At 61.5% G+C, this 57671-nt stretch carries 55 protein-coding genes (2 of these 55 cut by a window edge); 43 read left to right on the top strand and 12 right to left on the bottom strand.

Annotation, left to right across the window (positions count from 1 at the left end; translation table 11 throughout):
• A protein-coding gene (locus tag C1T17_RS04400; protein WP_104952394.1) for a carbonic anhydrase crosses the window boundary here: on the top strand, positions 1 to 251 show its end. Its footprint begins 388 nt before the window's first position; 251 of the gene's 639 nt are visible here — the last part of the coding sequence; its start codon lies beyond the left edge, outside the window; the stop codon is at positions 249 to 251.
• 10 nt (positions 252 to 261) lie between these two features.
• Here the strand turns inward: C1T17_RS04400 and C1T17_RS04405 are convergent, their stop codons facing one another.
• From C1T17_RS04405 to ispH, 6 genes are read right to left on the bottom strand one after another with little or no spacing between them, the layout of a single operon-like run.
• Complete coding sequence (locus C1T17_RS04405; RefSeq protein WP_104952395.1) at positions 262 to 3534, bottom strand: error-prone DNA polymerase; 3273 nt, start codon at positions 3532 to 3534, stop codon at positions 262 to 264.
• Positions 3531 to 5090 (bottom strand): Y-family DNA polymerase, encoded by a 1560-nt coding sequence (locus C1T17_RS04410; protein WP_104952396.1) that lies wholly within the window; start codon positions 5088 to 5090, stop codon positions 3531 to 3533. Before C1T17_RS04410 ends, C1T17_RS04405 begins: the two co-directional genes overlap by 4 nt.
• On the bottom strand, positions 4984 to 5811 hold the full coding sequence (locus C1T17_RS04415) for an ImuA family protein (RefSeq protein ID WP_104952397.1): 828 nt from the start codon (positions 5809 to 5811) through the stop codon (positions 4984 to 4986). Before C1T17_RS04415 ends, C1T17_RS04410 begins: the two co-directional genes overlap by 107 nt.
• Positions 5812 to 5853: 42 nt before the next feature.
• Positions 5854 to 6306: a ribonuclease HI gene (rnhA, locus tag C1T17_RS04420; protein ID WP_104952398.1), complete on the bottom strand. Its 453-nt coding sequence runs from the start codon at positions 6304 to 6306 to the stop codon at positions 5854 to 5856.
• Positions 6303 to 7265, bottom strand: coding sequence for a homoserine kinase (gene thrB / locus C1T17_RS04425; protein ID WP_104952399.1), 963 nt, complete (start codon positions 7263 to 7265; stop codon positions 6303 to 6305). The genes rnhA and thrB overlap by 4 nt, the downstream gene beginning before the upstream one ends.
• 6 nt (positions 7266 to 7271) lie before the next feature.
• Entirely contained in the window at positions 7272 to 8249 is a 978-nt protein-coding gene (gene ispH, locus C1T17_RS04430; protein WP_104954994.1) for a 4-hydroxy-3-methylbut-2-enyl diphosphate reductase, read from the bottom strand.
• A 144-nt stretch (positions 8250 to 8393) separates the two neighbouring features.
• Between ispH and C1T17_RS04435 the strand changes: the two genes are divergently transcribed.
• The 9 genes from C1T17_RS04435 to tatC all read left to right on the top strand — a co-directional run bounded on the left by C1T17_RS04435 (position 8394) and on the right by tatC (position 15524).
• Positions 8394 to 9032 carry a hypothetical protein gene (locus C1T17_RS04435; protein ID WP_104952400.1) on the top strand — a complete coding sequence of 213 codons (639 nt, stop codon included), beginning with the start codon at positions 8394 to 8396 and terminating at the stop codon, positions 9030 to 9032.
• Positions 9033 to 9149: 117 nt separating this feature from the next.
• Positions 9150 to 10877, top strand: coding sequence for an arginine--tRNA ligase (gene argS / locus C1T17_RS04440; RefSeq protein ID WP_104952401.1), 1728 nt, complete (start codon positions 9150 to 9152; stop codon positions 10875 to 10877).
• Entirely contained in the window at positions 10877 to 11611 is a 735-nt protein-coding gene (locus C1T17_RS04445) for an SPOR domain-containing protein (protein WP_104952402.1), read from the top strand. Before argS ends, C1T17_RS04445 begins: the two co-directional genes overlap by 1 nt.
• A 39-nt stretch (positions 11612 to 11650) precedes the next feature.
• Positions 11651 to 12658: a beta-N-acetylhexosaminidase gene (gene nagZ, locus C1T17_RS04450; protein ID WP_104952403.1), complete on the top strand. Its 1008-nt coding sequence runs from the start codon at positions 11651 to 11653 to the stop codon at positions 12656 to 12658.
• A gap of 14 nt (positions 12659 to 12672) precedes the next feature.
• On the top strand, positions 12673 to 13452 hold the full coding sequence (locus tag C1T17_RS04455) for a segregation and condensation protein A (RefSeq protein WP_104952404.1): 780 nt from the start codon (positions 12673 to 12675) through the stop codon (positions 13450 to 13452).
• Entirely contained in the window at positions 13449 to 14057 is a 609-nt protein-coding gene (gene scpB, locus C1T17_RS04460) for an SMC-Scp complex subunit ScpB (RefSeq protein WP_104952405.1), read from the top strand. Before C1T17_RS04455 ends, scpB begins: the two co-directional genes overlap by 4 nt.
• Before the next feature lie 28 nt (positions 14058 to 14085).
• Positions 14086 to 14322 (top strand): twin-arginine translocase TatA/TatE family subunit, encoded by a 237-nt coding sequence (locus C1T17_RS04465; protein WP_104952406.1) that lies wholly within the window; start codon positions 14086 to 14088, stop codon positions 14320 to 14322.
• Positions 14323 to 14361: 39 nt separating this feature from the next.
• A complete protein-coding gene (gene tatB / locus C1T17_RS04470) occupies positions 14362 to 14733 on the top strand; it encodes a Sec-independent protein translocase protein TatB (protein ID WP_104952407.1) in 372 nt (123 codons plus the stop codon).
• The gene (gene tatC / locus C1T17_RS04475) at positions 14730 to 15524 is read left to right on the top strand and encodes a twin-arginine translocase subunit TatC (protein ID WP_104952408.1); all 795 of its coding nucleotides are present in this window, start codon (positions 14730 to 14732) and stop codon (positions 15522 to 15524) included. The genes tatB and tatC overlap by 4 nt, the downstream gene beginning before the upstream one ends.
• A gap of 47 nt (positions 15525 to 15571) precedes the next feature.
• On the opposite strand, the gene C1T17_RS04480 is transcribed toward tatC, so the two are convergent.
• Together C1T17_RS04480 and C1T17_RS04485 are read right to left on the bottom strand one after the other, a co-directional pair.
• Entirely contained in the window at positions 15572 to 15700 is a 129-nt protein-coding gene (locus C1T17_RS04480; protein ID WP_104952409.1) for an entericidin A/B family lipoprotein, read from the bottom strand.
• Positions 15701 to 16016: 316 nt separating this feature from the next.
• The gene (locus tag C1T17_RS04485) at positions 16017 to 16979 is read right to left on the bottom strand and encodes a cell wall hydrolase (RefSeq protein WP_104952410.1); all 963 of its coding nucleotides are present in this window, start codon (positions 16977 to 16979) and stop codon (positions 16017 to 16019) included.
• A gap of 166 nt (positions 16980 to 17145) precedes the next feature.
• On the opposite strand from C1T17_RS04485, the gene C1T17_RS04490 reads away from it, so the two are divergent.
• The 21 genes from C1T17_RS04490 (at position 17146) to C1T17_RS04590 (ending at position 40506) form a co-directional block, all read left to right on the top strand.
• Positions 17146 to 18138, top strand: a complete 993-nt coding sequence (locus C1T17_RS04490) for a cysteine synthase A (RefSeq protein ID WP_104952411.1) — start codon at positions 17146 to 17148, stop codon at positions 18136 to 18138.
• A 127-nt stretch (positions 18139 to 18265) separates the two neighbouring features.
• The gene (locus C1T17_RS04495) at positions 18266 to 18577 is read left to right on the top strand and encodes a hypothetical protein (protein ID WP_104954995.1); all 312 of its coding nucleotides are present in this window, start codon (positions 18266 to 18268) and stop codon (positions 18575 to 18577) included.
• Between the two features lie 31 nt (positions 18578 to 18608).
• Positions 18609 to 19685, top strand: a complete 1077-nt coding sequence (locus tag C1T17_RS04500) for a hypothetical protein (RefSeq protein WP_104952412.1) — start codon at positions 18609 to 18611, stop codon at positions 19683 to 19685.
• Positions 19686 to 19946: 261 nt separating this feature from the next.
• Complete coding sequence (locus C1T17_RS04505) at positions 19947 to 20441, top strand: division/cell wall cluster transcriptional repressor MraZ (RefSeq protein WP_104952413.1); 495 nt, start codon at positions 19947 to 19949, stop codon at positions 20439 to 20441.
• A 14-nt stretch (positions 20442 to 20455) separates the two neighbouring features.
• Positions 20456 to 21406, top strand: a complete 951-nt coding sequence (gene rsmH / locus C1T17_RS04510) for a 16S rRNA (cytosine(1402)-N(4))-methyltransferase RsmH (protein WP_104952414.1) — start codon at positions 20456 to 20458, stop codon at positions 21404 to 21406.
• Positions 21403 to 22041, top strand: coding sequence for a colicin transporter (locus tag C1T17_RS04515; RefSeq protein WP_104952415.1), 639 nt, complete (start codon positions 21403 to 21405; stop codon positions 22039 to 22041). The genes rsmH and C1T17_RS04515 overlap by 4 nt, the downstream gene beginning before the upstream one ends.
• Complete coding sequence (locus tag C1T17_RS04520; protein WP_104952416.1) at positions 22041 to 23747, top strand: peptidoglycan D,D-transpeptidase FtsI family protein; 1707 nt, start codon at positions 22041 to 22043, stop codon at positions 23745 to 23747. The genes C1T17_RS04515 and C1T17_RS04520 overlap by 1 nt, the downstream gene beginning before the upstream one ends.
• Entirely contained in the window at positions 23747 to 25174 is a 1428-nt protein-coding gene (locus C1T17_RS04525) for a UDP-N-acetylmuramoyl-L-alanyl-D-glutamate--2,6-diaminopimelate ligase (RefSeq protein ID WP_104952417.1), read from the top strand. The genes C1T17_RS04520 and C1T17_RS04525 overlap by 1 nt, the downstream gene beginning before the upstream one ends.
• Positions 25175 to 25178: 4 nt before the next feature.
• Positions 25179 to 26558 carry a UDP-N-acetylmuramoyl-tripeptide--D-alanyl-D-alanine ligase gene (locus C1T17_RS04530; RefSeq protein ID WP_104952418.1) on the top strand — a complete coding sequence of 460 codons (1380 nt, stop codon included), beginning with the start codon at positions 25179 to 25181 and terminating at the stop codon, positions 26556 to 26558.
• Entirely contained in the window at positions 26558 to 27628 is a 1071-nt protein-coding gene (mraY, locus tag C1T17_RS04535) for a phospho-N-acetylmuramoyl-pentapeptide-transferase (protein ID WP_104952419.1), read from the top strand. The genes C1T17_RS04530 and mraY overlap by 1 nt, the downstream gene beginning before the upstream one ends.
• Complete coding sequence (murD, locus tag C1T17_RS04540) at positions 27625 to 28941, top strand: UDP-N-acetylmuramoyl-L-alanine--D-glutamate ligase (RefSeq protein WP_104952420.1); 1317 nt, start codon at positions 27625 to 27627, stop codon at positions 28939 to 28941. The genes mraY and murD overlap by 4 nt, the downstream gene beginning before the upstream one ends.
• Entirely contained in the window at positions 28934 to 30151 is a 1218-nt protein-coding gene (locus C1T17_RS04545) for an FtsW/RodA/SpoVE family cell cycle protein (protein WP_104952421.1), read from the top strand. Before murD ends, C1T17_RS04545 begins: the two co-directional genes overlap by 8 nt.
• Entirely contained in the window at positions 30148 to 31317 is a 1170-nt protein-coding gene (murG, locus tag C1T17_RS04550; protein ID WP_104952422.1) for an undecaprenyldiphospho-muramoylpentapeptide beta-N-acetylglucosaminyltransferase, read from the top strand. The genes C1T17_RS04545 and murG overlap by 4 nt, the downstream gene beginning before the upstream one ends.
• Positions 31314 to 32744 (top strand): UDP-N-acetylmuramate--L-alanine ligase, encoded by a 1431-nt coding sequence (gene murC, locus C1T17_RS04555; RefSeq protein ID WP_104952423.1) that lies wholly within the window; start codon positions 31314 to 31316, stop codon positions 32742 to 32744. The genes murG and murC overlap by 4 nt, the downstream gene beginning before the upstream one ends.
• The gene (locus C1T17_RS04560; RefSeq protein ID WP_104952424.1) at positions 32741 to 32953 is read left to right on the top strand and encodes a hypothetical protein; all 213 of its coding nucleotides are present in this window, start codon (positions 32741 to 32743) and stop codon (positions 32951 to 32953) included. Before murC ends, C1T17_RS04560 begins: the two co-directional genes overlap by 4 nt.
• Positions 32950 to 33852 carry a UDP-N-acetylmuramate dehydrogenase gene (gene murB, locus C1T17_RS04565; protein ID WP_104952425.1) on the top strand — a complete coding sequence of 301 codons (903 nt, stop codon included), beginning with the start codon at positions 32950 to 32952 and terminating at the stop codon, positions 33850 to 33852. Before C1T17_RS04560 ends, murB begins: the two co-directional genes overlap by 4 nt.
• Positions 33819 to 34799: a D-alanine--D-alanine ligase gene (locus C1T17_RS04570; RefSeq protein ID WP_262982728.1), complete on the top strand. Its 981-nt coding sequence runs from the start codon at positions 33819 to 33821 to the stop codon at positions 34797 to 34799. The genes murB and C1T17_RS04570 overlap by 34 nt, the downstream gene beginning before the upstream one ends.
• Before the next feature lies 1 nt (position 34800).
• A complete protein-coding gene (locus C1T17_RS04575) occupies positions 34801 to 35757 on the top strand; it encodes a cell division protein FtsQ/DivIB (RefSeq protein WP_104952427.1) in 957 nt (318 codons plus the stop codon).
• 4 nt (positions 35758 to 35761) lie between these two features.
• Complete coding sequence (gene ftsA, locus C1T17_RS04580; RefSeq protein ID WP_104952428.1) at positions 35762 to 37024, top strand: cell division protein FtsA; 1263 nt, start codon at positions 35762 to 35764, stop codon at positions 37022 to 37024.
• A gap of 120 nt (positions 37025 to 37144) precedes the next feature.
• Positions 37145 to 38596 (top strand): cell division protein FtsZ, encoded by a 1452-nt coding sequence (gene ftsZ / locus C1T17_RS04585; RefSeq protein ID WP_104952429.1) that lies wholly within the window; start codon positions 37145 to 37147, stop codon positions 38594 to 38596.
• A 110-nt stretch (positions 38597 to 38706) separates the two neighbouring features.
• The gene (locus C1T17_RS04590) at positions 38707 to 40506 is read left to right on the top strand and encodes a tetratricopeptide repeat protein (RefSeq protein ID WP_317617067.1); all 1800 of its coding nucleotides are present in this window, start codon (positions 38707 to 38709) and stop codon (positions 40504 to 40506) included.
• A 3-nt stretch (positions 40507 to 40509) separates the two neighbouring features.
• On the opposite strand, the gene C1T17_RS04595 is transcribed toward C1T17_RS04590, so the two are convergent.
• The 3 genes from C1T17_RS04595 to C1T17_RS04605 all read right to left on the bottom strand — a co-directional run bounded on the left by C1T17_RS04595 (position 40510) and on the right by C1T17_RS04605 (position 42799).
• On the bottom strand, positions 40510 to 41442 hold the full coding sequence (locus C1T17_RS04595; RefSeq protein WP_411269208.1) for a DMT family transporter: 933 nt from the start codon (positions 41440 to 41442) through the stop codon (positions 40510 to 40512).
• 79 nt (positions 41443 to 41521) lie between these two features.
• Complete coding sequence (locus C1T17_RS04600) at positions 41522 to 42349, bottom strand: class I SAM-dependent methyltransferase (RefSeq protein ID WP_104952431.1); 828 nt, start codon at positions 42347 to 42349, stop codon at positions 41522 to 41524.
• A gap of 72 nt (positions 42350 to 42421) precedes the next feature.
• Positions 42422 to 42799 (bottom strand): MerC domain-containing protein, encoded by a 378-nt coding sequence (locus C1T17_RS04605; RefSeq protein WP_104952432.1) that lies wholly within the window; start codon positions 42797 to 42799, stop codon positions 42422 to 42424.
• Positions 42800 to 42928: 129 nt separating this feature from the next.
• Between C1T17_RS04605 and C1T17_RS04610 the strand changes: the two genes are divergently transcribed.
• The 12 genes from C1T17_RS04610 (at position 42929) to C1T17_RS04665 (ending at position 55707) form a co-directional block, all read left to right on the top strand.
• A complete protein-coding gene (locus C1T17_RS04610; protein WP_104952433.1) occupies positions 42929 to 43981 on the top strand; it encodes a COX15/CtaA family protein in 1053 nt (350 codons plus the stop codon).
• A 136-nt stretch (positions 43982 to 44117) separates the two neighbouring features.
• A complete protein-coding gene (rplM, locus tag C1T17_RS04615; RefSeq protein WP_104952434.1) occupies positions 44118 to 44597 on the top strand; it encodes a 50S ribosomal protein L13 in 480 nt (159 codons plus the stop codon).
• The gene (gene rpsI / locus C1T17_RS04620) at positions 44597 to 45133 is read left to right on the top strand and encodes a 30S ribosomal protein S9 (RefSeq protein ID WP_104952435.1); all 537 of its coding nucleotides are present in this window, start codon (positions 44597 to 44599) and stop codon (positions 45131 to 45133) included. Before rplM ends, rpsI begins: the two co-directional genes overlap by 1 nt.
• A gap of 116 nt (positions 45134 to 45249) precedes the next feature.
• Complete coding sequence (locus C1T17_RS04625; protein WP_104952436.1) at positions 45250 to 45429, top strand: hypothetical protein; 180 nt, start codon at positions 45250 to 45252, stop codon at positions 45427 to 45429.
• Positions 45426 to 45947, top strand: a complete 522-nt coding sequence (locus C1T17_RS04630; protein ID WP_104952437.1) for a hypothetical protein — start codon at positions 45426 to 45428, stop codon at positions 45945 to 45947. The genes C1T17_RS04625 and C1T17_RS04630 overlap by 4 nt, the downstream gene beginning before the upstream one ends.
• 778 nt (positions 45948 to 46725) lie before the next feature.
• A complete protein-coding gene (locus C1T17_RS04635; RefSeq protein ID WP_104952438.1) occupies positions 46726 to 47751 on the top strand; it encodes a tyrosine-type recombinase/integrase in 1026 nt (341 codons plus the stop codon).
• A gap of 128 nt (positions 47752 to 47879) precedes the next feature.
• On the top strand, positions 47880 to 48278 hold the full coding sequence (locus C1T17_RS04640) for a type II toxin-antitoxin system RelE/ParE family toxin (RefSeq protein WP_104952439.1): 399 nt from the start codon (positions 47880 to 47882) through the stop codon (positions 48276 to 48278).
• A complete protein-coding gene (locus C1T17_RS04645) occupies positions 48244 to 48579 on the top strand; it encodes a helix-turn-helix domain-containing protein (protein ID WP_411269209.1) in 336 nt (111 codons plus the stop codon). The genes C1T17_RS04640 and C1T17_RS04645 overlap by 35 nt, the downstream gene beginning before the upstream one ends.
• A 545-nt stretch (positions 48580 to 49124) precedes the next feature.
• Positions 49125 to 51212, top strand: coding sequence for a TonB-dependent receptor (locus C1T17_RS04650; protein ID WP_223262798.1), 2088 nt, complete (start codon positions 49125 to 49127; stop codon positions 51210 to 51212).
• A gap of 54 nt (positions 51213 to 51266) precedes the next feature.
• A complete protein-coding gene (locus C1T17_RS04655) occupies positions 51267 to 52850 on the top strand; it encodes a hydantoinase/oxoprolinase N-terminal domain-containing protein (RefSeq protein WP_104952442.1) in 1584 nt (527 codons plus the stop codon).
• A gap of 44 nt (positions 52851 to 52894) precedes the next feature.
• A complete protein-coding gene (locus C1T17_RS04660) occupies positions 52895 to 53956 on the top strand; it encodes a DUF917 domain-containing protein (RefSeq protein WP_223262799.1) in 1062 nt (353 codons plus the stop codon).
• Positions 53953 to 55707 carry an MOSC and FAD-binding oxidoreductase domain-containing protein gene (locus tag C1T17_RS04665; RefSeq protein WP_104952444.1) on the top strand — a complete coding sequence of 585 codons (1755 nt, stop codon included), beginning with the start codon at positions 53953 to 53955 and terminating at the stop codon, positions 55705 to 55707. The genes C1T17_RS04660 and C1T17_RS04665 overlap by 4 nt, the downstream gene beginning before the upstream one ends.
• Before the next feature lie 35 nt (positions 55708 to 55742).
• Here C1T17_RS04665 and C1T17_RS04670 read toward each other — a convergent pair whose 3' ends face one another.
• Positions 55743 to 57671, bottom strand: the 3' portion of a protein-coding gene (locus C1T17_RS04670; RefSeq protein WP_104952445.1) for a molybdopterin-dependent oxidoreductase. The gene runs 114 nt beyond the window's last position; only the last 1929 of its 2043 coding nucleotides appear in the window; its start codon lies off the right edge, out of view; it ends in the stop codon at positions 55743 to 55745.

Here is a 57671-nt window from a genome sequence, read left to right on the forward strand (position 1 = left end):
ACGCGCAGGAGATTGAAAAAGCTGGCGACCGCGATGCGCAGGTCAACCGCTTCGTGGAAGTGAACGTGCGCGATCAGCTTGTGCGGCTGGTACGCACCAAGACGGTGCAGGATGCCTTCGCCGCCGGACAGCCATTGGCGCTACACGGATGGGTATATGACCTTCGCGACGGCATATTGAAGCCGGTTATGGAAATCGACGCGAACACGTCGATCGAGGAGATCGGGAAGCCGGAGCGGGTGCTAGTTTGAGCTTCGGTTTCTAATGGAAGTCGCGCGATTTCGGCAGGATGCGCACGTTGCGCGGATGGCCATGATTGCGGATCGGCTGGGGATGCTTGACCTCATCCGCGCGTGACAGGGTCATGGGCATCATGGTGTCGTCGTCCAGCCGATCCAGCAAAGCCGTCCGGTCGATGATGTTGGCGGCCATCACATGAGTGACGCCTTCGGGGCTGCGCTGCACTTCACCCTCCACCAGCATCAGCCGCGCGGCCATGACTTCGCGACGAAAATGTTCGAACAGGCGCGCCCACATAATGACATTGGTGATGCCGGTTTCGTCTTCCAGCGTGACGAAGATGGCATTGCCTTTGCCGGGCCGCTGACGCACCAGAACGATGCCGGCGGTCCGCACCTTGGTGCCAGCTTTCGAGTTCGCAGTGTCGGCGCAGCTCTTGATGCCTTCTGCCTCTAAAATGGGGCGCAGGAATGTCATCGGATGATCTTTCAACGAAAGCCTTGATGTCTGGTAATCGATTGCGACGTGCTGGGCAGACGACATTACAGGCAATCTGGCGTCAGGTTCATAATTCAGTTCGCGCGCCTTCGCGGCGGCAAAGAGTGGCAGTTCCCCATTGGGTAGCCGCCGCACTTCCCAGAGCGCCTGCCGACGGTCGAGGCCGATCGACCGAAACGCATCGGCATCGGCGAGCAGGCGCAGGGCGCGCTGCGGAAGATTGGCGCGGCGGGCGAGGGACTCTATGCTGTCGAAGGTGCCCGCATCGCGCGCATCCATGATCGCTTGCGCCCAGCTTGCTTTGCGCATCCCATCCAGTTGCCGAAAGCCCAAGCGTAAGGCGAGGCTACCGTCATCCCGCTGTTCAAGGCTGTTGTCCCAATTGCTATGATTAATGTCTATCGCGCGCACTTCGACATCATGCTCGCGCGCGTCGCGCACGATCTGTGCGGGTGCGTAAAAGCCCATCGGCTGCGAATTGAGCAGCGCGCAGGCGAAGACTGCCGGGTGATGGCATTTGATCCAGGACGACACATAGACAAGCCGGGCAAAGGAGAGCGCGTGACTTTCCGGAAAGCCATAGCTGCCGAACCCCTCGATCTGCTTGAAGCAACGTACAGCGAAGTCGCGTTCATAGCCGCGCCCCACCATGCCCTCGATCATCTTCGTGCCGAATTTATCGATGCCACCCCTATTGCGAAACGTCGCCATTGCGCGCCGTAGCTGGTTTGCTTCTGCGCCAGTGAAATTTGCCGCGACAATAGCGAGTTTCATGGCCTGTTCCTGAAACAGCGGAACACCACAGGTTTCCTGGAGCAAAGTTCTGAGTTCGTTGGGATCATGCGGCGGCGCGGGCGAGGGATACTCGACTTTTTCCGGATGCTGGCGCCGCTGTAGATACGGATGGACCATTCCGCCTTCGATCGGACCGGGGCGGACGATCGCAACCTGGATGGTGAGGTCGTATAGTCTACGTGGTTTCAGGCGCGGCAGCATGTTGATCTGCGCCCGGCTTTCCACTTGGAACACGCCGATGCTGTCCCCTTCGCACAACATATCATAGACTTTGGGATCATCGGACTCGAGTTCGATCGTCAGGCTATGGTTGCCCAAACCATGATCGCGCATCAGGTCGAACGACTTGCGAATGCAGGTGAGCATTCCCAGCGCCAGCACATCGACTTTCATCAATCCCAATGCGTCAATGTCATCCTTGTCCCACTCGATAAACGTGCGGCCTTCCATCGCACCGTTGTGGATCGGAACGGTTTCATCGAGCCTATCCTGCGTCAGCACGAAGCCACCGACATGCTGCGAAAGATGGCGGGGGAATTTGAGGATTTGACCAACGAGATCCTTCAGCCGGGCAATAGCGGGATCGGCTATATCGAAGCCCGCTTCGGTGTAACGCTTGTCTTCCATGTCACTGGAAAAACTGCCCCACACCGTACTGCCGAGGCGCGCGGTTATATCTTCGGAGAAGCCGAGCACCTTGCCGACTTCGCGAACGGCACTGCGTGGTCGATAATGGATGACGGTCGCAGCGATTGCGGCGCGATGGCGGCCATAGCGGTCATAGATATGTTGTATGACTTCCTCGCGCCGCTCATGTTCGAAATCGACGTCGATATCCGGTGGCTCATGCCGTTCGTCAGAGACGAAACGGGAAAACAGCAGGTCATGTCTGACCGGATCGACTGAAGTGACTTCCAGCAGGAAACAGACGATGGAATTGGCTGCCGATCCGCGTCCTTGGCAAAGGATGGGTGGCTCCTGTGCGCGTGCAAACCTGACCAGATCATAAACCGTCAAGAAGTAATAAGCATATCCCTTGTTACGGATGAGGTTGAACTCTTGCCGTAAAAGCTTTCGTACTTTGACGGATAATTCAGGTCCGTACCGCTTTCTGGCGGCTTTGGTGACGACATGCCGGAGCCACTGGTGCGGGTGCCACCCTTCTGGGACCGGCTCATGCGGATATTGGTATTTCAGGTGATACAGCCTGAAGCTAATCCGATCGAGCAGCACCTTCGTTTCCGCCACTGCCTGTGGGCAATCACGGAACAAACGCAGCATTTCGCTAGGGGCCTTCAGGTGACGTTCGGCATTGGCGGCAAGTTTGCGCCCCGCCTGCGTGATTGTCGTGCCTTCCCGTACGCAGGTCACGGCATCGTGCAAGGGACGATGTTCGGGGGTCGCATAGAGCGCGTCATTGGTTGCGATCAGAGGCACCCCACTGGCTTTGCCAAGCCGCATCAGGCGGGTTAGGCGACGGCGGTCATTGCCCTGTCGAGGCATCGTGGCGCCGAGCCAGACGCGACCCGGTGCCGCGCGCCTGAGTTGCAAGAGCATTGCGCCGTGTTCCTCCTGCGCCATGACGATCAGCAGCAAGTCTTCGAGATGCACCAGCAGATCATCGAAATTGATGATGCAGTCGCTTTTCTTCGCTCGCATATTGCCCACTGTCAGCAGACGCGTGAGACGGCCCCAGCCATAGCGCGTCGCGGGATAGGCAATGATGTCCGGCGTGCCGTCGCTAAAAACCAGCCGCGCACCGACGACGAGATCGAAATCGATTGCAGGTAGGCCTTCCTTAGCGGCGTCCTCTTGGGCGTCCCTCAGCGCGACATAGGCGCGGACGACTCCTGCGACGGTGTTGCGGTCAACTATCCCGATCCCGGCCATCTCCAGGTCGATCGCCGCGCCTACCATCTGGTGCGGATGCGATGCGCCGCGCAGGAAGGAGTAGTTCGTGGCAGCCACCAGTTCGGCAAAGGCAGGCTCCTGGTTCGTCATGCGAACAGCCCGTGGACGTACCAGTTGGGGTGGGACTTTTCGGTGTAAAGGCCGTGGCGGAATATCCAGAAGCGACGACCGCGCGCGTCCTCCACGCGATAATAGTCGCGGGTGGTGCCGGTCCCCTCCGGGCGCTTCCACCATTCCGCCGCGATCCGCTCCGGTCCTTCGAAGCGAGTGACATCATGCAATGTGCGCCGCCAGCGAAAGCGATGCGGCGGGCCGTCGGGGACTTCGGCCATGACTTCGATTTTCTGCGGCGGATCGAACAAGTGGACGGGGCGCAGGGGCGGTTCCCCGGCTTCGGGCTTTTCCCATTGTGCGGGAACAGGGGCCTCGACGGCAGGCAGCGTCAACACGCCTTGCTCGGGTATGTGCGTATCGCGCGGCGCGAAGCGATGGATGCGGTCGCGGCCCAATCGCGTCGAGAGCCTGTCGACCAGCGCGGCCATGGCCTCCTGCGTGACCGCGCCGCCTTCAAGCTGCAACTGCGTCGGCATCATCGGCTCGAGAGCGGGCACGGAAAGGCGGATCATATCGAAGCCGAAGCCCGGATCAATGGGATCGGCCAATGCCTCGATCCGTTCGGAGAAGAGCTTAATAAGGAGCGCCGGATCACGCAGCGGAAGGCCGCTCTCCACGCCGAGATCGCGCATCTGCCCATCGCTCCGGAACAGGCGCACGATGAAGCGACGGCCGCCCTTGCGCCGCTCCTCCATCACCTGCGCCGCGTCTTCGCCAAGGTCGCCGATGACGGTGAGTATGTCTTCGGTGCGGGCAATGGGTTCGGCGAAACGGCGTTCGAAGAACAAGGCGGGGAGGGCGCGGCGGGGCACGATGCGACTGTCCCTCTGTCCCAGCACGCGGACCAGCATATCCGTTGCCTCTTCCCCGAAACGCGCCGCGATGGGTGCGGAGGGCCGCGTGGCGAGGTCGCCTATGGTGCGCAGTCCCGCGCGGCGTAGCGCGGTCTCGGTCTCCGGTTCCAGCCGCAGGGCCGCAATTGGAAGGCGGCGCAGGGCTGCATCCTCGCTGGCTGCGGGTACGTTCTGGAACCGGGCGAGCGCTTGTGCGCCTTCCGGCGTATCAGCGAAGGCGTGGCGCAGATGCCCGGTCGTCCCACTCATCCAGCGGCGCATCCGCTGTTCCAGATCATCGACCAGCGCCGTCTCGCCACCGAACAGATGCGCGCAGCCGGTGATGTCGAGGGTTATGCCATCGGGCGAATCAAGCGCCACCATCGGCGTGTAACGGTCGCAATGATCCGCGATCCGCTCCAGCCAGCGCAGATCCGCGCCGGGATCGGCATCAAACACCGTCAGTTCGGGTACGCGTGCGCGGGCATCGGCCAAGGCCAGCCCCGGCGAGAGCCCCAGCGCAACGGCCTGTGGATCGAGCGCGGCAATGCGCATCGCGCCGCGTATCTTCTCGATGAGCGCGAAAGGACCGTCAGCCGGTGCGTCGGATCGGGAGGACAGCAGGCGCATCATCCTGTCCGCCGAAAGGAAGGGGAACCACAGCGCCAGATGACGCCGCCCGGATGGTTGTGTTTGCATGGCGTTCTGCCGGCCTGTCTGCCGCAAGGAAGACTGCTCGTTCACGATCCCACTCCACATGCCAGCGTCCGCCCGCAGGGCGACCACGCTGGCGCAACAATTCGATTTCCAGGGTTGGGTGGCCCGGAGCGTTGGCCTCCAGCGGCGCGGATGCCGCTGCCCGCACAGCCCATCGAGTCTGGGCGGCACTCGGCGTCGGCTCAGCATCGACCCGCAGCAGCAATATCGTAACGCCCGATGCTTCGGCGGCGAGGGCGAGGCGGCGGCTGGCAGTCAGGTCGAGCGCAGGCGGGCGCTGCCATAGTTCGACCACCGCCACGCCCACATCCGGGCAGCGCACGACATCTGCCGCCGCGCGCAGAACGGAAAGAGGATCGGGCAAAACCGCCAATATCATCCGTGCGGGATCGAGGCCAATTTCCATTAGTCCCGCGGCGTGCAGCCTGCCGCTCGCCTTCTGTACCCCTTCCTGCCGCAGCCAGATTATGCCGCCGCCCAACCGCACAGCCAGCATAGTCGCGAAACCCGTAATGCTTCCCGCATCGTCAGGCTCCGACGCGAATAGTTCATGCAGGCAACCTCTTGCGATTCCGCCTCCTGTGGCTACGTCGATCCCGTCATGGCCGCTGCTGACATGGACCTCCGCCATTGCCGGACGATGCTGCTCAATGGCGGCAATCCTGCGTTTGAGCGCGGATAGGGAGGGTAAAGAATCGGCCATATGTTCACTATATGTTCCTTATCTCCTTCCTTCATTCCACAGTCAACCAGTCATGCGCATGACGTCGGCCGCGTTGCTCGCCAATCGGTCGGCGCGCTCATTGTCGGGATGCCCGGCATGGCCTTTGACCCATCGCCAATCTATCCTGTGGCGGCGGGTGGCTTCGACCAAGGCCTGCCAGAGTTCCGCGTTTTTGACAGGCTTTTTGTCGGCGGTCTTCCAGCCGTTCTTTTGCCAGCCGAACACCCACTTGGTGATGCCGTCCTTCACATAATTGCTGTCGGTGGTCAGGATGACATGACAGGGGCGCTTGAGAGCGTTCAGCGCCTCGATCGCGGCCATCAATTCCATGCGGTTGTTGGTCGTCAGCTTCTCGCCGCCGGACAAATCCTTCTCATGCGGGCCGGACCGGATCACTGCGCCCCAGCCGCCGGGGCCGGGATTGCCCTTGCATGCGCCGTCGGTGAAAATCTCGACTGTGGTCGGTTCGCTCATGCGCCGAGCAACATGGATGGATGCGCCGTAGCGTAGAAATCCAGACGCCGCAGGAAGGCGAGGGGATCTTTGCGAGTCACCATCGCATCGGCGGGTGTGTTGATCCAGTCATAGGCGCGCGTCAGGAGAAAGCGCAAAGCCGCGCCCCGGCACAAGGCGGGGAAGGCGGCGCGCTCGGAATCCGATAGGCCGAATGCGCCATCATAGCCCACCACCAGAGCCGCACCGCGATTGGAATGATAGGCACTGCCGTCATTCGCAAAGCACCATGCGCCATGCGTCACGGCAAGATCATAGGCGCGAATGTCCGTGCAACTGAAATAGAAGTCGATGAGGCCAGTAACGTCATCGCCCAGCATCAGGACATTGTCCGGAAAAAGATCGGCATGGATGACGGAGCGAGGCAAATCCACGGGCCAATTTGCGTCCAGCCAACTGAGTTCGGCAGCGACGCGTTCACCAAAGCCCGGAGCAATGCTGTCGAAATCGGCTCCGCATTTATCGGCAAGATCGTGCCACCCGGCAGGATCAAGCGCGTTGGGGCGAGTGCCGGTAAAATCCGCCGCTGCCCGATGCATTTCCCCCAATGCCTTGCCTGCCGCCCGTGCCTGCGCTGGCGTCGGTTCGGTGACGGACACACCGGTCAGAAATTCGATAAGGCATGCGGGACGTCCACCCAGTTGCTGAAGCTTGGCCCCGTCCCGATCGCCAATGAAACGGGGCACTTTGCAGCCGCGCGCACCCAGATGATCGAGCAGGTCCATGAAGAATGGCAGGTCCGCTTCATCGACGCGCTTTTCGTACAGCGTCAGGATGAAACGGTCCTGCGTCGTTTCGATCAGGTAATTGCTGTTCTCGACACCTTCGGCAATGCCCTTTGCAGAGACTAGGCTACCGACATCATAGCGCGTCAGGAAAGCGGCCATGTCCTCGGCCGGTACATGCGTATATACTGCCATGAAGTGTCAGGCCGCTTCAAGACCGCGGGGAAGCTTGAAGGACACCGTTTCCCGGACTTCTTCGACTTCCCGCTCCTCGACATCGAACTTCTCGGAAAGCTTGGCGACGACTTCACGCACCAGCACTTCGGGTGCCGACGCGCCTGCCGTGATCCCGAGGGTTGCGACACCCCGCAGCCATTCGAAATCGATCTCGTCCGCACGCTGGATGAGGCGAGCGGGTGTGCCTTCCCGGTCTGCGACTTCAACCAGTCGCAGCGAATTCGAGCTATTCGGTGCACCGATGACGAGCACCGCGTCGCAGGATGACGCTATCGCCTTGACGGCATTCTGCCGGTTGGAGGTGGCGTAGCAAATATCCTCACCCTTCGGCGAAGCGATAGTAGGAAATCGGCGTTGCAGCACGTCTACGATCGCCGCCGTGTCATCCACTGACAAAGTCGTCTGCGTCAGGAATGCCAGATTATCGGGATCTGGCGCCGTAAACGCTTCCGCATCTGCGACCGTTTCGATCAGGGTCATGGTGTTCTCAGGCACCTGACCGAACGTCCCGATGACTTCGGGATGGCCGCGATGGCCGATGAACAGGATGTGCCGCCCTGCCGCGACTTGCCGTTCCGCCTGACGATGGACCTTGGATACCAGCGGGCACGTTGCATCGAAATAGGAAAGTCCCCGCTGCTGCGCGTCGACCGGCACCGATTTGGGAACGCCATGCGCCGAGAATATGACCGGAACGCCATCGGGCACTTCGTCCAGTTCCTCGACGAAGACCGCGCCCTTCGCCTTCAAGCCTTCCACCACGAAGCGATTATGGACGATCTCATGCCGCACATAGACCGGCGCGCCATATTTCTCGAGCGCGCGCTCCACGATCACGATGGCGCGGTCCACTCCGGCACAAAAACCCCGCGGCGCCGCAATCAACAGCAGCAAGGGCAATTTAGCGGATAGGTTGGCTGACGAGGGCGCGATGTCTGTCATAGCCAAAGCCTTTAGGCGAAGCTTCGACAGGAGGAAAGGCGCTTCCTTGCCGCCCGTGCCGCTGCACTTCTCGCGCATGCGTGTTGCGTCGCGAGTGGCGGATGGATAAGAAGCCGGTCATCCTCGCTTTTTCAGGGAATTCCTGTGACCATCGCCAGAACCGCACTTGTAAGCCTAGCCGTTATCGCTCTTGCGGGCTGTTCGCGCAGTGGGGAAATCGATGCGACAGGCGGCATAATCGCGGTTCGCTCGGCCTGTCCGACGGCGGCTGTCCCGGCCTATACGGGCGACATTACCCTGTTCAATCCGGCTACCAGCCGCGATGCTTCCGCTATCGACGTAGTGGCAGACATCACGAATGTTCGGGCGACATGTGCGGATGGCGCACAGCTTTACACCGAGGCCACGTTCGATGTGCAGGCGCGGCGCAGCGATGCCAGCGCGGCACGGGAAGTCACCTTGCCCTACTTCGCAACGGTCGTGCGCGGCGGTAGCAGCGTTATAGCCAAGCGCGTTGCGCAAGTGACGCTCCGCTTCGCGCCTGGCGAATATCGCACCACGGCGACTGCCAAGGCCGCGTCCTATGTCGACAAGGACGTTGCGACCTTGCCGAAGGACATTCAGGACAAGATCAGCCAGAAGCGCAAGGCAGGCGACGCCGATGCCGCGCTCGATCCGTTCGCCTCGCCCGAGGTGAAGGCAGCGTTGCAGCGTACCAGTTTCGAACTGCTGGTGGGCTTCAACCTAACGCAGGATCAGCTCCGATATAATGTGACGCGTTGATCGCTGGGCCGGTTGGTCCAGCAGCTATGGGCTGCTCTTTTCTTCGATACGCGGTAAGGGCAGCGGTATAGCGCCAGCCGAAGGCTGCGCAGTGTTTTTACCCGTGGGGAATTTCCGGTGACTTTGTACGCCCGTTTCACGACCTATCTCGATGCTGTGCTGGACCAGCTTGTCGCTTCGGGCGATTTGCCTGCCGGTCTGGATCGCAAGGGCGTAACCGTCGAGCCGCCGCGCGATCCGAGCCATGGCGATCTTGCCACCAACGCCGCCATGGTGCTGGCCAAGCCCGCCGGCACCAACCCGCGCGCGCTGGCCGAGAAGGTTGCGGCAGGGTTGCAGGCGCTGGAGGAAGTGGCTGAGGTTTCGGTGGCTGGTCCCGGCTTCCTAAACATGCGCCTGACCGATGCGACGTGGCGCGCCGAACTGGCGGCGATCCACGCCGAGGGCAAGGACTACGGACGCACCGACATGGGGCAGGGCGTTCATGTGAATGTCGAATATGTCTCCGCCAATCCTACTGGCCCGATGCACATGGGGCATTGCCGGGGCGCAGTGGTGGGGGACGCTCTCGCGACGCTGCTCGAATATGCCGGGCACAAGGTCACGCGTGAATATTACATCAACGACGCGGGGGGGCAGGTCGATGTCCTCGCGCGCTCGGTGCATCTCCGGTATCGCGAGGCACTTAGCGAAGATGTGGGTGCGATCCCCGAAGGCCTGTATCCCGGTGATTATCTGATCCCGGTGGGCCAGAAGCTGGCTGCCGAATATGGCGATGCCATGGTCGCGGCACCGGAAAGCGAGTGGCTGGTGCCCTTCCGCAAGCAGGCGGTTGCGGCGATGATGGACATGATCCGGGATGATCTCGCGCTGCTCGGCATCCATCACGATCTCTTCTCATCCGAAGCGGAGTTGCAGGAGGCAGGCAAGCCGGAGGCGGCCGAAGCCTGGCTACGCGAGCAGGGACTGGTTTATGACGGTGTTCTTGAGGCACCGAAGGGAGAAACGCCGGAAGATTGGGAGCCGGTCGAACTGCCGCTATTCCGCTCCACGCAGTTTGGCGACGATCAGGATCGTCCGATCAAGAAGTCCAACGGAAGCTGGACCTATTTCGGCGCGGACCTCGCTTACCATTATCAGAAAGCGGAGGCCGCCGATCAGTTGATCGACATATGGGGCGCGGATCATGCGGGAACCGTGAAGCGCATCCAGGCGGCGGTCGCGGCGCTCACGGGCGGCAAGACCCGGTTCGACGTGAAGCTGGTGCAGATGGTGCGCCTGCTCCGCAATGGCGAGCCGGTGAAAATGTCGAAGCGCTCCGGCAATTTCGTGACGTTGGCCGATGTCGTGAAGGAAGTGGGCAAGGATGTCGTCCGCTTCACCATGCTGACGCGCAAGGCCGATGCGCAGATGGATTTCGACTTTGCCAAGGTCGTGGAAGCGTCGAAGGACAATCCGGTCTTCTACGTACAATATGCCCATGCGCGGATTTCCTCGCTGGGTCGCCGTGCTGCGGAAGCGGGTCTCGATCTTCCAGCGCCGGACCTGTCCCGGCTTGGGACGGGAGAGCTTGAGGTGGTCAAGCGCGCAGCACAGTTTCCACGTATCGTGGAGGCCGCCGCACAGAGCCGCGAACCGCATCGTATCGCCTTTTATCTCAATGACTTGGCGGCGTCTTTCCATGGCTGGTGGAACCAGGGTAACGACAATCCGGAGCTGCGCGTGATTGTTGCGGACGATCCGGCGACCACATCGGCAAGGCTTTTCTTGGCGCAGGGAATCGGGCAGATAATCCGCAACGGCTTGGCACTAATGGGGGTCGAGGCGCTGACGGAGATGCAGTGATGAGTGATTATGCGCGTGGCAGCCTGAACCTGGATGACGAGGATCGTCTTCCGTGGCTGGAACCGGCTGATCGCGAGGACGATAATGACGGTGTCTCTCCGCTTAAGCTGCTCGCCTTCATCGTCACTGGCTTGATCGCATTGGGGGTGATCGTCGGCGGCGTATATTGGATACAGAACCGTACATCTTCGGCGGCTTCAGGCGGTGATGCGCAGCTTATCGCAGCCCCCGCTGGCGACTATAAAGTGCCAGCGAATGAAGTGGACGCCAAGAAATTTGCCGGTGAAGGTGACGCCAGTTTCGCTGCAAGCGAAGGCGTGGAGCGTGCAGGCCGGATCGATCCCAGCCGCGTACCCGAAGCGCCTGTAACGGCCGGACCAGCGCCTGTTGAGGCTGCAAAGACCGCGGCAGCGAAGCCCTCCAGCCAATTCTCGGCACCCGTATCTGATGCAACGCGCGGCAGCGCGGCGTCGAAACCCGCAGCCACCGCCAAAGCCAGCGGCCCGATGATACAGCTTGGCGCTTATGGTAGCCAATCCAGCGCCAAGGATGCATGGAACCGACTGTCCAAACGGTTCGACTATCTCGCGCCGCTCGGCACTTCGGTCGAGTCCGTGAAGGTTGGAGAGACGACGCTGTATCGACTCCGCGCGAGTGCCGGGACGGGCGCACAGGCCAGTGCGATCTGCGGGAAACTGCGCGTCGCTGGGGAAAGCTGCCTCGTCGTCAATTGACGCTTCGACAGGGCGAGCCACTCGCGTTAGAATGGCGGCATGAAACCCGTCATCTTTGGCTTGTCCGGCACGTCGCTCACCGCTGACGAAGCGGCGTTCTTTCGCGATGCCGATCCGGCAGGCTACATAATCTTCGGCCGGAATGTCGAGGACGTGGCGCAACTGCGCGCACTAACCGATTCGATGCGTACACTTCACGGTCGGGACAATTTGCTTATCATGATCGATCAGGAAGGTGGCCGCGTCGCGCGCATGCGTCCGCCGGTCTGGCCCGCCTTTCCGCCGGGATCGTCGTTCGACCGGCTCTACGACATCGCGCCGATCACGGCGATCGAAGCGGCCCGCACCAATGCACAGGCGATCGCTATCACGCTTCGGGAGTGTGGCATCACCGTCGACGCGCTTCCGTTGCTGGACGTGCGCCAGCCCGGAGCCAGCGACATCATGGGCGACCGGACGCTCGGCGGCGAGCCTATGCGTGTCGCGGCCCTAGGGCGTGCCGTGCTCGACGGCCTGAGGCGGGGTGGTGTTACGGGGATCGTAAAACATATGCCGGGACACGGCCGCGCTGCTGTCGACAGCCACCTTGAACTACCCCATGTCGATGCTGATGAAGAGGCGTTGCAGGTCGATCTTGAACCGTTCCAGTCGCTCAACTGGGCACCGATGGGGATGACGGCGCACATCGTCTACTCTGCCTGGGATGACCAGCGACCCGCCAGCCTCTCGCCGACCATCATTCAGGACATCATCCGCGACCGCATCGGTTTTGACGGGCTGCTCATGTCCGATGATCTCGACATGAAGGCGTTGAGTGGAAGCATTCCCGAACTGGCCGTCGCTGTGGTGGCCGCAGGGTGCGACATCGCGCTCAATTGCTGGGGCCGCATGGAGGAAATGATCGGCCTTGCTAAGGCGCTGCCGGATATTACACCACGCGCGCGGGAGCGGCTGGATGCGGGCCTCGCCTATGCGTCCGCATCGCAGGATGAAGTGCCACTGGAGGCTCTGCTGGCCAAGCGTGACGAACTGCTGGCTCTGGTCTGAGGACGGCAGTCAGCGTGGACGATCTTTTCCCCGACGCCGAAATGCCCGCAGGCCCGGAGCGGCTGACCGTCAGCTTCGAGGCATGGGAAGGGCCGCTCGATTTGCTCCTCTCCCTTGCGCGCACGCAGAAAGTCGATCTGCGGGAGATCTCTATTCTCGCGCTGGTGGAGCAATATCTGGATTTCATCGAAAGCGTTCGTGAGTTGAAGCTGGAACTCGCGGCCGATTATCTGGTGATGGCGGCGTGGTTGGCTTATCTGAAATCTGGCCTGCTCCTCCCGCGTGATGAGCAGGTCGCTCCCTCGCCCGAGGAACTCGCGCTCCGGCTTCAACTTCGCCTTCAACGTCTTCAGGCGATGCGCGAAGCGGGCGCGCGGCTGATGGCTCGCGATCTGGTCGGCCGCGACGTTTTCCTGAGGCCGGCACCGGAGGGCCTGCGTACCGAACGAAAGGCGAAGTGGCAGGCCAGCCTTTTCGAACTGCTACAGGCCTATGGTCAGATACGTGCCCGTACCCAGCCGACGGTGCACATTGTCTTTCGTCGACCGGTGATGACTTTGGACGAAGCCATGCTGCGCGTGGAGGCGATGATCGGCACGCGCCTCGACTGGACGAGCATCGAAGCGTTCCTGCCTGACGGGGTTGGCGGCGCATTGGGTCGGTCGGCACTTGCCAGCAGCTTTGTCGCCGCGCTGGAACTGGCGCGGCAAGGTAAGGTCGATATTCGTCAGGATGGCATATTCTCGCCGCTGTATCTGCGTGCCGCTGCCCGCGCCGTGGCTGCATCGACATGACGCAGGAGCCCGACGATTTCCTCCGCGCGGTCGAAGCGACGGTCTTCGCTTCCGAACAGCCGATTAGTGTCGGTGAGTTGCGGCTGCATGTCGGCGACTCAGGCAATCTTGCCGCTGCTCTCGAGCAACTCAAGTCGGATTATTCCGGCCGGGGGATCAACCTGGCGGAACGTGGCGGACGGTGGCATTTCCAGACGGCTGCCGACCTTGCCTACATCCTGCGGCGTGAGAAGGAGGAGACGCGGCGGCTGTCGCGCGCGGCGATGGAGACGCTTGCCATCATCGGCTACCACGAACCTGTAAGCCGGGCAGAAATCGAAGCGATTCGTGGCGTTCAGGTGGGTAAGGGAACGCTGGACGTTCTGATGGAAGCGGGCTGGATTCGGCCGGCCGGTCGCCGCGAAGTTCCGGGCAGGCCGTTGATCTATGTGACGACCTCGGAATTTCTGACCTATTTCGGTCTGGAGAGCCGCCGCGATCTGCCAGGCATCGACGACTTGCGCGCTGCCGGGTTGCTCGATCCCGTCGATCTGGCGCTGGAAAGTGCGATGGCTGTGGATGATGATGCCCAATCCGTTGTGGAAAAGGACGACGAAGACGCCTAGATAGCGTCTAGCAAATTGGAGAATTACGATGGGTTCCTTCTCGTTGATGCATTGGGTCATCGTCCTGCTGGTGGTGATGCTCCTGTTCGGCAGCGGCCGTATTTCCGGTCTGATGGGCGATGTCGCAAAGGGCATCAAAAGCTTCAAGAAAGGCATGGAGGACGATTCGGACGATATCACGCCCGCGCGTCCCGCTGCGAAGATCGAGGGCCAGCGCGCGCCTGAGCCGAGCGTGCCCAAGACCGAAGAGCAGAAGCAGGTCTGATTACGAGAGCGACGGTAAAGGCGCGATCGGAAGCCCGCGATGTTTGATATCGGATCGAGCGAATTGCTGCTGATCGTGATCGTGGCGATCGTCGTGATCGGCCCGAAGGATTTGCCGCGCGCGCTGTATAAGGTCGGCCAGATCGTCGGCAAGGCGCGGGGCATGGCCCGCCATTTCCGTACCGGCATTGACGCGATGGTCCGCGAAGTCGAGCTTCAGGAGCTTGAGAAGAAGTGGGCCGAGCAGAATAAGCGGATCATGGCGGAGCATCCTCCGGAGACTGAAGCGATTGAAGATCAATCGGAGCCGGTAGCCGAAGCGTCTGCCAATCCAGACTATGCGGGCGCGCACATGACACCTCTGGCGACACCAGCGCCCGCGATCACGCCGAAGAACGACGAAGCGGCATGATCGACGACATTGACGAAAGCAAGGCGCCCTTGCTGGACCACTTGATCGAACTGCGCGGCCGGTTGTTGAAGTGTGTCTATGCGTTGGTAATATGCGGTGCGGTATGCTTCTACTTCTCGGACAAGCTGTTCGCATTCCTCATCCAGCCGCTGCGGGAAGCCTTTGGCGACGGCAAAGGGCAGCTAGTCTATACCAAGCTGTATGAAGCGTTTTTCGTACAGGTGAAGATCGCCATTTTTGGCGCTTTCTGCTTGTCCTTCCCGGTGATCGCCAACCAGCTATGGGCCTTCGTCGCGCCGGGTTTGTACGCGAAAGAAAAGCGGGCGTTGCTGCCTTTCATTATCGCGACGCCGGTTCTGTTCACCATGGGGGCTGCGCTCGCTTATTATGTGGTGATGCCCACAGCGTTCCACTTCTTCCTGACGTTTCAGGGGAATACAGGTGGTCTGAACGTGCAGGCGCTGCCGAGTGCTGACGCCTATCTGTCGCTGGTGATGCAGTTCATTCTGGCTTTCGGAATCAGTTTCCTGATGCCCGTGCTGTTGATGCTGCTGAACAGGGCCGGGTTTGTCAGTCGCGCGCAACTGATCGGACTGCGGCGCTATATGATCGTCGGCGCTTTTATCGCCGCCGCAGTGTTGACGCCGCCCGACGTCGTATCACAGCTCATGCTCGCCATTCCTTTGATCCTGCTTTACGAAATCACGATCATCGCAATCTGGTTCACGGACCGACATCAGGCAAAGCAGGCGGCGCTGGACGAAAAAAATGCCGGGGCGGACCCGGCGTAGAAGGATCGACGGGCCACTAAATAGCGGCCCGCCCCCCAAAGCGAGAATTAATCCCCGGCTTTTTCTACGGCCTTGCCAGCGCTTTGCACATCCTTGCCCGCACCCTCAACGGTGTTACAGGCGCTCAGAACCAGGGCGCTGGAAAGCAGCATGGCTGCGATGATCTTCTTGGACACGGAACATCTCCTCTTGATACTCGGACGCAGTGTGCGCCGTGCGCCCGCAGGCTGCGGAATCAAAAACCCGCTTGTTGGCAAAGCGTTCCGACTTTCTGCATTAACATAGAAAATGGCTGGAAATAATTTGGGCCCGGCACGCAATCGGGGGGAGAGTTGCGTCCGGGCCCATGGGTATGGATAGCAAGAGCGGGGGGGCAAAAGATATGCTATCCGAAGATCAGAACCCGGCACATGAATTGAAGTTCCGTCCCTACTGAGATTTTTCTAAAAATTATTTGAGGGCCGATCATGACCCCGCGCTGCCACGAGATTTTCAGCTTAACGGCTTCCCGGAGTTTTGAAATTCTGCCCGAATTGTGGACCGCGGCAGTTCATCTTCCGGACCTCTCGCGGTGAGTGCCGGAGTCGAGGATGTGGGTGTCGGGAGCGCGAGGATTGGAGCGACAAGCGCCATCGCAGTGAACTTCGATTCATAACTGCGGCGCGCCGGGCCACCTTGCATTTCCCGCCCGCTGTAGCTCGCGAAGAATGCGCGCGACGTGCCGTTCGCTCCCGGTAAACGATAGAATATATGTGCGCCCACTACCGCTACAGGTGTCAGGCTGTTCGACCAGCCGGGTTTGACAGCCAGGGTGTGATAGTGCGTCGCCAAGCCGACTGGCGTGAAAACCCGTCCCGCCAGAGCGTCCATTGCGATCCGCCGGGCGCGAGCCCAGCTTCTGCTATTGGGCACACGCGTCATGGCGCCGTCGCAACTGAAAGTGAACTGGCAGCGGGTGTCGAGACGTTCCGACCCCTGGTAGACGACGCCGCACACACTCTGCGGCCAGGCGGGATGCCGCACCCTGTTGAGTACGACCTGGGCCACCGCCCGCTGACCAGCGTCCCGCTCGTTCCCGGCTTCGTAATAGATTGCCGAAGTGAGGCAGTTGACTGCTCGGTATTGATCGAGAGCAGAGCGGGCATGGAACGGTGCGGCGCTCGCAGCAGGGCCATTGCTCAATGCTAGGATGTGCACATTAGCCAGCGTGCTGGCTTCCGCGATGGGGTCGAAGGCGCCCTCGCTATAGAAAAACGCCGAACCCGGAAAGTTATCCGTTGGCGCTTCATGGCCTTTTTCCGCGGCGGCGGAATCACTTATGAGGTCCAGCGCACCCATTCGGGCGTAAGTGGTAAGATGCGGGGTCAGTAGCGCCAGGCACAATGCAGCCAGTCCGATCCAGCTAAAGCGCTTGGATGCAGCCTGACGATCGGCAAGAGGGAAGCGCAGGCGCATGCGCGGCTGAATACGCAGCTTTCTGGCGCTTTTCTGCCCCTTAAAACTGCCTGTATCTCCTTGGTACAGTTCGCTCCAAGTCTGTTACCACGAGGCGAAGGCGAAATTTATGAACGAGGGGCGCGGCTGGCTGGCATAAGCCAGTCCGCTCCGCTATCTAAGCGCCATGCATGTTTATCAGAATACGCTGGCGCTGATCGGAAATACCCCGCTCGTGCGCCTGACTGGTCCGTCGCAGGAGACGGGCTGCGACATTTACGGCAAGTGCGAATTTGCCAATCCCGGCGCATCGGTCAAGGATCGGGCGGCACTTTTCATTGTGGAAGATGCCGAGGAAAAGGGGCTGCTTCAGCCAGGCGGCACTATCGTCGAGGGTACTGCGGGGAACACCGGCATTGGTCTCGCACTCGTCGCTAATGCTAAAGGCTACAAGACGATCATCGTCATGCCCGAAACGCAGAGTCGTGAGAAAATGGACACGCTCCGCGCACTCGGCGCCGAGTTGGTGACTGTGCCTGCCGCTGCCTATTCCAATCCCGGCCACTTTGTTCATACGTCCCGCCGCATCGCAGAAGAAACGCCCGGCGCGATCTGGGCCAATCAGTTCGACAATATCGCAAACCGTAAGGCGCACATCACCGGGACGTCGGAAGAGATTTGGGACCAGATGGGCGGCCGGATCGACGGCTTCACCTGTGCAGCGGGCACCGGAGGCACGATCGCCGGTGTGGGCATGGGCCTTAAAGCCAAGGACGAGAATATCGTTATAGCCCTGAGTGACCCGCATGGCGCAGCGCTATATGACTATTACGCGTGCGGTGAATTGAAGGCGGAAGGCACGTCCGTTGCAGAAGGCATCGGCCAGGGCCGTATCACCGCGAACCTCGAAGGTGCGCCGATCGATACGCAATTTCGGATATCGGATGAGGACGGACTTGAATGGGTTCGGCGGCTGCTGAGCGAAGAAGGGCTTTGCCTCGGGCTTTCATCCGGCATCAATGTCGCCGGGGCAGTGGCCTTGGCGCGGCGGCTGGGGCCGGGGCATCGGATTGCGACGATATTGTGTGATACGGGTTTCCGGTATCTCTCGACGCTGTATAATCGTACATGGCTGGAAGCAAAAGGTCTGCCCGTGTTTCCGTGGCTGGCACAGGATTGAGGATCAGGCGGATAAGAACTGCTATGCCTTGTCTGGTGATGCTCTCTTCGACGGGGGCTGGTAGATCGTGACTGGTCAACCGTCCGGCGCCACGCCTCCATCAGGGCGGGTCGCAGATAATCCGGGTCTGCCGCGCAAGGATGAACAGCGGCGGCAGGATGGCTTGCACCGCGTGCAAATCGGACTGACGGGACTTGCAGGCGTGATCCTGCTGGTGGGCCTGGCGAACATCATCATCGACAAGGCGCGATTGGACGAGCGCAGTGTCCCGCCACCCGTCGTGCCTACCGTCTCTGCGGACAACGGCAATGCGGTATCACCTCGTGAGCCTCTGGCCGAACTCGGCGTAACGCCTTCTGCCGAACAATCGGGGCAGGTCGTACCGGATCTCCAGCCTGATCCGGCGCTCAACAAGCCGATGGACCACGATCCGCAATAGGCTGTTCTCGTCGACCGCAAGACGCCGCGTGATGAGTGATGCTGCTCTCATGTTCATCGCCATTGCCGGGTCTTTGCTTGCAGGACTTGGCGTGGGGCCGATACTCGGCGCGGGGCAGGTCGTGATGGGCGCTTGGTGGCCCTTTATACTCGCCGCCGCTTTTATCGCCGGAGCGGCATCGTGGTTCTGTATGGTGAAGTGGAGGGTCGCAGCGCTGTCGCTGTGGACGCTGATCGGCAGCATGCTGTCCGTTTTCATCCTGTGCGGCATGGCCGCGCAAACACCGCCGCGTCTCGTCTTCCATACCTCGAACCCGCCTGCGGCGGGGCCGCGTGAGCCGCTTGGGCTTCATACAGGATTGGACCTGTTCTGGGGATCGAGCCAAACCTTGTCGGCACTTGATACGCTGTTCAAGGTGGATCGACTCGATGTGCTTTCCCCGAGCAGTCTTCAGTTCAAGCAGCGCCTGCTGCTCGCTCAGCCTCGTCTGCTTGCGCCTGAGGAACTGGTCGCGCTAGACGATTGGGTACGCGGGGGAGGACGTGCAGTCATCCTTGCGGACCCGCTCCTTGTCTGGCCCTCAGATTTGCCACTGGGTGACCGTCGCCGTCCTCCGGTGACGAGCCTGCTCGATCCACTCCTCACGCGCTGGGGATTGGTGCTGGAACCGGCACAACCCGCTTTGGTCGAGCGTCGGTTTGTGGAGGGCAATCGCTTGCTGCTGACAGAAGGTGCTTCGCATTTCACAACCAGACATAGCGACTTTGCCCGGTGTCAGCAGGTTGGGGACGGCTTCATGGTCACATGTCGCGTGGGGGAGGGCAAGGTCCGTCTTATCGCCGACGCCGATTTGCTCGACGAAAGACTGTGGCAGTCTTCCGAGGGGGAAAGGCTGATGAGCGACACGATGGCGCTTCTTGATCGTTGGCTGCGCCGTCCTTTGTCACCCGCGACCGAATGGCCGAACGCAATCAACTGGGTGCGTAACGAGGCCGATGTTAAAGCCGGGCTGCGATGGGCATTGCTGGTGGCCCTGTTATGGGCTTTCGCAGGAGCGGCTATTCTGGCGCAATGGCGCGGAAGGCTTAAGCCATTTGAGGGCAGATGAACCAGAGAGTGAAGTTGAAGCAGGAACAGGCATAGAACAAACCGGTGAGACTGGCAAAATAGGACGGACGAAACCAAGAAACACTCGCCTTTCCCATCTCTAACCAGATTTTCCCCTTTATTCCCACCTCAACCCTTGGTATCCAGAATGCCATAGGGGCTGTTCCAGCTTTGTGATTCCCGTGGAAGCGGAGGGCGTGGTGCACGCGCTTTTCGCTGCGGGAGAGCTGTACCCCTAAGAAAGGGGCAAGGCGGTTTTCTCGTGACGAGCAGCATACTCTTCTCGGGCAACGCCTTCAGTCTGGCAGATGGCAAGGGCCGGTTCGTCATTCCCCTCGAAATGCGCAAGCAGGTCAAACTCGGCAGCGGTAACGAAAATCGGCTGGTGACATCATTCCATGGCAAGCACCCCTGCGCCACGGGTTTCGGCACCATCTTTCGTCAGCAGCAGGAGGACGCGATCACCGCGCGCGCCATCGCGGCCATGAACCGTGGCGAAGACTATGATGAGGACGGCGAGCGCGAAAAGCTGTTCCCGCTCATGGATGACGTCAACTTCGACGATGGCGGACGCTTCTTCCTGCCCGACGATCTGAAGGATGTGAGCGGCATCACCGACGCGATCTTCTTCGTGGGGGTCAGCCGCTATATCCAGATGTGGAACCCGGCGGCGTATGAAGCCAGCGAGTCCGGCCATGAATTGCTGAAAGCGAAATGCCGCCGTTTCCTGGCCGAGCGGGAGGCGTCGGGCAAATGAACCCTTCGACGCTCATGAGCGATGCGCCGCACATTCCTGTCCTGCTGAACGAAGTTCTCGACGCGCTCGCCATTGTCCCCGGCGAGACGCATGTCGACGGCACCTTCGGCGCGGGCGGCTATAGCCGTGCGATGGCGGCGCAAGGCGCGCGAGTGATCGCTTTCGACCGTGATCCCGACGCGATCCGTGAAGGGCGCCCGGTTGCAGATGACGCTGGCATCACCTTGGTCGAGGGTGAGTTCTCGCGGATGCAGTCGCTGTTGGCCAATGCGGATGTCGATCGGGTGGCAGGCGTCACGCTCGACATCGGCGTTTCTTCGATGCAGCTCGACCGGGCGGATCGCGGCTTTTCGTTTCAGGCGGACGGGCCGCTCGACATGCGCATGAGCAAGTCGGGAACGAGCGCGGCGGATTTCCTGAACACAGCGCCCGAAGAGGCCATCGCCGACGTTATCTATCGCTATGGTGAGGAGCCGAAGTCGCGCCGGATCGCGCGCTTCATCGTCGAGGCGCGGCCCCTGTCGCGTACCGGCGAGCTGGCCTCGGTCGTTCGGCGGGCGCTGGGGCACAAGCCGCACGACAAGAAAGACCCTGCAACCCGCGTCTTTCAGGCGATCCGCATTCATCTCAATCAGGAGCTGGAAGAGCTGGAGCGCGGGCTGGAGGCGGCTGAGGCGGTGCTGGAGCCGGGTGGTCGTCTCGCCATCGTAACGTTCCACAGCCTTGAGGATCGCATCGTGAAGCAGTTTCTGCGCCGCCGCAGCGGTGGCGAAGGCGTTGGCTCGCGTCATCTTCCTATGCAGGTTCAGGCAGACGCGCCGACCTTCGCGAAGCCTGCCAAGGCGGTGCGTGCCGGCCCAGCCGAACTTGCCGTCAATCCGCGCGCGCGCTCCGCCACGTTGCGCAGCGCGATCCGCACGAATGCGCCTGCTTTTTCTTCCGTCGCAGTTGGGGACCGGTCATGATCGCGGTTAAGCGTCTGCAAAGTCTGTTCTGGGTATTGCTGGTCACATTGGGCGCGCTCTCCGCCTATATGGTATCGCTCCGTGCGGCGACCGAGCGGAACGACCTCAACAAGGTGCGGGCGCAGATTGCCCAGACTCAGGCGGACATCCGTTATCTGGAAACCGAATTTGGCGCGCGCGCGAACCTGCGCCAGCTCGAACGCTGGAATGCCGAGGATTTCCGCTACTCGACGCCGACGGTGGCACAATATCTGGATGGCGAGCGCGCCTTGGCGAGCCTTGACGGTATCCAGCAGAACGGGCCGCAATATGTAGCACCGCCGGTAATGGCGGCCATGGTGCAACCGCCAGCCGAGGCTCCCACCGAGACGCAGGTGGCGCAGGCAAGCCCGGCCAAGACACAGATCCGCACCGACATCGCGATTATCCGGACGGCGCAGGCGGCGGACAATGTCGAGAAGCTGCCACGCCCGGCCAAGTCGAAGACTTCGCCCGAAGTGGAGCGCGATCGTCCGACGCCGGTCGCCCGCAATGTCGAGCGTATGGCGATGCTGGATTCAAAACTTTTGGATGACCGCACGTTGGGGGATCTCAGCGCGCGTGCGGCAGGCGAAAAACGCAAAGGCAACCGCTGATGGCGACGCTGGTCGTCCGTCCCGATCGTTCGCGTACAGGCGCGGACCGGGTCAACCTGACGGCGGTGGCGCATCAGCGGCTTGTGTTGCTGCTGATCCTGTTCGTCGGCATCACCAGCCTTATCGGCTTGCGGCTGGCATGGATGGGAGTGGCGACGTTCAGCAGCGAGCGGACGACCATTTCCGCAGGGGCTCTGCCGCGTGCCGACATCGTCGATCGCAATGGCGTGCCGCTTGCGCGTACGATGCAGGGCTATTCGATATCCGTACGGCCCGATCGGCTGATTGGTGAACCGGCGGAACTGGCGCGTAAGCTCAACGAAATCTTTCCCGACGAACCGGCGGCCGAGTTCTACAAGAAGCTGACGGGCAAGGGCTGGGCCTATCTTCGCAAGCGCGCCCTGCCCGAGGAAGTCGCGGCGGTGAACGCGCTGGGCGAAGTCGGCATCGAGTTTCCGCGCGAGAATGAGCGAGTCTATCCGCAACGCACTCTTGCCGCGCATGTGCTGGGCTTTCCGCCCACGGACGGCGCGGGCGGCATGGGTGTGGAGCTTGCCTTCAATGACCAGCTTACGAAGCTTGGTGCGCAGGGCAAGTCGTTCGCGATCTCCATCGATACGCGCGTGCAGGCGGCACTGGAAAACGAACTCTACACGCAGATGATGGCGCAACGGGCGCGTGGTGCCGGTGGCATCATTCTGGACGCCAACACCGGCGAGGTCATCGCCATGGCATCGCTGCCCGTGTTCGATCCGAACAAGTTGACGCGGGACACGGCGAAAAGCTGCAACGATTCGGCGCGATGCAACGACATGGTGCAGTCGCGTTACGAACTGGGTTCCACGTTCAAGCCGTTATCGATCGCGACAGCAATGGATCACGGCACGGTTACGTCGATGTCCAAACGCTATGATGCGACGGCACCGCTGGCCGTGGCAGGGTTTCGTATCAAGGACGACCACCCCCTCGGCCGTTGGATCAACGTGCCTGAAACGCTGGTGCACAGCTCCAATATCGCGACCGCACGAATTGCCGATGAAATGGGTGCGGCACCGATGCAGGCCATGTTCCGGTCGCTGGAATTTGATCGTCGGCCCAGCATCGAGTTGAAAGAACGCGCCGGCACATTGTGGCCCACGAACTGGGGCCGGATCACCACTATGACGGCGTCCTATGGACATGGCATAGCGGTCACGCCGATGCATCTGGCGAGCGCCTATGCGGCTTTGGTGAACGGCGGCATCTGGCGCCCTGCGACGATGCGCCGCCTGGCACCGGGGGAGGTGCCGCACGGTCGTCGCGTGTTTACTGCTGCCACGAGCGCCCGAATGCGGCAGCTTCTGCGGATGATCGTAGCCGCTGGCACAGGACGTAGCGCCGATGCAAAGGGTTTCCGCATCGGCGGCAAGACCGGTTCCGCCGAAAAGCCGTTTGCAGGCGGTTATGCACATCATTCACTCGTGACGACTTTCGCATCCGCCTTTCCGATGGATAACCCTAAATATGTCGTCCTGACGATGATGGACGAACCGCAGGGCAATGCCGAGACGTTCGGCCTTCGCACCGCTGCATGGACCGCCGCGCCTGTTGTGAAACGGGTGGTGGAGCGTGTAGGACCGATGCTCGGTATCATTCCCGACGAGCGGCGCGACGTGGACATTTCCGAGTTGATGCCGCTTCTTTGGAAAGCAAAGGGCGAAGAATAATGCGGCTGGACGCCTTGATCGAAGCGGTCGACCCAACGGCTTGCGCGACGCAAGTGACGGGCTTTGCCATCGACCATCGCAAGGTTGCGCCGGGGACTGTCTTCGGCGCGTTTCCGGGTGCGCGGTTCAATGGCGAAGACTTCATCGCCGACGCGATTGCCGCGGGCGCCATTGTAGTCGTAGCGCGGCCGTCGGCGGTGGTGAACGGCGCGGTGCACCTTGCCGATGCAGAGCCGCGCCGCTTGTTCGCATCGCTTGCGGCAAAGTTCTTTGCGCCATTTCCGGAAACCGTCGTTGCGGTGACGGGCACGAACGGGAAGACGTCCACCGTCGAACTGACGCGTCAGTTGTGGCGGCTGATGGGTGAAAAATCCGCGTCCATCGGCACGTTGGGCGTCACCACCGCCATCGACCAGGTGTCCACCGGGCTGACGACGCCGGACATCGTGACGTTCCTCTCCAATATGTCGGGACTTAGTCGCGAAGGCATCACGCATGCGGCGTTCGAAGCGTCCAGCCATGGTCTCGACCAGTTTCGCACCGAAGGGCTGCCTGTAAAGGCGGCGGCATTCACGAACCTCGGTCGAGATCACCTCGATTATCATGGCGACATGGACAGCTATTTCGATGCGAAGATGCGGCTGTTCGATGAAGTCGTGGCGGCGGATGGTGCGGCAGTGATCTGGGCGGACGATCCCAAGTCTGGCGACGTGATTGCGCGGGCCGAGCGGCGGGGACTGCGGGTCATGACGGTCGGGGCCGCGGGGACAGCCTTGAAGCTCGTGGATCGGACGCCGACGCATTTGGGGCAGACTTTGCTAATCGAGGCTGACGGCAAGCGGCACAAGGTGAACCTGCCGCTGATCGGTGCCTATCAGGCCGCTAACGCGCTGGTTTCGGCGGGACTGGTCACCGCGACGGGTGGCGACACGTCTAGGGTGCTTGAGTTTTTGGGTCGCGTTCAGCCTGTGCGCGGGCGGCTGGAGCGGGCTGTCATCACGCGCGCCGGAGCGCCGGTCTATGTTGACTACGCACATACGCCTGATGGTCTGCGCGCTGCCATCGAAGCATTGCGCCCGCATACGCGTGGCAAGCTGATCGTCGTGTTCGGCGCGGGCGGCGATCGCGACACGGGCAAGCGTCCGCTGATGGGCGCTGTTGCTACTGAACTGGCGGACCTGGTGATCGTCACCGATGATAACCCCCGTTCGGAGGAGCCTTCCGCCATTCGTGCGGCCATCATGGCGGGGGCGCCGGGCGCGAGCGAAGTCGGCGGGCGTCGCGCGGCGATTGCCGCAGCGATTGCGCAGGCGGGCGCCGACGACATCGTGCTGCTGGCAGGCAAGGGGCATGAGCAGGGGCAGATTATCGGCGATCGCGTGCTGCCGTTCGACGACGTGACGGTGGCGCGGGAATGCGCGGAGTGACGCCTTGACCCCGCTCTGGACATCAGATGAAATCGCGGCGGCGGTGGACGGAACGGCGTCCGCCGCTTTTGCCGTTTCGGGCGTAGCCTTCGACAGCCGGGAAGTCGGGCCGGGCGACCTGTTCGTGGCGTTGAAGGGCGAAGCGACCGACGGCCACAAATATATCGATACGGCGTTGGCTGCTGGCGCTGCGGGCGTTCTGGTGAGCGAACCCGTAGAAGCGCCGCATGTGCTGGCGGCGGACAGCTTTTTTGCGTTGCAAGCGCTCGGCCGCGCGGCGCGTGCACGCACGGAGGCCAAGATCGTCGGAGTGACCGGGTCGGTCGGCAAGACGGGCACGAAGGAAGCGCTGTTTCAGGCGCTTGATCGCGCCGTGCCGGGCCACGCGCACCGTTCGGTCAAGAGCTACAACAACCATGTCGGTGTACCGCTCAGCCTGTCGCGGATGCCTGCCGCAAGTGCATTCGGTATCTTCGAGATGGGGATGAACCATAGCGGCGAGCTATCCGCGCTGACGCAACTGGTCCGGCCGCATGTGGCTATCGTCACGGCTATTGCGCCCGCGCATATTGAGTTTTTCGCATCGGAAGATGCCATTGCCGACGCCAAGGCGGAGATTTTCGAAGGGCTGGAGCCGGGCGGCACGGCGATTATTCCCTTCGATAGTCCGCAATATGATCGGCTGCGGCGACACGCGGAGCGCTTCGCCGCCAATGTCCTGAGCTTCGGCATGGGTCGGGATGCGGACATCAGGGCTGTGGAGGCGGTTCCGGCGGCGCAGGGCGGCACCCTGGTCACGGCCAAGCTGCCGACCGCGGACATCTGCTTCACCGTAGGCGCGCCGGGAGAACATTGGGTCACGAATGCGCTCGCCGTGCTGGGCGCCGTCGAGGCGGTGGGCGGCGATCTGGCGGCTGCGGGGTTGGCGCTGGCTGAACTGCCGGGTCTTGCCGGACGCGGTGCGCGCACGACGCTGTACGTTCAGGGCCGCGATGCCTTGTTGATCGACGAAAGCTATAACGCCAATCCCCTGTCGATGGGCGCGACGCTGCGCCAATTGGGCAAGGAGAAGGCGGCGCGGCGAGTGGTCGTGCTCGGCGCGATGAAGGAGCTGGGGCATCGCAGTGCGGAACTGCACGCAGCGCTGGCGGAGCCGATTGCGGCCAGCGGTGTGGATTATGCGATCCTTGTCGGCGAAGACATGACGCCGCTGGCGGAGCGCCTTGAAGGTCAGGTCGCTTTCGCGCATGTGCCCGACGCCGATAGCGCGAAGGCGCTGATCCTTTCGAAGGTTCAGCCCGGCGACGCGATCTTGGTGAAAGGTTCGAATAGTGTCGGCCTGTCGTGCGTAGTCGCGGCGCTGGCGGACGGGGGCAAGGCATAATGTTGTACTGGCTGGCGCAGACGCTGGATTTCCAGGGGGTGTTCAACCTCGTCCGCTATCTGAGCTTCCGGACGGGCGCGGCGATCGCGACGGCGCTGGTGATCGGCCTTATCATCGGGCCGCGCTTCATCGGATGGCTGCGCGTGCGGCAAGGGAAGGGGCAACCGATCCGCGAGGACGGGCCGCAGAGCCACCTCACCAAACGGGGTACGCCGACAATGGGGGGGTTGATGATCCTCACGTCGATGATCGCATCGGTGTTGCTGTGGATGAACCTGTCGTCGGTGTACGTGTGGGCATGTATCTTCGTGACGCTGGGCTTTGGCGCCATCGGTTTTATGGACGATTACGACAAGGTTACGAAGGCCAGCCACAAGGGACTCTCCGGCAAATTTCGGCTGCTGTGCGAATTCGCGATTGCTGGTTTTGCGGCGTGGCTGATCGTCGGGCACAACGGCACGGCGCTGTATGTCCCGTTCTGGAACGGCCCGGCGCTTAATCTCGGGCCGTTTTACTATGTCTTCGCGGCGTTCGTTATCGTGTCCTTCGGCAATGCGGTGAACCTTACGGATGGGCTGGACGGGCTTGCTACCATGCCGGTCATCATCGCGAGCCTTGCGTTCATGCTGATCGTCTATCTGGTCGGGCGCGCGGACTTTGCGGAGTATCTCGGCATCCCCCATGTGCCGGGTGCGGGCGACCTCACCATTCTCTGCGGCGCGATCGTGGGTGCGGGCCTCGCCTTCCTTTGGTTCAACGCGCCCCCCGCTGCTGTATTCATGGGCGACACGGGGAGCCTGGCGCTGGGCGGCACGATCGGCGTGATCGCCGTCAGTGCGCACCATGAGATCGTGCTGGCCATCATCGGCGGATTATTCGTGGTCGAGGCGATGTCGGTGATAATCCAAGTGTTTTTCTATAAGCGAACCGGCAGGCGCGTGTTCAAGATGGCGCCGATCCACCATCATTTCGAGCAACTCGGCTGGGCTGAAGCGACGGTCGTGATACGGTTCTGGATTATCGCTTTCGTCCTGGCGCTGGCGGGCCTTGCGACTTTGAAGCTGCGATGATCGTCAGCCCGGCCTTTGCAGGGAAGACCTATGCCGTGCTCGGGCTGGCGCGAAGCGGCCTCGCGACCGTCGCGACGTTGGTCGCCAGCGGTGCCCACGTGGTGGCTTGGGATACGCGCGAGGAAGCGCAGGCGCTTGTCGCCGACAAGGCGGAGATCGCCGATCCGTTGACCATCGACTTGGCCGGGTTCGACGGCATCGTCGTTTCGCCCGGCGTTCCCCTCAACCGCCACCCCATTGCGGAGAAAGCGCGGGAGGCAGGTGTGCCGATCATCGGCGACATCGAACTCTTTGCGCTCGCCCGCCCGAGCTTGCCGCCGCATCGCGTGGTCGGCATCACCGGCACCAACGGCAAATCGACGACTACGGCGCTGATACATCACATCATTGAAAGCGCGGGCATAGCGACGCGCATGGGCGGCAATATCGGACTGCCGATTCTGGGGCAGGAGCCATTGCCGGAGGGCGGCATCTATGTCCTTGAACTGTCGAGTTACCAGATCGACCTGACCTACAGCCTCGATTGTGACGTTGCCGTTCTGCTGAACATCACGCCCGATCATCTGGATCGCTATGATGGGTTCGATGGCTATGTGGGCTCCAAAGCGCGGCTGTTCGAAATGCAGAGTGAGGGGCATGACGCCGTTGTAGCGATTGACGATGAGCCAAGCCGGGCCATCGCCACGCAGGTCTCGGCACGGCTGCATTCCGTTTCCGCACTCGACGTCGATACCGCAGCCCAGGCGCTCTGGCCATCACTGCAAGGGCCGCATAACGCGCAAAATGCTGCTGTCGCCGTGGCTGTTGGCCGGGCATTGGGTATCACCGACGCGGTCATAGAATCCGCCCTGGCGACCTTCTCCAGCCTGCCGCACCGGATGCAACGGGTGACCGAAGTCAACGGCGTCCTATATGTGAACGACAGCAAGGCCACCAATGCCGCTTCCACCGCGCCCGCACTCGCAGCCTATCCAGCTGTTGAGGGCAAGCCGCGCATACACTGGATTTTGGGTGGCGTTGCTAAGACCGACAATCTGGACGAATGCGTTCCCTATTATGGCAATGTCGCCCATGCCTATACGATGGGAGAGTCCGGCCATATGTTCGCCGAGCTTCTTCGCCCGCACATGGAAGTGGATGATAGCGAGATGTTGCTGACTGCCGTGCGTCGGACCGCGCGCGTGGCGCAACCGGGAGACGTCGTGCTGCTGTCGCCAGCCTGTGCGTCGTTCGATCAGTTTCGCGATTTCGAGGCGCGGGGCGATGCGTTTGTCGCGGCGGTGAAGGCATTGGAGGAACCCGACAATGGCTAGCGGCAGCTTCAAGCCCGGCAGGCTCGTGAACGGTCTCCGCGGCAAGACGGTGCCGCGCGAGCGGACGGCGCTTGCCATCTGGTTCTGGGAAATCGACCGCGTGCTGCTGTCGTTGATCGCGGTGCTGATCGCGATTGGGCTGGTGGCTGTCGCGGCGGCATCGCCCGTCGCGGCAATCGATCGCTCGACCAGCCAGGTCGCCGTCAATCCGCTGATCTACTTCTATCGCCAGCTCATGTGGGTCGGCATAGGCCTGCCGGTGATGCTGGTCATTTCGATGCTGCCTCGAACGCAGGCGCGCAGGCTTGCCGTCGTATTGACGGCCGTATTTCTGGTCATGATGCTGCTCGTGCCGGTGCTGGGAAACTCCATTAATGGCGCGAAACGCTGGATCGACTTGCCCGGTATCCGCTTCCAGCCTTCGGAGTTTCTAAAGCCCGCCTTCGTTGTCACGCTGGCGTGGCTGCTGTCCCTGCGTGGCAAGGATGCGAGCCTTCCGGTGATTCCGATAAGCGGCATGCTGACGGCGTTCGTGGCGCTTTTGCTGATGCGCCAGCCGGACTTCGGGCAGACCGTAATATTCTGCGCAGTGTGGAGTGCGCTGCTTCTGCTGTCCGGCGTGTCGATGAAAGCCATCGGCGCGCTGGTGGGCGCGGCGATGGGTTTGTTCGTGCTGACCTATATGTTCTACGAAAACGGCCGCAACCGCATCAATGACTTCCTGGGATTGGGCGTAGCTACTGACACTGGGCCGGATCAGGCCGATCTGGCGCACAAGACCATCACCAACGGCGGCTTCACCGGCGTCGGTCCGGGGGGTGGGCAGGCGAAGTTCCACCTTCCCGAGGCGCATACCGACTATATCTTCTCCGTCATCGGCGAGGAATTCGGGCTGCTGGCGTGCATCGGCATTGCGATCGTCTATCTGGCGATCATCGTCCGGGTGCTGCTACGCCTGCTGGACGAAGAGGACAGCTTCATCATACTGGCGGCGGCGGGCCTGACGACGGAACTCGGATTGCAGGCGATCATCAATATGGGCGTCAACGCGCATATATTTCCATCAAAGGGCATGACGCTCCCCTTTATCAGCTATGGCGGCTCCTCTATGATCGCGCTTTGCATCGGGGTCGGTCTGTTGCTGGCGTTCACACGTCGCAACCCCTTCATGGACCGCAGCCCCTATGTCGTGAAATGGAGCGGTCGATGAGCATATCCCGTCACTTCGTTCTCGCTGCGGGCGGGACCGGGGGGCACATGATCCCCGCTTATGCGGTGGCGAAGGAATTGACGGCGCGTGGCCACCACGTTGCGCTGGTGACGGACGAGCGCGGCGCGAAAATTCCCGGCATCTTCGAGGATATGCAGGTGCATGTCCTGCCAGCGGGGCGGATGCAGGGTGGACCCTTGGGCTGGCTGCGCGGGTTGAAGGCGATCCTGGCCGGGCGCGCGATGGCGATGCGGCTGTATGAGACGTTCCAGCCGACGGCGGTGGTCGGTTTCGGCGGATATCCTGCGATGCCTGCCGTGCTTGCTGCTTTCAAGATGGGGATACCTACAGCGCTGCACGAACAGAACGCGGTACTGGGCCGCGTCAATCGGCTGTTGGCGCGCAAGGTGGATGCCATTGCGACGGCTTATCCGATCGTGGAACGGCTGGCCGACAAGCATGCGGGCAAGGTGCATCTCATCGGCAATCCCGTGCGCGAAGAAGTCATGGCGCTCCGCGACGAGGAGTTCCCGGCGCTGACGGACGAGAGCGTCTTCCGCTTGCTGGTGACTGGCGGCAGTCAGGGTGCGACGATCCTTTCCAGCGTCGTGCCCAATGGCCTCGCGCTGCTGCCCGTTGGCCTCCGCCGCCGTTTGCAGGTGACGCAGCAATGCCGGGCCGAAGATATCGAGAAGGTGCGGCAGACCTATGCCGAAATGGAAATCCCGGCCGATCTGTCGACCTATATCGGCGACATGGCCGAGAAGCTGAACTGGGCGCATCTCGTGATTGCGCGGGCGGGCGCATCGACGATTGCGGAACTGACGACAGCTGGCCGTCCCGCGATCCTTATACCGCTGCCGACTGCAATGGACGATCATCAGACGGCGAATGTGCGGGAGATGGTCGAGAGCGGCGGCGCGCGGTCCATCCCGCAATCGCAATTCACGCCGGTGGAACTCGCCAAGCAGATGCAGAAGATGGCGATGGAACCGGGCGCGCTGGCCAATGCTGCTAAGCGCGCACGTGCTTGCGGTCGCCCCTATGCCGCGCGTGATATGGCAGACCTTCTTGAAAGTATTGGACAAGCCCCGATCATGAACGATCCCCTGCGGACCACGCCGCCCGCGCCTTCCAGCCTGACGTTGCAGGGCGTTCCGGCATGAAGGGCGTCGCGACGGATATCGGCACGATCCACTTCATCGGCATCGGCGGCATCGGCATGTCGGGCATTGCCGAAGTCATGCACAATCTTGGTTACAAGGTGCAGGGGAGCGACGTGGCCGAAGGCTATGTGATCGAGGGGCTGCGCAAGAAGGGCATCAGCGTCGCCATCGGGCATAAGGCAGAGAATCTGGGCGACGCCGCGGTCGTAGTGACGTCCACCGCAATCAAGCGCGGCAATCCTGAAGTAGAACTGGCGCTGGAAAACCGCATCCCGGTTGTGCGCCGTGCTGAAATGCTGGCGGAGTTGATGCGCCTCAAATCGACCGTTGCCGTGGCTGGGACGCACGGCAAGACTACCACGACGTCGATGGTCGCAGCGTTGCTGGATGCGGGCGGCGTCGATCCCACTGTTATTAATGGCGGGATCATCAACAGCTACGGGTCCAACGCGCGTCTTGGCGCGTCCGACTGGATGGTGGTCGAGGCGGACGAAAGCGACGGCAGCTTCCTGCGGCTAGACGGCACGATCGCGGTTGTGACGAACATTGATCCCGAGCATCTCGACCATTATGGCAGCTTCGATGCGGTGAAGGACGCGTTCGTCGATTTCATCGAGAATGTGCCCTTTTACGGCGCGGCGATCGTCTGCCTCGACCATCCCGAAGTGCAGGCAATCCTCCCGCGCGTGCAGGACCGGCGCGTGGTGACATACGGTTTCAGCGCGCAGGCGGATATTCGGGGCGAGAATGTGGTGTCTTTCCCCGGCGGCAATCGCTTCGATGTGCAAGTGCGGGAACGGGATGGCTCGACCCGGCGGATAGAGGGCATCGAAATGCCGATGCCTGGTCGCCACAATGTGCTGAACGCGATGGCGGCGATCGGCGTCGCTTTGCAGATGGGCATTGACGATGCGACGATACAAACGGGGTTTGCGAAGTTCGGTGGGGTCAAGCGGCGGTTTACGAAGGTAGGCGAAGTCGCGCTACCCGGCGGCACCGCTACGGTGATCGACGATTATGGTCATCATCCGGTGGAAATCCGCGCGGTTCTGGCCGCCGCTCGTGAAGGCGCGCGCGGGCGCGTCATCGCCGTGGTGCAGCCGCATCGCTTTACCCGTTTGCGCGACCTGATGGATGAGTTTCAGCAGGCGTTTAATGACGCCGATATTGTTTATGCCGCACCCGTCTATCCGGCGGGCGAGCAGCCCATCGAAGGGACGGACAGTGCGGCGCTGGTCGCTGGCCTTAAGCGTCGCGGGCATCGCGCGGCGTCGGTGATCGATGGACCGGATGCTCTGGCGAAGGCGCTGGCTACGGACTTGCAGGCCGATGACATGGTGATCTGCCTTGGCGCAGGCGACATCACCAAATGGGCGGCAGGACTTGCGCCTTCCATTACCGCGGCGCTTCCGGAGACGGCATCATGATCGAATTCGTGGATCTTTGCATCGACATGCAGAAGCGTGTGATCGAAGTGCATGAGAAGAGCATGGAGGCTGCGCAGAAGACGTTGAAGAGCGCGAATGCCTCCGTCGCCATGCAGGAAGCAATGACTGAGGCGACCAAGGCCAATGTTGCGGCTTGGGAGCGTTGGGTTTCGCTCTGGACCGGCGGGAGTGGAACGAAACGGAAATGACGGCGACGCTCGCTACGCTTCCTCCTCTTGATGGTGTGATTGAACAGGGCGGCAGCCTTGCCGACTTCATCTGGTTCCGCACGGGTGGGCCTGCGGAATATCTGGTGCGCCCCCGCGACGTGGACGACCTGTCGCGCTTTCTGGCTGCACTCGATCCTTCGATACCTGTGTTGCCGGTGGGGGTCGGCTCGAACCTGATCGTACGCGACGGCGGGGTGCCGGGCGTTGTGGTGCGCCTGCCGAAGTCGATGCAGAAGGTGACGGTCGAAACGGGAAATCGTGTCCGTGCGGGCGGCGCGGCGATGGGGATTTCGGTGGCCAGCGCGGCGCGGGACGCGGGCATTGCGGGCCTTGAATTTCTACGCGGTATTCCCGGCACTGTGGGCGGATCGGTGCGCATGAATGCGGGGGCCTATGGACGTGACACCAGCGACATATTGATCGAGGTGACGTTGGTTCTGCGTGACGGCATGGTTGAGACATGGCCCGCCGCGAGACTTGGCTACACCTATCGCCATAGCGAATTGCCTTTGGGCGCAGTCGTGGTGGAGGCGCTGTTCGAAGGTGTGCCGGGTGACAGGTCTGCGATCGGGGTGGAAATGGATCGCATCGCCGCCGAGCGCGAAGCGAGCCAACCGCTGCGCAGCCGGACGGGCGGCTCAACTTTCAAGAATCCCGAAGGTCATAAAGCCTGGGCGCTGATCGATCAGGCGGGTTGTCGCGGATTACAACGCGGCGACGCACAAGTCTCTGAAAAACATTGCAATTTCCTGCTGAATCTTGGATCGGCGACAAGTGCCGACATTGAGGCGCTGGGCGAGGATGTGCGGGACAGGGTGAAGGCCAGCAGCGGCGTGGAGCTTGAGTGGGAAATTCAGCGGATCGGAACGCCGAAGTGAGGGGGCCGTGGCATGTTGCCGTCCTGATGGGCGGATGGTCCGCTGAGCGGTCGGTATCGCTGTCGTCGGGCGAAGGCATCGCCAAGGCGCTGGAATCGCGCGGGCATCGCGTGACGCGCGTGGACATGGACCGCGACGTGGCGATCCGCCTGCATGAGACAAAGCCTGATGTCGTGTTCAACGCATTGCATGGCGTTCCGGGTGAAGATGGCACCGTGCAGGGCATGATGGACCTGATGGGCCTCACCTACACGCATAGTGGCCTTGCGACCTCGGTGATCGCCATCGACAAGCAACTCACCAAGCAGGCGCTGGTGCCGCATGGTATCCCGATGCCCGGCGGGCAGGTTGTAGAAAGCGCCTCGCTGTTCGAGCGCGACCCGATCCCGCGTCCCTATGTGGTGAAGCCCGTCAATGAGGGATCGTCGGTCGGCGTCGCGATCGTGACGAACGAGAGCAATTTCAGCAATCCGATCGGGCGCGATGTTGAGGGGCCGTGGCAGCATTTCGAGGAATTGCTGGCCGAACCCTATATTCGAGGGCGGGAACTGACGACCGCCGTGCTGGGCGATGAGGCGCTGCTGGTGACAGAATTGCGGCCCAAGAGCGGCTTCTACGATTTCGACGCAAAATATACCGACGGCATGACCGATCACATCTGCCCCGCCGACATTCCGGATGATGTCACTGAGCAGTGCAAGGCCATTGCGCTGCGGGCGCATCAGTTGCTGGGTTGCAAGGGCGCATCGCGGTCGGATTTCCGCTGGGACGACACGCAGGGCATCGATGGGCTGTTTCTGCTGGAAGTAAACACGCAGCCGGGCATGACGCCGCTCAGCCTCGTACCTGAACAGGCGGCGAAGCTGGGTATTGACTATGCCGAGCTTGTGGAGCGAATTGTCGAGGATGCGCTGAACGCGAAGCATTCGCGGCCGGGGGGCAAATGATATGAGCGACGCGAGGATCAGGCGAGGCGGGACGAGCCGCTTGTCGCCGCGTACATCGGGAGCGAAGGGCAATGGTCGTGGCCGTGCGCTGAAGAAGCAGTCACGGCTAGATCGCGTTGTCGCGATGCTGCCGATCAGCGACGCCACGCTGCAACGCATGGCGTCCTGGGGCATCGTGCTGGTTGTCGGCGGCGTGGCGGTCGGCGGCTCCATCTTCATGGGCCTGCCCGCCATGGCCCGGATGGAATTTGCAAACGCGACGGCCAAGGCTGGTTTCGAAGTTGCCAAGGTCGAAGTGCATGGCGTCGAACGGATGGACGAACTGTCCGTCTACAATATCGCGCTGGGGCAAGTGGATCGATCGATGGTCAACGTCGATCTGCCCAAGTTGCGCGGCGATCTGATGACGCTGGGCTGGGTGAAGGATGCGCGCGTATCCCGCCGTCTGCCCGATACGCTGGTCGTGGATATCGTGGAGCGGCAGCCGGTTGCGGTGTGGCAGCATGATGGCCAACTGCGGCTGATCGACGTTACCGGTGCAGTGCTGCAAACTGTTTCGGCTTCCAAAATGCCTGATCTGCCGCTTGTCGTTGGCCCTAATGCCAACACGCAGACGGCGCGGCTGAGCCAGTTGATGGACGCAGCGCCTGCCCTGAAGCCGGTGTTGGCGGGTGCGACGTGGATCGGCGACCGGCGCTGGGATCTCCGCTTCCAATCCGGCGAGACGCTGTCGCTACCCGAGGGGGAGCCGGAGGCCGCCGCCGCCCTCGTCAACTTTGCCCGAATGGATGGCGTCAATCGGCTTCTGGGGCGCGGGATCATCCGTTTCGATATGCGTGATCCCGACAAATTCGTGCTACGTCTCCCCAAGGATCGTCCCGGTAAGAGCGACGACGGAAAGTCGGAAGAGGCGAAGGCAACAAAGGTCGCCGCGACCGGTGGCGATGGGGACGTCTAGGCACATGGCACCACCTAAAGTCGAGAAGCTGATTACTGCCGTCGATATCGGGTCGTGGAAGGTCTCCGCGCTGATCGCCGGCAAGACCGACACGGGCGAACTTGCGATTTTGGGCACGGGCCAGCGCGAGAGCCGGGGCGTGCGCCGTGGTTACATCGCCGATATGGAGCGCACCGAAATGGCGGTGCGCGAAACTGTCGAGCAGGCGGAGCGTGTCGCGGGCCTCAATATCGAGGATGTGTGGGTCTCGTTCTCCGGCGGCAGTCTGGTCAGCGATGTCGTGACGGTCGAGCGCGGCCTTGGCGGCTATCGCGTCGAGCAGGCGGATATCGACGATCTCCTCACCACCGGACGGCAGAGCATCGATCCGGACGGGCGCATCGTGCTGCATGCGCAGCCGACATGCTTCACCCTGAACGGCACGGAAGGCGTCAAGCGACCGCTGGGGATGCACGCCGACAAATTAGGCGTCGATATCCATGTGGTTCTGGCCGATGGCGCGCCGCTTGCGAACATGGAGATGTGCGTGCGGGGCGCGTATCTCGATGTGAACGCGGTTGTCGCTGCCCCGATCGCGACGGGCCTTGCGTGCCTGTCTGAGGAAGAGCGCGATCTCGGCGTGGCTCTTGTAGAGTTGGGCGCGGGCGTCACCAATGTCTCGCTTTATGTTGGTGGGATGCTGGTCGGGCTGCACTCCATTCCCATCGGCGCGGCGGACATTACCGACGACATCGCCTCCGCATTTGGCATCCGGCGCAGTCAGGCGGAACGGATGAAGTGTTTCTACGGCTCGGCCATGCAGTCGCGCCGCGATTTCCGCGAGATGATCGAGATTGCGCCTATTTCCGGTGATGTAGCGGCAGGCGAAGGGGGCAAGATAACCCGCGCGGCCTTAGTCGGTGTGATCTGCGAGCGGCTCAACCAGTTGATGGCCGAAGTGAATGCGGCGCTTAAAGGTATGGGCTTTAATTCGCCGGTGGGCCGTCAGGTAGTGCTAACCGGCGGCGGTGCGGAAATGAAGGGTATTGCCGATTATGCGCAGAGTGCACTTGGCCGTGCGGTGCGGATCGGTCGCCCGCGTGGGCTGGCCGCACTTCCCGAAGCGCACAGTGGTCCCGCTTTTGCCACGCTTGCCGGATTGGCGCTTTACGGCGCATCCAATCCGGTCGACTTGCGCAGCATGACCGACGCACCGCAGACCGTGCATAAGATCGGCGCTTCCGCTTGGTGGCAGCGTATGATGGGTGCCCTCAAGGCGAATTATTGAGTGAGAACGGCGCAAGTTTCGCAAAGAATAAAAAAGGTGATGAATTGCCTTTTCAACTCGTGCATGAAGTAAATATTACGTTTCGCCCTGTGCCGGCGAGACCGAGGGAGCTTTAGGAATATGAGCATTGAAATCGGCCCGCCGCAGGTGGATGAGCTGAAGCCGCGTATCGCCGTGATCGGCGTAGGTGGTGCTGGCGGCAATGCCATTGCGAACATGATCGCGGCGTCGGTCGAAGGCGTGGACTTCATCGTTGCGAATACCGATGCGCAGGCATTGAATGCCTCGCCAGCGGAGCGCCGCATCCAGCTTGGCCCCCGGATCACCGAAGGCCTCGGCGCGGGATCGCGGCCCGAGATCGGCCGGGCAGCGGCGGAAGAAACGATTGCGGCAGTCGAGGAAGCGCTGAACGGTGCACATATGTGCTTCATCGCTGCGGGCATGGGCGGCGGCACGGGCACGGGCGCTGCGCCGGTTATCGCCAAGGCAGCGCGGGATCGTGGCATTCTGACTGTCGGTGTTGTCACGAAGCCCTTCACCTTCGAAGGCGCACGTCGCGCGCGTTCCGCCGAAGCGGGCATCGACGAGTTGCAGAAGCATGTCGACACGCTGATCGTCATTCCGAACCAGAACCTGTTTCTCGTCGCGAACCCGAACACGACCTTCAAGGAAGCGTTCCAGATGGCGGACGAAGTGCTGCAGCAAGGTGTGCGTGGCATCACCGACCTGATGGTCATGCCTGGCCTCATCAACCTTGACTTTGCCGACGTGCGTTCGGTCATGGGTGAGATGGGCAAGGCGATGATGGGCACCGGCGAAGCCGAAGGCGACGGCCGTGCGCTGCAGGCCGCCGAGAAGGCCATTGCGAACCCGCTGCTCGACGGCGTCAGCATGAAGGGCGCAAAGGGCGTCATCGTTTCGATCGTCGGTGGCGAAGACATGCGCCTGATGGAGGTCGACGAAGCCGCGAATCACATCCGCGAGCTGGTCGATCCGGACGCCAACATCATCTGGGGTTCGGCCTTCAACGATAACCTGAATGGCCGCATCCGCGTGTCCGTGGTCGCGACTGGCATCGATCATGAAGCATCGGGTGTCGCCGCAGCTCCATCCCAGCCGTTCAGCTTTGCAAACCGGCCAGCAGTGGCGACGCCCATTGTGCCTGCACCTACGGTAGCGGCAGCACCTGCTCCGGTTGCGCCGCCGGTAAGTGCGCCTGAGCCGGAAGCAGAAATGGAGCCGCTCGACCTTGGGACTGCAGCCGAAGCGGTTGAACCTGCGCCCGCGCCTGCACCGCTGGCTTCCCCCTTTGTCGCGCCCAAAGCACCTCCAGTGATTTCGGATCTGACGGACGAGGAAGAGCTGCTGCTGAGTGGCGAAGCGGCAGCACCACCGGAAGCGCCCGCCGAACCGGCTCGCGCTGCGCCGCGCGTTGCGACAGGCGGCGGCACCTTGTTCGAGCGCATGTCCGGTCTTTCCCGTGGCGTTGACAAGGCAGCGGAGTCGGATGCGCAGAGCAAGCCGGGCGGCATAGACATCCCGCGCTTCCTGAACCGGCAGAACAACCAGTAAGTTTGGCCATCGCCTGCTTCCTCGGGTGAACCCATGGAAGCAGGCGTCCGTCGCATCCGGCAATTTCAGGCATTTTCTATTCACCGATCTTCAGGCTAGGGACGGGTGTCGTGACTCTGCGTTCCTCAATTCGTCTGATGCTTGGTACGGCGCTCGTCATGGCCGGCGGAGTGCCGCTCCATGCCGTCGCGCAGTCGGGCACGGGCTTTTCGCAGCTTGACCTGCGTCAGCCTGATGCTGCGGCCAGCCTGAATAGCAATCTGACGCGTCTTGGCGATAACCCTCGGGATATCGGCGCGTTGATCGGAGCAGGGGAGGCCGCCCTGGACCTCAATGATCCCCGCGCTGCTACCGGGTTCTTCGCTCGTGCCGACGAGATTCAAAGTGGCAACGGGCGCGTGAAGGCGGGCCTTGGCCGGGCGATGCTGCAACTTCAGAACCCAACGGAGGCGCTGCGGCTGTTCGATCAGGCTGAACGGCTGCGCTATCCGTCCGACAGCTATATCGGCGACCGCGCCCTTGCGCGCGATCTGGCCGGGGATCAGGCGGGAGCGCAGCGCGATTACCAGACGGCGCTGCGCACCAAGCCCAACGATGCCGAAGTCATTAAACGCTACGCCGTGTCGCTTGGCATATCGGGTCAGGTGGATGCGGCCGAAAAAGTCATTCAGCCGCTGCTCTACAAAAATGATCGTGAAGCATGGCGGGATCGCGCTTTTATCTTCGCGATGAATGGCCGGGTGCAGCAGGCGCAGGAGATTACGGTGAAGGTGATGCCCAAACCGCTCGCCGACGCAATCCAGCCCTATATGAACCGCATGGCGGCGCTAACCCCTGCGGAGCGTGCCGCAGCGGTGCACTTCGGCAATTTTCCGGCGAACGCAGGGGTTCGCATGGCGTCCAACGCCGCGCCTAGCCGGTATGTGACGCCCGGTCCCGTAGCGGGATCGAGTAGCGTGCCGCAACCGGCATCTCCCTCGATACCCGCTGCCCGGAATTCGCCGCAGCCTGAGCCAACTGCGTGGACGCGGAGCCAGGCCGCCCCGACGAGTGTACCGACGCAGGTGCGCGGTGATAGAACGCGTACAGCGGTTCCGACTCCGACGGCAGTTGAGCCGTCGCCTATTGTTCCTACCTCGTCCAGTCCACCCACTCGCCCGCCTGTGCCGCAGGTACGTGTCGCCGAGACACCTCGCACGCCTACCGTCACGCCGACGCCTGCGCCTTCCAATGCATTGCCCGGACCAGCGACAGCATCGGCGACGCCCCGTGCAGTGCAAGGTCCGGTCGATCCGCTGGCCGCGCGTTCCACGCCGGCCAACCCTGTATCTCAGCCACTAGCGCCGCAAGACCGGCCTGCGCAGCCGCTTGCCCAAGCCGCTACAGCGCCAGCGCCCAACCCCGTCGCGACTCGTACGCTGGCGGACATCATCCGCGAACTCGACGTGCCGGATAGCGAAACACGGCCGCAGGTTGCTGCGGTGGACCTCACTGAAGTGATGGCGTTGCAGGCGCGCAAGCGGGAAGCGGCGCGCGCAGCGGCCGAAAAGGTCAAGCGCGATGCCGCCGCAAAGGTGAAGGCCGAAGCCGATGCGAAAGCCAAGGCTCTTGCTGCGGAAAAAGCGAGGCTGGCGAAAAATCCATCGCGCAATTGGGTCCAGGTGGGAACGGGGCAGAGCGTCCCGGCGCTTGGCTTCACATTGCGCGGGTTGCGCAAGAAATATGATGCGCTTGGACCCAAGGACGCATTCACAGCGCCATGGGGCAAGACGAACCGACTGGTCGTCGGGCCTTTCCCCTCCTTCGCGAAAGCCAAGGATTTCGAAGCGACGTTGAAGAAGGGTGGCGCAGATGTGTTCGCCTGGCAGAGCGAAGCGGGCGAGGAAGTCATGCCGATCGGTGGCAAGTAGCCGTTACTGAACGATCATCAGCCGATTGCGGCGGAGCCGGACATGCTCTCGCCAGGCGATGTACAGCCCGCTTGCGACGATGAACGCTGCGCCGATCCAGGTTGTTGGCAACGGCCACTCATTCCAGATGAACCACCCAAACAGCGTCGCCCACAAAATAGAGCTGTAGTCCATCGGCAGGACCAGCGACACCGGCCCCCAACGCAAAGCCCCGGTCATGCACAATTGCGCTATTCCGCCAGAGATGCCTATGCCGATCAGTGTGAGCCACGTCATGCTATCATGCGCCTGCGCCTTGAAGATCAATCCGACCGTAAGGGGCGGCAGAGATATGAGCGTGAACCAGAAGACAGTGACAGAGGCGCCCTCGGTACGGCCAAGCTCCCGCAGGATGAGGCTGATGCACGCGGTCAGCACGGCCGCGCCGAGAGCGACGGCGACGCCGAATAGCGGGAAGTGATTAGCGTCCGGCCTTACCATGATGAGGACGCCGACGAAACCGAGAAGGACCGCCGACCAGCGATGAAACCCCGTCGCTTCCTTCAACAGCAGGGCCGAGAGAATAGTCGCGAATATCGGCATCGAAAAGCCGATGGTCGTCGCCTCCGCCAGCGGCAGTAATATATAGGAACCGAAATTGAGCACCATGCCGATCGAACCTAGCACTGCCCGGCTGGCGTGCGTGCCGATCCGCTTGGTGTACACGGCTCGCGGACCCTGAATCATGCAAATCCAGCCGAACACGATCGGCAATGCAATGGCCTGCCGATAGAACAGTGACTCTGCAAGGTGGACGCCGCGCGTATCGGCGAGCTTCACGAGTGCGAACATCGTTGCAAGGCACAGCATCGCAAGCAGGCGCAGCCCGAGCGCGAAAAAGGGCCGTTCTTCACGGTCCGGCGAAGCGACAATAGAAGGAGCGGTGGCGGTTTCCACCGGCTCCCTTTAGCGGCTTTGATGTGGCGCGCAATCCAGTGCGGCGCGCATCCTGACGGTGAAGTTGACGGTAGAAACGCTATTTCGCGGGTTTGACGAACTTCAATGTCATACGGTCGCTCTCACCGATCCCAAGATACTTTGCCTTGTCAGTTTCCCCATTGGTGAGCGAGGGCGGCAGGGTCCAGACGCCCTTCGCCCAGTCCGCCGTGTCCTTGGAGTTCGCGTTTACTTCCGACGCGCCAACATATTTGAAGCCTGCCGCTTCAGCGAGACGGCGGACGGTCGACACCTTCAGATAGCCTGATGATTTCTCGAGGGCTGTGTCGCGCGCTTCGAGCAGTCGATGGTCGACGATGCCGAGCGTGCCGCCCGGCTTCAACATGGCGAAGAAGGCCTGAAAGCTGGCGGCCTCGTTTCCATCCATCACCATGTTATGCACATTGCGGAAAGTGAGGACGGTGTCGACGCTGTTGGCCGGGATGCCGGTGTCGGGCCAGGGAATCAGCTTAGCCTTGCCATAGATTTCCGGAGTTGCCGTCAACTTCGCCTTCAACTTGTCAAAGCCTTTGCCTGGTTCCTGCGCAGCGTAGTAGGTGCCATGGTCCTTCAGCAAGGGAGCGAGGATTTCAGTATACCACCCCGCTCCCGGCGAAAATTCGACGACGGTCTGCTCGGGTGTGACGCCGAAGAAGGATAGCGTTTCGACCGGATGGCGATATTTGTCGCGGAGCACGTTGGCGGGGGTGCGGGTCGGTGCGGCGACTGCTGTAGTCAACGCCCGATGCGGATCAGTGGTATGATGGCCCATCTTGCTATGGTCCATCGCCTGCTGCGCGATGGCGAAAGGGGCCAGCGCGATAAGGCCGAGGGCTGTGACGCAGGCAAAGGCGGTGGGGATTCGCATTGGAGGCTCCTCTTCAAAGGTGCCCGACCATGACTGTGTGCGATATGCTACGCAAGCGGAATGGAAGCTTCGTTAGCGCCCCGCCCGATGATTGAGATCGTGGCCCAGCGCGAGGATCGCGACGCCCACGATCGTATAGACGCTCTCTTCCAGCCCATGATCCATCGTCATCGCCCCCGCCATAACGCCCAAGCCCAGCGCGCCTACGGCGGCGGGCATCATGAAGCCATGCTTTATCGCGCCATGTCCCAGTGCGACAGCGCCAAGAATAATCGCCATCACCAGCCCGGTTTCATGAATCAGCGGGTTGGAAAAAATGCCGCCAGCGGATGCCAATAGTCCCAAAATCACGGCCGTCGCCACGCAGTGCGCAGCGCAAAGGCCCGATAGCGCCACCGCGACGCGATCGATCGTGCCTGTGGCCAGTACGGAACGGAAACTGAGCAACATCGTGAATGCCACATAAGCGCATTATGGATAAGATACAACATCACATGGCGGCGCAGCAGCAGAATTATATTCCTGTAACGTGCAACGATCGCCCTTGAACCTGGCCGGGCAGGCGCGCAAAGCGCAGTCATGTCCACGTCGCTCAGCCAATCGGCGTTTTCGCGCCGTTCTTATCCCCGCCCGCGCGCTATCGCCGCATGGCTATTGGCTGTCGCGGCTCTTGTCTTTGCCATGGTCGTCGTCGGGGGAATCACTCGGCTTACGGAGTCCGGCTTGTCGATCACCGAGTGGAAGCCGATCAGCGGCGCGCTCCCGCCGTTGTCCAATGCGGACTGGATGGACGCGTTCAACAAGTACAAGCAGATCCCGGAATATCAGGAAATTAACAAGGGCATGAGCCTGTCGGATTTCCAGTTCATCTTCTTTTGGGAATGGACGCACCGGCTGCTGGGGCGCGTGATCGGGCTGGCGTTTGCGCTGCCGCTGGCGTGGTTCGCGTGGAAGCGGGCGATCCCGGCAGGATATGGCCCGCGCCTTTTCGCGCTGCTGATGCTGGGCGGCCTGCAAGGCGCGATAGGCTGGTGGATGGTGGCGTCAGGTCTGTCGGTGAGGACCGATGTCAGCCACTACCGGCTCGCAGTACATCTGCTGACGGCGCTGTTCGTACTGGCGGGGCTGGTGTGGACTGCGCTCGATCTGCTGGCACAGGCAGCGGACACGCGCGCTCTCCCGGCGCGGCTCAGGGGCTTTGCCTTGGTCGCCGGTCTGGCGCTGTTCGTTCAACTGTTATTCGGCGCTTATACGGCGGGGCTGAACGCGGGTTATGTCGCAAACACATGGCCTTTGATGAACGACCGTTTCTTCCCCGAAGGTGTGCAATGGCTTGGCTCCTTCGGGAGCACGATCACCAACGATCCTTACCTCATCCACTTCATTCACCGCTGGTGGGCGTTTGTCACGGCGGCCGTGCTGATCGTGCTGGCGCGCAGGGCCAAGCGCGCCGGATTGCGGGGCGCGTCGATCGCGCTCAATGCCAGCGTGGGGAGCCAGGTACTGCTTGGTATCGCTACGGTCATCAGCGGAGTAGCGTTACCACTGGCGGTTTTGCATCAGGCGGTAGGCGCGCTGGTGGTCGCCAGTACCGCCTGGGCCGCCCATTCGATAGGTGCGCGCAGACGGTAAAAATCGCGATGGTATTATAATACCCGTCAGAAAACCCCCGCAATCTCTTGACTTCTGAGGCATTGGCCGTCATTAGCGCGCATCCCCCGGGCGGCGGCTTCGCCATCGGGATCGTATTCAACAGGAGATTCGGCCCATGAAGGCGCTGATGAAGACGACCAAGTCGGCGACGCCGGCTACGGTCGATAAGAAATGGGTGCTGATCGACGCGGACGGTCTGGTCGTGGGCCGTGCGGCTTCGATCATCGCCAATATCCTGCGCGGCAAGCACAAGCCGAGCTACACCCCGCACATCGATTGTGGTGACAATGTCATCATCATCAATGCCGGCAAGGTGAAGTTCACCGGCAAGAAAATGACCGACAAGGTTTATTACAAGCATACCGGCTATGCCGGTGGCATCAAGGAAACCACGCCAGCGAAGATCCTGGATGGCCGCTTCCCTGAACGCGTGCTGGAAAAGGCGATCGAGCGCATGATCCCGCGCGGTCCGCTTGGCCGCCAGCAGATGCGCAACCTGCGCGTCTTCGCCGGTGCCGAGCATTCTCACGAAGCACAGAACCCCGAAGTCATCGACCTCGGTGCCCGCAATCGCAAGAACAAGGTGGGTGCATAATGTCCGATAACCGCCAGTCACTCTCCGACCTCGCCGAACTGACGTCCGCTGCGCCTGTCGCCGCTGCCGCTTCGGTGCCTTCGGAAGCATCCGCTCCCGTCCAGCCCGCCGCGCCGACGATGCCGCTGCGTGAGCAGGAAATCGACGGCTTGGGCCGCGCCTATGCAACCGGCCGCCGCAAGGACGCCGTTGCCCGCGTGTGGATCAAGCCCGGTTCGGGCAAGGTCACCGTCAATGGCCGCGACCAGGAAATCTACTTTGCGCGTCCGACGCTGCGTCTGGTGCTGAACCAGCCGTTCACCGTCACCGACCGCACGGGCGCCTATGACGTCATCGCGACCGTCAAGGGCGGCGGTCTTTCCGGTCAGGCCGGTGCGGTCAAGCACGGCATCAGCCAGGCGCTGACCAAGTACGAGCCTGCCCTGCGCGGTGCGGTCAAGGCCGAAGGCTTCCTGACCCGCGACAGCCGCACGGTCGAGCGTAAGAAGTACGGCAAGGCGAAGGCCCGCAAGAGCTTCCAGTTCTCGAAGCGCTGATTTCGGGAATATACCAACCTCGAAAAGGGCGGTCCTTATGGGATCGCCCTTTTTCATTTGAGCATTTGTGCCGGTGATGAGAAGATCATGCGCCGGGCATCGGCGGGAGACGCATCATGGGCGAGAGGTTCGAGCGCCACAAGCAACCCTGGACTTCGGAGGAACTGGCGAAGCTGCGCACGCTGGCGACGAAGGGCATGGCGATGAAGGCGATCGCCAAGGCGCTGACGCGGAGCGAGGAGTCCGTCAAGGACCGCGCCAAGGCGGACGGGATCAAGATCGCAAAGCTGCGGTGAGCGCCGCGGGGGGCGCCGTTCGGTCGGGCGGTAATGTGCTTGCGTTTGCTGGCGCAGCGCCGAAAGGCTTTGCAGAGGATGAGCGCGGACTTCCCTTGACGCTGGACGACGGAGCGCGCGCGATCCTCGAAGCGCAGGTCACACAATTGATACGCGCCGCCGCGTTCCTCGCGCGTGATCCCGCCGCCGTGCGTGGCGACCGCCCCATGCCGCGCCGGGTGATGGGCAACGGCCTGCGGGAACTCGATATCTTTCTTGTCGATATCGTGGGGCAGGCGGTAGGACAACGCTCCGAGCGACGCGTCTATTGCGCCGCGGAGGCATGGCGGCGCTCAGGGCCGGGGATCGGACTGGCGGCGCGCCATCACGCGGCACTGGTGCAACTACGCGCGGCACAAAACCGCATGGCCTTCGAACCTGCCCGCCTGTGGATCGGTCCGCCCTATCCGCTGGCGCTGGCCTGTGCGGCGTATAGCGCACTGGCGTTGATGGTTTTGGAGAGAGTTAAGGTGAGGTGAGTAGACGTGAGTGGACGTGGGGGGCACGAGAGCTTCGCGCCATAGTCAGTCACGCAGCGGCGAGATCAGCGTTCCCGTAACTGCCGTTCACGAAGAAGCCGGCGTTCGCAATCCTGGCCGTGCAAAGCGTTAAACGGACAAGCCGCCATCCTGTCGGCTTTTGGAGGCTATCGGCGAAAGGCATCTTCAGCCAGGGGTTCGACTACCGGAAGCTGGTCGGGATATTGCGTTGGCGGCCGTCGGCCATGATACGCTGATCTCGCATGTTGACGACCTTTCGCGGTTGATCGCACTCGATCGATTTTGACCGATCCTCATTATCGTGAATTCACACATGATCCGATCGGCTCAATTATGACCGCCCGCAGGCTGATGCCGCGATGATCTGAAACTTGGTGAGCTTTCCGATCAAATGCCACTGAAGCTGACGATCTCGATGCCCGATCTGCATGGCGTCCCCGCCTCCCAGGGTAAGGGGGCATCTAAAAGCCCATCTGCCGCGCAATTCACAAAACTCGTATTTTCCGAATGGCAACGTGCCAAACTGTGCAACAGTGCCCAAAAGGCTAATGAACAATATTGGTGCGGTCGAGATGCCTTTCCGAGGCTAGTATCTCCGCCTAATGCCTTGTTTTCAATATATTTGTTCTGACAAATTCTTACTCAGAGCGACATGTTTTGACCTGCCCTTGTGCCATTTGTGCCATGCTGACTATGCCGAGTCAGGCGAACCGCACCCGTCAGGCGGTGTGGCACAAAAATAGCAGGATTCGGCACAATGGCGACCATCCAGAAGCGAAAGAAATCGTGGCGCGTCCAAGTGCGTCGCAAAGGCGGGGCGCTTTCGGCGACCTTCGACACACGGGCCGAGGCCGAAGCCTGGGCGATCGCGACCGAAGCCAAGGTCCTCGCGGGCAAAAACGCCGAGACCATCGTCCAGGAACCGATCGCACCCGTCGTCGGGAAAGCGGCCAAGGACGTGTTCACACGTTACGCCAAGGAAGTGTCGCCTGGAAAAAGAGGCGGGCGGTGGGAAGAGATTCGCATCAAGATGCTTATCCGCCGGAGCCGTTTGTTCGACCGGCCGATAACGGCCATCACGGGTCCTGACATGGCGGAGTGGCGTGACAAGCGGCTGTGCAAGGTGTCTGCCTCGACCGTGAACCGCGAGCTCTGCCTGATCTCGAGCATGTTCAGCCACGCGATGAAGGAGTGGCGCGTGGGCCTGACCTTCAATCCATGCGCCCTGATCACGAAACCGCGCAAGCCACGGCCACGCACGCAGCGCGTCACGGAGCCGGACCGCAAGGCCATCATCGCAAAGCTCGGTTGGAATGGAGTATCGGAGCCGACGACGTCGGGGCAATGGGTGGCGTTCTCCTTCTACCTCGCGCTCGAAACCGCGATGCGGAAGGGCGAAATCCTTTCGCTGCGGTGGTCGGACATCGACTTCGACGCCCGCCATGCGCACCTCGACATGACGAAGAATGGCGACGAACGCGACGTGCCATTGTCCAAGGCCGCGATGGCGCTGCTGCGGATCGTGAAGAAGCGGGAGCCGACGGCGTCGGTCGTTCCCGTGCGGGCGGGGCACTTCGACAAGCTGTTTCGCGACGCAAAACGCGAAGCCGGCCTGTCCCACATCCACTTTCATGACAGTCGGCGGGAAGCCGCCACGACAATGGCCCCGAAGCTGTCCAACGTGCTCGAGTTGGCGGCGATCACAGGGCACAAGTCCCTTTCGATGCTTCAAATCTACTACAAGCCGAGAGCAGCCGATCTCGCTGCGCGGCTGGATGCATAGGCATGGTACGTATGTCAGAGGTGCGATGGCGACCTTGGTCCGGCCCAGCAGAGAGGCCGACCTGCCAATTATTGAAATCGTAGCCCTAAGGACTATACTATGACTCGTTTCGTCGAGTGAGCACGATCATGACCGTGTTCATGACGAAGGGCTTCGCCCGTTTCGCGCGCAAGGCTGGTCTCGCGTCGGACTGTCTTCACGCTGCGGCAGCTGACGTCGCGGCCGGGGATCATGACGCGGACCTGGGCGGCGGCGTGTTCAAGCAGCGCGTGGCCAGACGGGGTGGTGGTAAGTCAGGAGGGTTTCGGACAATCATCTTGTTCAGGGTCGGCGGGCACAGTTTCTTCGCCCACGGCTTTGCTAAGAATGAGAAGGCCAATGTAAGTGTGAAGGAACTCAGGGCACTGAAGCAACTGGCGGCGGTGTACCTGAGGCTTTCGGAAAATGAGATTGGAGCCGCTATCGCGGCGGGCGAATTGATCGAGGTTTCGGATGATGATCGCGAAGGCGAAGAGCAAGCGGGCTGAAAGCCCGATTTTGGCGTCGGTGCATGAGGCCGCGGCGGGGCTCCATCGGATTGGGCTCGTAGACAAGTCGACGATGCGCGAGTTCGATGCGCTATGTCTCACCCCGGTCGAGCCGATGGCGCCCGAAGAAATTCGCGCACTGCGGGAACGCGAGAAGGTCTCGCAGCCGGTGTTCGCTCACTACCTCAACGTTCGGAAAGACGCAGTCAGCAAGTGGGAGCGCGGTGAGAAGCGTCCCGACGGCCCTTCGCTCAAGCTGCTGAATCTCGTGAAGGCGAAGGGGTTGCAGGCAATCGCCTAACCGCGACAGAAGAACACTCCCATCGGGCACCCATGAGGCTGATTTTTCCCGCAAACAGGCAGGGAAAAATCACCGGCACCATCAGTAGCGCCAACAGATCGTCGGGAAAGGGCGGGTTTTCCCGGACAAGGGCAAAGTTGCACTGCTCGACAGCCGCTTACTATAGCCATAAGGCAGCTGAAGGGCGTGATCATCATCATCGCCCAACAATCTATGTTGGTCGAAAACTCTGCTCGAAGCCGTCAGCCGAAAGCACCGCTCCGCGCGACACCCAGTCGGCGCTCGGTCAGGTCCGCGAACGAAACCAGCTGTGGGGCCCGGTAGACTCGTAACGCGCCGACCATCGAGGAATTGGCTCGATAATGGCTCGGGTCAAATCAACCGCGCCAGCCTCCCCCGATAAAGATCCGCTTATCCCCCATGGGCCCCGTTGCCGACCCGAGCATCGGCATTCCATTAGTTTCGTTCTGGAGTAGCAGACCAAAATGAGGGGGCGAGATATGATTAGGCAAATCAAATGCAACGTTCTGGCGACGGCCGGGGCGATGGCGATCATGCTGGCAACCAGTGCCCACGCGCAGGAGGCCTCGTCCAACGTCCTCACTTCTGCCGAAGCGAGTGAGTCGGGTGATATCGTCGTCACAGCGCAACGCCGATCTGAACGGCTGCAGGACGTGCCCATACAGGTGAATGCGTTTGGAAGCCAAACGTTGCAGGATGCGGGTGCTCGAAACGTGCAGGATGCGATCTCGCTCGTTCCGAACATGACTCTCGACCGCGCTAATGTTTATCATAGCAGCTACATCACGTTGCGAGGCATTACGCAGATCGAGAATGCTGACCCGCCCGTTGCCGTTATCGTTGACGGCGTGCCGCAGACTAATCAACGGCAAGTTAACCCCAGCCTCTACGACATCCAGCAGATCGAGATCCTGAAGGGGCCGCAGGGTTCTCTCTACGGTCGGAACGCAGAGGCGGGCGCCATCAACATCGTTACCAAGGCGCCGACCAATAATCTCACGGGCGCCTGGAACGCAAGTTATGGCAACGGGGAAACGATCAATGTGGGCGCTGTTCTCTCGGGAGCCTTGGTCAACGACGTTCTCCTCTTCCGCGTCGGAGGTGAATATGCGCATTCCGACGGGCTTATCCGGAACACCTTCACCGGCGACAATGCTGACTTTGTCGACCACGACTACACCATTCGCGGCAGGCTAATCTTCAAGCCGGCCGAGCGTCTCACGCTCGATGGGCGCATCGAGTACAGCGATTTCCGCGCGGGCAGCAACTATTACAGCGCGGTGTTCAGTGCGGACGCGAATGATTACCGACTCCCGCAGAACAATCTGGAGGGTGTCTCCTTCGGCAACAATACAAACTATACCATGAAGGCTGATTACGACCTCGATTTTGCGACGCTGACCAGCATCAGTGGTTACTCACGCGTCAACGAGGACAATTATTCTGACCTCGATTTCCGGAATCCTGTGCAGAGCCCTGGCGGTTTTCTTGGCCTCGGTATCCAGATCGGCGTTGGACAACAGCTTCTGTCGAAGATATTTAGCCAGGAAGTTCGCCTTGTTTCCAATGGCAGCAACCGTCTTCGTTATTCGATTGGTGCCTATTATCTCCACACGGCTCGCGGTTATCGCACTCGCGTGTTCGTCGACCTTACCGGGAGCGGTGACCAGCAGTTCAACCCGGCACTCGTCATTTCTGACCAGTTCACCCACGATGACAATAACAGTTACGCCGGCTTTGGACAGGTCGACCTCGATCTGACGGAGCAGCTCATGCTGACCGGCGGCTTCCGTTACGACGTGGATGAACGCGAGCAGACGAACCTGCTGACCGGACTTGTTCGCAGGAAGAGCTTCAAGAAGGCGCAGCCCAAGGCAACGATCACCTACAAGCCAGCTGAGGGCAAACTCCTCTACCTGACCTATGGAAAGGGGTTCCGATCTGGTGGATTCAACACGCCGAACTCGGCCATTCCGATCTTCCAGGATGAGTCGCTCGACAACTTCGAGGCTGGCTTCAAGACCAGCTTCGCTGACGGGGCGCTACGGTTGAACGGCGCTGTATTCCGCGAACGGGTGAAGAACTTCCAATATTTCTTCGTCGACGCGACGTCCGGGTCTCAGGTAATTGCCAACATAGACCGGGTGAACATCACTGGCGTCGAACTTGAGTTGCAGGCGGTGCCACTGCCTGGTCTCACCGCCAATGTGGGGATTGGCTATACCCACGCCGACATCAAAAACTTTGGTCAGTTCCCGCAGTACGCGGGTAACAAAACGCCCCGTAACATTCCCTTCTCATCAACGGGCAGCCTTCAGTACCGCGGCACAATCGGGAGCAATGTGACGGGAATAGCGCGCGTTGACTATCAGTACAATAACAAGAAGTATTGGACGATCGACAACAACTCTGTCCAGAATAGCTGGACAATTATCAATGGGCGCCTCGGCGTTGAGACGGGAGGGTTTGGCATATACGCCTTCGGCAAGAACCTGACGAACGCTAAATACTACACCGAGTATCAGCCCCAGGCCTACACGGGTGAAGACGTCGATCTCGGCTTTCGCGGCCAGCCCCGAACTTATGGTGTGGAACTGCGCTACAGTTTCTGATGACTTGCCAGCCGGCCGGTCATCGGCGGCTGGCCCCTTCCATGAGAGTATAGTATGCCCACCCGCACAATCAGGTTGGGGATAGACGTCGGTGGAACCAACACCGACGCGGTCCTCATGCACGGCCGGGATATTCTCGGTACGAACAAAAGCTTCACGACCAGCGACGTGACGTCGGGCGTAATCGAGTCCGTCGAACGACTCTTAGGCGACACCGGCATTCCGGCCCGCGCGGTTGGTCATGTGATGATCGGTACAACGCAGTTCATCAATGCCTTTGTACAAAGGCGCGATCTGGTACAAACCGCTATTGTGCGGGCATCCCTGCCACGCGGCGATGGGGTGCCGCCGCTCACTGCCTGGCCCGAGGATCTTCTCGCCGTCATCGGGCACCATGCATTCGAAATCCACGGCGGCGCAAATTATGATGGCTCAACTTACGCGGACCTGGATGAGCGGGAGTTGGCTGAAGTCGCGGAGACCCTCCGCCAACGGGAGATTGGTGCTGTTGCCGTCTCAACAACCTATGCACCACTTCGCCCGGACATCGAGGAGCGGATGGCGGCGTTCTTCAGGGCGGCTCTTCCGAGCGTACCCGTCACGCTTTCCGGAGCCGTTGGCGGCCTCGGCTTGGTCGATCGCGAAAACGCAGCAGTCATAAATGCTTCGCTTGCCCCGCTTGCCCAGCGCGTGGTCAAGGGGCTGGAGGACGCGATCAGCGCCCTCGGGCTCGATGCGACTCTGTTCATCAGCCAGAACGATGGTACCCTGATCTCGACGGAGGAGGCTGCACGCCATCCAGTCTTCACCTGCGCCGCAGGGCCGACGAACAGCATCAGGGGCGCTGCCTTCCTTTCAGGGCTCGATGATGCCGTAGTGATCGACGTGGGCGGCACCACGACCGATGTCGGCTCCGTTACGCACGGCTTCCCCAAGGAGACGGCACTTCCCAATTTCATCGGCGGGGTACGCACAAACATGCGGATGCCGGACGTGCTATCCGTGCCGCTGGGCGGGGGTACGCTCGTCGATCTGGAGCAAATGTCTCTTGGACCCGCATCGGTCGGTCATCGGCTCAAGCAGGAGGCTCTCGTCTTCGGTGGGCAAACGCTTACCGCGACGGACGTCGCGGTCGCGGCGGGCGTTGCCGACCTCGGCGATGTCGCATCAGTGTCGTACCTGCCATCGGAGGCCGTGGCCAAAGCTATGGCGAGCATGGCAAGCATCGCCGAAGGTGCCGTCGACCGCATAAAGACCAGCGCGGTTCCTGTGCCCGCGATTCTTGTGGGCGGTGGCCATATTCTGCTTCCAGACCAGCTTCCGGGTGTCGACAGGATCGTTCGCCCTCGTCATGCGGAAGTAGCCAATGCCGTCGGCGCTGCCATCGCCACCGTTAGCGGCCGGGTAGACAAGCTCTACGATACAGCAATGATCGGCCGCGACGGCGCGGTCGAGGCGGCGCGCCAGGAAGCGATCGCGACGGCAGTGGCGGCTGGCGCGCACCCCGAAACCGTGGAAATCATCGAGCTCATCGAACTGCCAATGACGCATATCCGCGCCGGTACAACCCAAATCAAGGTCCGAGCGGTCGGTGAGCTGGATCTGGCAGTGGATTCGTCGCCAGCCATTACGGCCTGAGGATAGCTATGTACGAAGTAACATCCCAAATCGACATCTCAGACATGGCCCGAGGCGCTGTCTTTCTGGGCGCCGGCGGAGGCGGTGATCCCTATGTCGGCGAACTTTTTGTCAGCGCACAGATCGAAGCCGGCCGTTTTCCGCGGGTGGCCGCTCTTGATGAGATCGCCGACGACGCTCTCGTGGTCTCCATCGCCGGAATGGGCGCGCCGACCATCTTGGTCGAAAATCTGATCAGCGAGCGCGCGCTTCTTGAACTTGTCCGCAGGACGGAGACGCTTCACAATCGCAAAGTCGATGCGCTCATCAGCATTGAGATGGGCGGCGTGAATTCTATGTTTCCTCTAGGGCTAGGCGCTCGCCTCGGCCTTCCCGTCATAGACGCTGATGGCATGGGCCGTGCATTTCCCCACCTTGAGATGACAAGCTTCAGCGTCTATGGCTGCCGCGCCTCGCCGCTCGTGCTGCTGGATGATCTCGGTTCGTTGGTGACTATCGACGTCGTCGATGATCGCCGTACCGAAGAACTGGCGAGGACCAATGTTGTGGCCATGGGTGCCCTGCTGAACGGCTCCTTCTATCCCATGTCTGGTGCCGACGCAAAACGGACTGCCGTAGCAGGCACGATCACCCAAACACTGGAGATTGGGCGGGCTATTCGGGAAGCGCGCCATGCGAGCGCGGATCCCGTCCACGCTCTTCTTGCTTATTTGGACCAATCGGGCGAAAAACAGCACGCTCGCCTTCTCTTTGAGGGGAAGATTGCAGATGTGTCCCATGAGACCCGCGATGGCTGGCACTGGGGGCAAGCGCTGGTGCGAAACGCCAGCGGCGATGAACTGAAAATCGATATCCAGAATGAGTATATCGTCGCACGCCGAAACGGACGCACTGTCACCGTCGTGCCAGACATCATCGCGACGCTCGATCGCGAAAGTGCCGAGCCACTCACCGCTGAAATGCTGCGTTACGGCCAACGCATCGCTGTTGTGGGCTTTTCAGCGGCCCCGATCATGCGCCGCGCCGAGGGGCTAGCCGTCTTCGGGCCACGCAAATTCAAGCTGGACGAGGATTTCGTCGGTGTAGAGGACCTTGTCACCGCATGACCGATCTGGCTGGCGAAGTGGTGGCGGTCAGCACCGCCCGTCCACAGTGGCAGGAAATGTACGGCCGCCAAGTCTACAGTGCGATCGTGCGACGGGCAGCCGATGGACCACTCCACTTCGGCACGGGGGGGCCTGAAGGGAACGAAACGGCGGTACACACCGAGGAGGTGTACGCATTCTTCGCCGAGCATTACGATCATTGGGCAGCGGAACTGGGAGTCGACCGCGGCCAATGGTCGGACTGCTACTGGGGCGAGAACCTGATGCTTCGGGGTGACTTGCGCGAGGACTGCCTTCATGTCGGGGACCGCTTCCGCATCGGCGAGGCGCTCCTCGAAGTGACCTCGCCGCGCATCCCCTGCTTCAAGCTCAGTTGGCGCTTGGGGCAGCCCGAAGCCTTCCTCAGCACGCTTATCGCCAGCGGCTTGATGGGCGCCTATTTCAGAGTAATCGAGCCAGGTTTAATCGAAGCAGGGTCTAAGATCTCCAGGGAGTACCATGCTGCAGATGCAATAACCGTCGCCGCACTCTCCAAGCTTCTTCACGATCCGAACATCACCGATACAGACGTGCTGAAACGGGTCCTGTCGACGGCCGGACTTGGCTCTCAAGCATCCGAGATGCTCCGCAAACGAATCAATGCGCTCACCGATGGGCTATTGACCGTACGCGGCCGTTGGCAGGGCTGGCGGCGCTTTGTCGTGACTGACATCCGTGATGAAACTCAGGCGATCAAGTCCTTTTACCTTAAGCCTGCTGATGCCGGGCCTATTGGTGGCTATCGTGCGGGGCAGTTCCTCACTGTCCGCCTGCCTGAGAATGCCGGCGGCCACATAAGAACATGGAGCATCTCAGACTATGACCAAGATGCTGACCACTACCGTCTGTCGATCAAGCATGAGCCGGAGGGTCGAGCCTCCGCCTGGATGAATAAAGAGCTTCGGGTCGGTACGGAGCTTGATATCCGCCCGCCTACGGGCCGCTTTGTCCTAGATCGCGGTAGCTTCCTTCGCACCGTCATGATTAGCGCCGGCATTGGGGTTACGCCCTTGCTTGCCATGCTGAAGGCCCATGCCGAGCGCGGTGAGGAAGCACCGCCCCTCCTGTGGATCCATTGCGCGCGTTCGGGTGCGGAGCATGCCTTCCGCGATGAGGTCAACGCCGCACTCGCCCGCCTGCCGAATGCGGTGCGCCGCGTATTCTATTCCGCGCCGCTCCCGGGTGACATACTTGGGGTCGATTATGATTGCCTCGGTCGTATTACGCCGGAGGCAGTCACCGGACTGCTACAAGAAACCTACAAGTTACGTCCCTTCGGGCGCGAACTCGAATTGACTGGCGATAATGCGGACTTCTACCTGTGCGGCCCGCGCCCGTTCGAGGAAAGCATTCGCTTGGCTCTGGTCGATGCGGGGGTCAATCCGGCGGTGATCCGCTCGGAGAGTTTTGGCCCAAGCGGGCAACCGGACGACGCCTTAAGAACGCCAGAACAGGCAGCCATCCGCTTCTCGACTTCCGCGCGCGATGCGGTTTGGCTCCGTGACGATGATCACACCCTGCTCGAAATCGCGGAGGCGTGTGGCGTTCCAGTCGAGAGCGGATGCCGAATGGGGACCTGCGGAACATGCGAGGTTCGCCTCCTTAGCGGCGAGATTGGCTATGTCACGAAGCCCGCCGCGCTCCCGGTCTCTGGGCGCATCTTGCTCTGCTGCGCCCAACCACTGTCCGGGGAGGTTGAGATCGAAGCATGATAGGTGCCGAGCCGTGTTGAGTACGCGCCCTCCTATCAAGCCGTTGGCTCCACGGTAACGGGAATGCCGCTCAGGACGACCATTCCAGACAGTGGATCGATCTCGGCAGCCATCGTAAGGTTCCCTACGCTTTGATGCTCGAAGCCGTGCGGGAAGCTCACTGTTCCTGGAAGAACGCGCTCCTCGATCGAAGTGATGGCGCATACAGCGCCGCTGCCCCCGCGGACAATAGCTTCCGCGCCATCCTTTAGTGACAGCCGCACCGCATCGTCGGGATTTATCCCGAGCGTCGGGCGATCCGGTTCGCGCAGCGCAGCCGTTCCGTCACTCATCACCGAATTGAGCTTATATTTCTGCCGTGCCGGAATGAGGAGGAAGTGGTCGGGCCGTTCGGCCGGCGGCTCGAGCGTATCGAACTGAGCGAGGATGTCGGGCGGCGCAAGGTTCCAGCGCCCACCTGGCAAATACCTGTCCACCCAACCCCAGGGACGCTCCTGTATTTCCAGTCCTTGGGGCGCAGCCTTGATCTCGTCGAAGCTAGCCTTCGCATTGCCCGCAAGGGGACGCAGCATGTCGTCGTCGGTCATATCATCTGGCGACGCGCCGCCAATCAGGTCATAGCCCAGCCGGAGCCCGAGTTGCGCGATCATCCACCATAATGGCCTGCGTCCCCCGGATGGAGTCATCATCGCTGGCGTGTATTGGACGAATTGCCGGGGGCTAAGGAAGTCGATGTACGGCAGATCTGCGCGTTCGAGCTGACCATAGCTTGGAAGCACATGCGTGGCCCGACCCACCGATTCCGTTTCGATCACGTCGGCGACGGCGAGAACGTCAAGGCTGTCGAGTGCCCGTCTCAGGCGCTCCGTTTCGGGCAGCGCGATGATCGGGTTACCGCCCAATATAATCAACGCCTTGAGATTGCCGGCCTCGATCTCATCGATGAGAACGCCAGCGCTATATTCCCCCATCCTGGACGGGATGTCGGGACGCGACGGCGCGCCTGGGCCGTCATAACTGCAGCGCGGCCAGCCGGTCGCATCCGCATTGCGCACGAAGCCCGGATTATACCATTCCCCGCCGGGGCGATCGAGCGAGCCCGTGACGGCGAGCAACGCATATTGCATGAGGAGTGTGAGATTGGCTGTGCGCGACATCGAGACTCCGGTGCCAGTCATGATGCCTAACCTGCCCGTCGCCCTGATGTCGCGAAGCAGAGCCTCAAAGACCGCAGGCTTGAGGCCGGTCAGTCGACAGGTAGTGGCAAGGTCGAAACGCGCGACTAACGCCTCGATGGCATCCACTCCTGTCGCGAATCTTTCAAGGAACTCCCTGTCGGCACCGTCGCGCAAGATCTCACGGGTTAAATGGCCGAGAATGGCATATTCGCTCCCTAGTCGGGGGCGCAGGTGATGATTGGCGACCTCTGCCGTTTCAGTCCGGCGTGGATCCACCACCCAGAGGCGGCCCTCGCTCGCCCACTGACGCAGCTGGATCTTGGGTGCAGTCATCCCGAAATTCTGGCCGTGTGAGACCATAGGGTTCATGCCGATCAGGATAACCATCTTCGCATCAGGATCGGGTTGTCCTGCAAGCAAGGGATTCCCGGAAAGCCGGTCCTGTACGAGCAGGGTTGTGGCGGCATCCACCGAAATTGTGCTGTAGACACTGGGCGAGCCGATGGCGGCGAACAAGCTGCGCCAGATCTGCGACGTCCCGTCGAAAAGGCCGGCGGTCCCAATGTAGATGCCGACTGCCCCGGGGCCGTGCGTTTCGATCAGTTCCGCAATACGGTCGCCGAGATCATCGAGGCATTCCTGCCAGGTGACCGTGACCTGTTCGGTACCTGATCGCCTAATGCGGGGCTCATTCAGCCGGTGGGGATGATGATGCCAAGCCCCTAGGGCGCGCCCCTTGGGACAGGTATAACCGCGTGAAACGGGGTGGGACTTGTCGCCCACGAT

Origin of the sequence: Sphingobium sp. SCG-1 (assembly GCF_002953135.1) — a bacterium.
In the GTDB taxonomy this organism is placed as follows: Bacteria; Pseudomonadota; Alphaproteobacteria; order Sphingomonadales; family Sphingomonadaceae; genus Sphingobium.

Excerpts from the sequence above, each read along its gene's own strand:
- C1T17_RS04405 (WP_104952395.1), bottom strand. The coding sequence starts at position 3,534 with ATGACGAACCAGGAGCCTGCCTTTGCCGAACTGGTGGCTGCCACGAAC.
- C1T17_RS04410 (WP_104952396.1), bottom strand. The coding sequence starts at position 5,090 with ATGCAAACACAACCATCCGGGCGGCGTCATCTGGCGCTGTGGTTCCCC.
- C1T17_RS04415 (WP_104952397.1), bottom strand. The coding sequence starts at position 5,811 with ATGGCCGATTCTTTACCCTCCCTATCCGCGCTCAAACGCAGGATTGCC.
- rnhA (WP_104952398.1), bottom strand. The coding sequence starts at position 6,306 with ATGAGCGAACCGACCACAGTCGAGATTTTCACCGACGGCGCATGCAAG.
- thrB (WP_104952399.1), bottom strand. The coding sequence starts at position 7,265 with ATGGCAGTATATACGCATGTACCGGCCGAGGACATGGCCGCTTTCCTG.
- ispH (WP_104954994.1), bottom strand. The coding sequence starts at position 8,249 with ATGACAGACATCGCGCCCTCGTCAGCCAACCTATCCGCTAAATTGCCC.
- C1T17_RS04445 (WP_104952402.1), top strand. The coding sequence starts at position 10,877 with ATGAGTGATTATGCGCGTGGCAGCCTGAACCTGGATGACGAGGATCGT.
- nagZ (WP_104952403.1), top strand. The coding sequence starts at position 11,651 with ATGAAACCCGTCATCTTTGGCTTGTCCGGCACGTCGCTCACCGCTGAC.
- scpB (WP_104952405.1), top strand. The coding sequence starts at position 13,449 with ATGACGCAGGAGCCCGACGATTTCCTCCGCGCGGTCGAAGCGACGGTC.
- C1T17_RS04465 (WP_104952406.1), top strand. The coding sequence starts at position 14,086 with ATGGGTTCCTTCTCGTTGATGCATTGGGTCATCGTCCTGCTGGTGGTG.
- tatB (WP_104952407.1), top strand. The coding sequence starts at position 14,362 with ATGTTTGATATCGGATCGAGCGAATTGCTGCTGATCGTGATCGTGGCG.
- tatC (WP_104952408.1), top strand. The coding sequence starts at position 14,730 with ATGATCGACGACATTGACGAAAGCAAGGCGCCCTTGCTGGACCACTTG.
- C1T17_RS04485 (WP_104952410.1), bottom strand. The coding sequence starts at position 16,979 with ATGCGCCTGCGCTTCCCTCTTGCCGATCGTCAGGCTGCATCCAAGCGC.
- C1T17_RS04490 (WP_104952411.1), top strand. The coding sequence starts at position 17,146 with ATGCATGTTTATCAGAATACGCTGGCGCTGATCGGAAATACCCCGCTC.
- C1T17_RS04500 (WP_104952412.1), top strand. The coding sequence starts at position 18,609 with ATGAGTGATGCTGCTCTCATGTTCATCGCCATTGCCGGGTCTTTGCTT.
- rsmH (WP_104952414.1), top strand. The coding sequence starts at position 20,456 with ATGAGCGATGCGCCGCACATTCCTGTCCTGCTGAACGAAGTTCTCGAC.
- C1T17_RS04515 (WP_104952415.1), top strand. The coding sequence starts at position 21,403 with ATGATCGCGGTTAAGCGTCTGCAAAGTCTGTTCTGGGTATTGCTGGTC.
- C1T17_RS04520 (WP_104952416.1), top strand. The coding sequence starts at position 22,041 with ATGGCGACGCTGGTCGTCCGTCCCGATCGTTCGCGTACAGGCGCGGAC.
- C1T17_RS04525 (WP_104952417.1), top strand. The coding sequence starts at position 23,747 with ATGCGGCTGGACGCCTTGATCGAAGCGGTCGACCCAACGGCTTGCGCG.
- mraY (WP_104952419.1), top strand. The coding sequence starts at position 26,558 with ATGTTGTACTGGCTGGCGCAGACGCTGGATTTCCAGGGGGTGTTCAAC.
- murD (WP_104952420.1), top strand. The coding sequence starts at position 27,625 with ATGATCGTCAGCCCGGCCTTTGCAGGGAAGACCTATGCCGTGCTCGGG.
- C1T17_RS04545 (WP_104952421.1), top strand. The coding sequence starts at position 28,934 with ATGGCTAGCGGCAGCTTCAAGCCCGGCAGGCTCGTGAACGGTCTCCGC.
- murG (WP_104952422.1), top strand. The coding sequence starts at position 30,148 with ATGAGCATATCCCGTCACTTCGTTCTCGCTGCGGGCGGGACCGGGGGG.
- murC (WP_104952423.1), top strand. The coding sequence starts at position 31,314 with ATGAAGGGCGTCGCGACGGATATCGGCACGATCCACTTCATCGGCATC.
- C1T17_RS04560 (WP_104952424.1), top strand. The coding sequence starts at position 32,741 with ATGATCGAATTCGTGGATCTTTGCATCGACATGCAGAAGCGTGTGATC.
- murB (WP_104952425.1), top strand. The coding sequence starts at position 32,950 with ATGACGGCGACGCTCGCTACGCTTCCTCCTCTTGATGGTGTGATTGAA.
- C1T17_RS04575 (WP_104952427.1), top strand. The coding sequence starts at position 34,801 with ATGAGCGACGCGAGGATCAGGCGAGGCGGGACGAGCCGCTTGTCGCCG.
- ftsA (WP_104952428.1), top strand. The coding sequence starts at position 35,762 with ATGGCACCACCTAAAGTCGAGAAGCTGATTACTGCCGTCGATATCGGG.
- ftsZ (WP_104952429.1), top strand. The coding sequence starts at position 37,145 with ATGAGCATTGAAATCGGCCCGCCGCAGGTGGATGAGCTGAAGCCGCGT.
- C1T17_RS04600 (WP_104952431.1), bottom strand. The coding sequence starts at position 42,349 with ATGCGAATCCCCACCGCCTTTGCCTGCGTCACAGCCCTCGGCCTTATC.
- C1T17_RS04605 (WP_104952432.1), bottom strand. The coding sequence starts at position 42,799 with ATGTTGCTCAGTTTCCGTTCCGTACTGGCCACAGGCACGATCGATCGC.
- C1T17_RS04610 (WP_104952433.1), top strand. The coding sequence starts at position 42,929 with ATGTCCACGTCGCTCAGCCAATCGGCGTTTTCGCGCCGTTCTTATCCC.
- rplM (WP_104952434.1), top strand. The coding sequence starts at position 44,118 with ATGAAGGCGCTGATGAAGACGACCAAGTCGGCGACGCCGGCTACGGTC.
- rpsI (WP_104952435.1), top strand. The coding sequence starts at position 44,597 with ATGTCCGATAACCGCCAGTCACTCTCCGACCTCGCCGAACTGACGTCC.
- C1T17_RS04625 (WP_104952436.1), top strand. The coding sequence starts at position 45,250 with ATGGGCGAGAGGTTCGAGCGCCACAAGCAACCCTGGACTTCGGAGGAA.
- C1T17_RS04635 (WP_104952438.1), top strand. The coding sequence starts at position 46,726 with ATGGCGACCATCCAGAAGCGAAAGAAATCGTGGCGCGTCCAAGTGCGT.
- C1T17_RS04640 (WP_104952439.1), top strand. The coding sequence starts at position 47,880 with ATGACCGTGTTCATGACGAAGGGCTTCGCCCGTTTCGCGCGCAAGGCT.
- C1T17_RS04645 (WP_411269209.1), top strand. The coding sequence starts at position 48,244 with ATGATGATCGCGAAGGCGAAGAGCAAGCGGGCTGAAAGCCCGATTTTG.
- C1T17_RS04650 (WP_223262798.1), top strand. The coding sequence starts at position 49,125 with ATGGCGATCATGCTGGCAACCAGTGCCCACGCGCAGGAGGCCTCGTCC.
- C1T17_RS04655 (WP_104952442.1), top strand. The coding sequence starts at position 51,267 with ATGCCCACCCGCACAATCAGGTTGGGGATAGACGTCGGTGGAACCAAC.
- C1T17_RS04660 (WP_223262799.1), top strand. The coding sequence starts at position 52,895 with ATGGCCCGAGGCGCTGTCTTTCTGGGCGCCGGCGGAGGCGGTGATCCC.
- C1T17_RS04665 (WP_104952444.1), top strand. The coding sequence starts at position 53,953 with ATGACCGATCTGGCTGGCGAAGTGGTGGCGGTCAGCACCGCCCGTCCA.